General features: G+C 69.6%; 58 protein-coding genes (2 of these 58 only partly in view). 34 read left to right on the plus strand and 24 right to left on the minus strand.

The window, feature by feature from the left end; all coding sequences use genetic code 11:
• Together orn and FHU38_RS06955 are read right to left on the minus strand one after the other, a co-directional pair.
• Window positions 1-179, minus strand: the start of a protein-coding gene (gene orn / locus FHU38_RS06950) for an oligoribonuclease (RefSeq protein WP_167167837.1). It extends 430 nt beyond the left edge of the window; 179 of the gene's 609 nt are visible here — the first part of the coding sequence; it begins with the start codon at window positions 177-179; its stop codon lies off the left edge, out of view.
• Between the two features lie 130 nt (window positions 180-309).
• A complete protein-coding gene (locus FHU38_RS06955; protein ID WP_313886685.1) occupies window positions 310-1,044 on the minus strand; it encodes a ribosomal RNA small subunit methyltransferase A in 735 nt (244 codons plus the stop codon).
• Window positions 1,045-1,526: 482 nt separating this feature from the next.
• Between FHU38_RS06955 and FHU38_RS06960 the strand changes: the two genes are divergently transcribed.
• The 3 genes from FHU38_RS06960 (at window position 1,527) to FHU38_RS06970 (ending at window position 4,595) form a co-directional block, all read left to right on the plus strand.
• A complete protein-coding gene (locus tag FHU38_RS06960) occupies window positions 1,527-2,501 on the plus strand; it encodes a DNA-3-methyladenine glycosylase family protein (protein ID WP_208415580.1) in 975 nt (324 codons plus the stop codon).
• A 4-nt stretch (window positions 2,502-2,505) separates the two neighbouring features.
• Window positions 2,506-3,234, plus strand: coding sequence for a M50 family metallopeptidase (locus tag FHU38_RS06965; RefSeq protein ID WP_167167840.1), 729 nt, complete (start codon window positions 2,506-2,508; stop codon window positions 3,232-3,234).
• A gap of 119 nt (window positions 3,235-3,353) precedes the next feature.
• Window positions 3,354-4,595, plus strand: a complete 1,242-nt coding sequence (locus FHU38_RS06970; protein ID WP_167167844.1) for an aldehyde dehydrogenase family protein — start codon at window positions 3,354-3,356, stop codon at window positions 4,593-4,595.
• 84 nt (window positions 4,596-4,679) lie between these two features.
• Here FHU38_RS06970 and FHU38_RS06975 read toward each other — a convergent pair whose 3' ends face one another.
• Window positions 4,680-4,889: a hypothetical protein gene (locus tag FHU38_RS06975; RefSeq protein WP_167165467.1), complete on the minus strand. Its 210-nt coding sequence runs from the start codon at window positions 4,887-4,889 to the stop codon at window positions 4,680-4,682.
• Between the two features lie 238 nt (window positions 4,890-5,127).
• Between FHU38_RS06975 and FHU38_RS06980 the strand changes: the two genes are divergently transcribed.
• The gene (locus tag FHU38_RS06980) at window positions 5,128-6,906 is read left to right on the plus strand and encodes a DEAD/DEAH box helicase (protein WP_243852207.1); all 1,779 of its coding nucleotides are present in this window, start codon (window positions 5,128-5,130) and stop codon (window positions 6,904-6,906) included.
• On the opposite strand, the gene FHU38_RS06985 is transcribed toward FHU38_RS06980, so the two are convergent.
• The 4 genes from FHU38_RS06985 to ccrA all read right to left on the minus strand — a co-directional run bounded on the left by FHU38_RS06985 (window position 6,857) and on the right by ccrA (window position 10,882).
• A complete protein-coding gene (locus FHU38_RS06985; RefSeq protein WP_167167847.1) occupies window positions 6,857-7,879 on the minus strand; it encodes an adenylate/guanylate cyclase domain-containing protein in 1,023 nt (340 codons plus the stop codon). The two genes, FHU38_RS06980 and FHU38_RS06985, sit on opposite strands and share 50 nt — an antisense overlap.
• Before the next feature lie 7 nt (window positions 7,880-7,886).
• On the minus strand, window positions 7,887-8,336 hold the full coding sequence (locus tag FHU38_RS06990) for a universal stress protein (RefSeq protein ID WP_167167850.1): 450 nt from the start codon (window positions 8,334-8,336) through the stop codon (window positions 7,887-7,889).
• A 78-nt stretch (window positions 8,337-8,414) separates the two neighbouring features.
• Window positions 8,415-9,512, minus strand: a complete 1,098-nt coding sequence (locus FHU38_RS06995; RefSeq protein ID WP_167167853.1) for a DivIVA domain-containing protein — start codon at window positions 9,510-9,512, stop codon at window positions 8,415-8,417.
• A gap of 26 nt (window positions 9,513-9,538) precedes the next feature.
• The gene (gene ccrA, locus FHU38_RS07000) at window positions 9,539-10,882 is read right to left on the minus strand and encodes a crotonyl-CoA carboxylase/reductase (protein WP_167167856.1); all 1,344 of its coding nucleotides are present in this window, start codon (window positions 10,880-10,882) and stop codon (window positions 9,539-9,541) included.
• A gap of 222 nt (window positions 10,883-11,104) precedes the next feature.
• On the opposite strand from ccrA, the gene FHU38_RS07005 reads away from it, so the two are divergent.
• Both FHU38_RS07005 and FHU38_RS07010 read left to right on the plus strand, forming a co-directional pair.
• Window positions 11,105-11,473 carry an SPW repeat protein gene (locus FHU38_RS07005; RefSeq protein ID WP_167167859.1) on the plus strand — a complete coding sequence of 123 codons (369 nt, stop codon included), beginning with the start codon at window positions 11,105-11,107 and terminating at the stop codon, window positions 11,471-11,473.
• A 182-nt stretch (window positions 11,474-11,655) separates the two neighbouring features.
• On the plus strand, window positions 11,656-12,279 hold the full coding sequence (locus tag FHU38_RS07010) for a TetR/AcrR family transcriptional regulator (RefSeq protein ID WP_167175700.1): 624 nt from the start codon (window positions 11,656-11,658) through the stop codon (window positions 12,277-12,279).
• On the opposite strand, the gene mce is transcribed toward FHU38_RS07010, so the two are convergent.
• Window positions 12,253-12,696, minus strand: a complete 444-nt coding sequence (gene mce / locus FHU38_RS07015) for a methylmalonyl-CoA epimerase (protein ID WP_167167862.1) — start codon at window positions 12,694-12,696, stop codon at window positions 12,253-12,255. The two genes, FHU38_RS07010 and mce, sit on opposite strands and share 27 nt — an antisense overlap.
• A 176-nt stretch (window positions 12,697-12,872) precedes the next feature.
• On the opposite strand from mce, the gene FHU38_RS07020 reads away from it, so the two are divergent.
• Window positions 12,873-14,063: an acetyl-CoA C-acetyltransferase gene (locus FHU38_RS07020; protein ID WP_167167866.1), complete on the plus strand. Its 1,191-nt coding sequence runs from the start codon at window positions 12,873-12,875 to the stop codon at window positions 14,061-14,063.
• Window positions 14,060-15,046 carry a methylmalonyl Co-A mutase-associated GTPase MeaB gene (gene meaB, locus FHU38_RS07025; protein ID WP_167167869.1) on the plus strand — a complete coding sequence of 329 codons (987 nt, stop codon included), beginning with the start codon at window positions 14,060-14,062 and terminating at the stop codon, window positions 15,044-15,046. Before FHU38_RS07020 ends, meaB begins: the two co-directional genes overlap by 4 nt.
• On the opposite strand, the gene pdxR is transcribed toward meaB, so the two are convergent.
• On the minus strand, window positions 15,027-16,421 hold the full coding sequence (pdxR, locus tag FHU38_RS07030) for a MocR-like pyridoxine biosynthesis transcription factor PdxR (protein ID WP_167167872.1): 1,395 nt from the start codon (window positions 16,419-16,421) through the stop codon (window positions 15,027-15,029). The two genes, meaB and pdxR, sit on opposite strands and share 20 nt — an antisense overlap.
• Window positions 16,422-16,461: 40 nt before the next feature.
• Here pdxR and FHU38_RS07035 point away from each other — a divergent pair, with 40 nt between their 5' ends.
• Both FHU38_RS07035 and FHU38_RS07040 read left to right on the plus strand, forming a co-directional pair.
• Entirely contained in the window at window positions 16,462-16,932 is a 471-nt protein-coding gene (locus FHU38_RS07035) for a carboxymuconolactone decarboxylase family protein (RefSeq protein WP_313886686.1), read from the plus strand.
• Window positions 16,929-17,672 (plus strand): isocitrate lyase/PEP mutase family protein, encoded by a 744-nt coding sequence (locus tag FHU38_RS07040; RefSeq protein WP_167167878.1) that lies wholly within the window; start codon window positions 16,929-16,931, stop codon window positions 17,670-17,672. Before FHU38_RS07035 ends, FHU38_RS07040 begins: the two co-directional genes overlap by 4 nt.
• A gap of 139 nt (window positions 17,673-17,811) precedes the next feature.
• Here the strand turns inward: FHU38_RS07040 and FHU38_RS07045 are convergent, their stop codons facing one another.
• On the minus strand, window positions 17,812-18,840 hold the full coding sequence (locus FHU38_RS07045) for a class I mannose-6-phosphate isomerase (protein ID WP_167167881.1): 1,029 nt from the start codon (window positions 18,838-18,840) through the stop codon (window positions 17,812-17,814).
• A 159-nt stretch (window positions 18,841-18,999) separates the two neighbouring features.
• Here FHU38_RS07045 and FHU38_RS07050 point away from each other — a divergent pair, with 159 nt between their 5' ends.
• The 3 genes from FHU38_RS07050 (at window position 19,000) to FHU38_RS07060 (ending at window position 21,542) form a co-directional block, all read left to right on the plus strand.
• Complete coding sequence (locus FHU38_RS07050) at window positions 19,000-19,908, plus strand: ABC transporter ATP-binding protein (RefSeq protein WP_167167884.1); 909 nt, start codon at window positions 19,000-19,002, stop codon at window positions 19,906-19,908.
• A complete protein-coding gene (locus tag FHU38_RS07055) occupies window positions 19,905-21,005 on the plus strand; it encodes an ABC transporter permease (protein ID WP_167167887.1) in 1,101 nt (366 codons plus the stop codon). Before FHU38_RS07050 ends, FHU38_RS07055 begins: the two co-directional genes overlap by 4 nt.
• Before the next feature lie 153 nt (window positions 21,006-21,158).
• On the plus strand, window positions 21,159-21,542 hold the full coding sequence (locus FHU38_RS07060) for a DUF3817 domain-containing protein (protein WP_167167890.1): 384 nt from the start codon (window positions 21,159-21,161) through the stop codon (window positions 21,540-21,542).
• Between the two features lie 51 nt (window positions 21,543-21,593).
• Here the strand turns inward: FHU38_RS07060 and FHU38_RS07065 are convergent, their stop codons facing one another.
• Window positions 21,594-22,094, minus strand: coding sequence for a MarR family winged helix-turn-helix transcriptional regulator (locus FHU38_RS07065; RefSeq protein ID WP_167167893.1), 501 nt, complete (start codon window positions 22,092-22,094; stop codon window positions 21,594-21,596).
• A gap of 86 nt (window positions 22,095-22,180) precedes the next feature.
• Between FHU38_RS07065 and FHU38_RS07070 the strand changes: the two genes are divergently transcribed.
• Window positions 22,181-22,483: an MTH1187 family thiamine-binding protein gene (locus FHU38_RS07070; RefSeq protein WP_167167896.1), complete on the plus strand. Its 303-nt coding sequence runs from the start codon at window positions 22,181-22,183 to the stop codon at window positions 22,481-22,483.
• A gap of 125 nt (window positions 22,484-22,608) precedes the next feature.
• Complete coding sequence (gene trxA / locus FHU38_RS07075; protein WP_167175701.1) at window positions 22,609-23,517, plus strand: thioredoxin; 909 nt, start codon at window positions 22,609-22,611, stop codon at window positions 23,515-23,517.
• 71 nt (window positions 23,518-23,588) lie between these two features.
• On the opposite strand, the gene FHU38_RS07080 is transcribed toward trxA (FHU38_RS07075), so the two are convergent.
• Complete coding sequence (locus FHU38_RS07080) at window positions 23,589-25,055, minus strand: neutral zinc metallopeptidase (protein ID WP_167167899.1); 1,467 nt, start codon at window positions 25,053-25,055, stop codon at window positions 23,589-23,591.
• A gap of 45 nt (window positions 25,056-25,100) precedes the next feature.
• Here FHU38_RS07080 and glgP point away from each other — a divergent pair, with 45 nt between their 5' ends.
• From glgP to FHU38_RS07110, 6 genes are all read left to right on the plus strand, one after another.
• Window positions 25,101-27,689 (plus strand): alpha-glucan family phosphorylase, encoded by a 2,589-nt coding sequence (gene glgP, locus FHU38_RS07085; protein WP_167167902.1) that lies wholly within the window; start codon window positions 25,101-25,103, stop codon window positions 27,687-27,689.
• A 46-nt stretch (window positions 27,690-27,735) separates the two neighbouring features.
• Window positions 27,736-28,548, plus strand: coding sequence for an ABC transporter ATP-binding protein (locus FHU38_RS07090; RefSeq protein WP_167167905.1), 813 nt, complete (start codon window positions 27,736-27,738; stop codon window positions 28,546-28,548).
• Window positions 28,549-28,600: 52 nt separating this feature from the next.
• Window positions 28,601-29,380, plus strand: a complete 780-nt coding sequence (locus FHU38_RS07095) for an enoyl-CoA hydratase/isomerase family protein (RefSeq protein WP_167167908.1) — start codon at window positions 28,601-28,603, stop codon at window positions 29,378-29,380.
• Between the two features lie 5 nt (window positions 29,381-29,385).
• On the plus strand, window positions 29,386-30,363 hold the full coding sequence (locus FHU38_RS07100; RefSeq protein ID WP_167167912.1) for a class I SAM-dependent methyltransferase: 978 nt from the start codon (window positions 29,386-29,388) through the stop codon (window positions 30,361-30,363).
• Window positions 30,364-31,542 carry a class I SAM-dependent methyltransferase gene (locus tag FHU38_RS07105; RefSeq protein ID WP_167167915.1) on the plus strand — a complete coding sequence of 393 codons (1,179 nt, stop codon included), beginning with the start codon at window positions 30,364-30,366 and terminating at the stop codon, window positions 31,540-31,542. It begins immediately after the preceding gene.
• A 74-nt stretch (window positions 31,543-31,616) separates the two neighbouring features.
• Entirely contained in the window at window positions 31,617-32,492 is an 876-nt protein-coding gene (locus FHU38_RS07110) for a helix-turn-helix domain-containing GNAT family N-acetyltransferase (protein WP_167167918.1), read from the plus strand.
• Between the two features lie 113 nt (window positions 32,493-32,605).
• Here the strand turns inward: FHU38_RS07110 and trxA (FHU38_RS07115) are convergent, their stop codons facing one another.
• The 3 genes from trxA (FHU38_RS07115) to FHU38_RS07125 are packed head-to-tail and all read right to left on the minus strand — an operon-like array spanning window position 32,606 to window position 34,332.
• The gene (gene trxA, locus FHU38_RS07115) at window positions 32,606-32,953 is read right to left on the minus strand and encodes a thioredoxin (RefSeq protein WP_167167921.1); all 348 of its coding nucleotides are present in this window, start codon (window positions 32,951-32,953) and stop codon (window positions 32,606-32,608) included.
• Window positions 32,953-33,354, minus strand: coding sequence for a MerR family transcriptional regulator (locus FHU38_RS07120; protein ID WP_167167923.1), 402 nt, complete (start codon window positions 33,352-33,354; stop codon window positions 32,953-32,955). The genes trxA (FHU38_RS07115) and FHU38_RS07120 overlap by 1 nt, the downstream gene beginning before the upstream one ends.
• Window positions 33,355-33,411: 57 nt before the next feature.
• Entirely contained in the window at window positions 33,412-34,332 is a 921-nt protein-coding gene (locus tag FHU38_RS07125; RefSeq protein WP_167167926.1) for an RNA polymerase sigma-70 factor, read from the minus strand.
• A gap of 175 nt (window positions 34,333-34,507) precedes the next feature.
• On the opposite strand from FHU38_RS07125, the gene FHU38_RS07130 reads away from it, so the two are divergent.
• On the plus strand, window positions 34,508-35,002 hold the full coding sequence (locus FHU38_RS07130) for a carboxymuconolactone decarboxylase family protein (protein ID WP_167167930.1): 495 nt from the start codon (window positions 34,508-34,510) through the stop codon (window positions 35,000-35,002).
• Between the two features lie 62 nt (window positions 35,003-35,064).
• On the opposite strand, the gene FHU38_RS07135 is transcribed toward FHU38_RS07130, so the two are convergent.
• A complete protein-coding gene (locus FHU38_RS07135) occupies window positions 35,065-35,763 on the minus strand; it encodes a MerR family transcriptional regulator (protein WP_167167933.1) in 699 nt (232 codons plus the stop codon).
• 114 nt (window positions 35,764-35,877) lie between these two features.
• On the opposite strand from FHU38_RS07135, the gene FHU38_RS07140 reads away from it, so the two are divergent.
• From FHU38_RS07140 to FHU38_RS07155, 4 genes are all read left to right on the plus strand, one after another.
• Window positions 35,878-37,095 (plus strand): erythromycin esterase family protein, encoded by a 1,218-nt coding sequence (locus FHU38_RS07140; protein ID WP_167167936.1) that lies wholly within the window; start codon window positions 35,878-35,880, stop codon window positions 37,093-37,095.
• 66 nt (window positions 37,096-37,161) lie between these two features.
• Window positions 37,162-37,923 carry an ArsR/SmtB family transcription factor gene (locus FHU38_RS27925; RefSeq protein ID WP_167167939.1) on the plus strand — a complete coding sequence of 254 codons (762 nt, stop codon included), beginning with the start codon at window positions 37,162-37,164 and terminating at the stop codon, window positions 37,921-37,923.
• Window positions 37,920-38,222: a DUF1905 domain-containing protein gene (locus FHU38_RS07150; protein WP_167167942.1), complete on the plus strand. Its 303-nt coding sequence runs from the start codon at window positions 37,920-37,922 to the stop codon at window positions 38,220-38,222. The genes FHU38_RS27925 and FHU38_RS07150 overlap by 4 nt, the downstream gene beginning before the upstream one ends.
• Window positions 38,219-38,617 (plus strand): VOC family protein, encoded by a 399-nt coding sequence (locus FHU38_RS07155; protein ID WP_167167944.1) that lies wholly within the window; start codon window positions 38,219-38,221, stop codon window positions 38,615-38,617. The genes FHU38_RS07150 and FHU38_RS07155 overlap by 4 nt, the downstream gene beginning before the upstream one ends.
• Window positions 38,618-38,639: 22 nt before the next feature.
• Here FHU38_RS07155 and FHU38_RS07160 read toward each other — a convergent pair whose 3' ends face one another.
• On the minus strand, window positions 38,640-39,167 hold the full coding sequence (locus tag FHU38_RS07160; protein WP_167167946.1) for a peroxiredoxin-like family protein: 528 nt from the start codon (window positions 39,165-39,167) through the stop codon (window positions 38,640-38,642).
• Window positions 39,168-39,238: 71 nt separating this feature from the next.
• Between FHU38_RS07160 and FHU38_RS07165 the strand changes: the two genes are divergently transcribed.
• Window positions 39,239-39,847 (plus strand): TetR/AcrR family transcriptional regulator, encoded by a 609-nt coding sequence (locus tag FHU38_RS07165; protein ID WP_167167948.1) that lies wholly within the window; start codon window positions 39,239-39,241, stop codon window positions 39,845-39,847.
• Window positions 39,848-39,989: 142 nt separating this feature from the next.
• Here the strand turns inward: FHU38_RS07165 and FHU38_RS27685 are convergent, their stop codons facing one another.
• From FHU38_RS27685 to FHU38_RS07180, 4 genes are all read right to left on the minus strand, one after another.
• A complete protein-coding gene (locus FHU38_RS27685) occupies window positions 39,990-40,118 on the minus strand; it encodes a hypothetical protein (RefSeq protein ID WP_279590175.1) in 129 nt (42 codons plus the stop codon).
• A gap of 123 nt (window positions 40,119-40,241) precedes the next feature.
• Window positions 40,242-40,922: a hypothetical protein gene (locus tag FHU38_RS07170; protein WP_167167950.1), complete on the minus strand. Its 681-nt coding sequence runs from the start codon at window positions 40,920-40,922 to the stop codon at window positions 40,242-40,244.
• A 184-nt stretch (window positions 40,923-41,106) separates the two neighbouring features.
• On the minus strand, window positions 41,107-42,255 hold the full coding sequence (locus tag FHU38_RS07175; RefSeq protein ID WP_167167951.1) for a C40 family peptidase: 1,149 nt from the start codon (window positions 42,253-42,255) through the stop codon (window positions 41,107-41,109).
• Between the two features lie 46 nt (window positions 42,256-42,301).
• Complete coding sequence (locus tag FHU38_RS07180; RefSeq protein ID WP_167167953.1) at window positions 42,302-43,273, minus strand: nucleoside hydrolase; 972 nt, start codon at window positions 43,271-43,273, stop codon at window positions 42,302-42,304.
• A 49-nt stretch (window positions 43,274-43,322) separates the two neighbouring features.
• Here FHU38_RS07180 and FHU38_RS07185 point away from each other — a divergent pair, with 49 nt between their 5' ends.
• Window positions 43,323-44,075 carry an acyltransferase gene (locus tag FHU38_RS07185; RefSeq protein WP_167167955.1) on the plus strand — a complete coding sequence of 251 codons (753 nt, stop codon included), beginning with the start codon at window positions 43,323-43,325 and terminating at the stop codon, window positions 44,073-44,075.
• Window positions 44,076-44,108: 33 nt separating this feature from the next.
• On the opposite strand, the gene FHU38_RS07190 is transcribed toward FHU38_RS07185, so the two are convergent.
• Window positions 44,109-45,539 (minus strand): short-chain fatty acyl-CoA regulator family protein, encoded by a 1,431-nt coding sequence (locus FHU38_RS07190; protein ID WP_167167958.1) that lies wholly within the window; start codon window positions 45,537-45,539, stop codon window positions 44,109-44,111.
• A gap of 216 nt (window positions 45,540-45,755) precedes the next feature.
• On the opposite strand from FHU38_RS07190, the gene aceA reads away from it, so the two are divergent.
• Both aceA and aceB read left to right on the plus strand, forming a co-directional pair.
• Window positions 45,756-47,045: an isocitrate lyase gene (gene aceA / locus FHU38_RS07195; protein WP_167167961.1), complete on the plus strand. Its 1,290-nt coding sequence runs from the start codon at window positions 45,756-45,758 to the stop codon at window positions 47,043-47,045.
• Window positions 47,046-47,077: 32 nt separating this feature from the next.
• Window positions 47,078-48,682: a malate synthase A gene (gene aceB / locus FHU38_RS07200; protein WP_167167964.1), complete on the plus strand. Its 1,605-nt coding sequence runs from the start codon at window positions 47,078-47,080 to the stop codon at window positions 48,680-48,682.
• A gap of 60 nt (window positions 48,683-48,742) precedes the next feature.
• On the opposite strand, the gene FHU38_RS07205 is transcribed toward aceB, so the two are convergent.
• On the minus strand, window positions 48,743-49,327 hold the full coding sequence (locus FHU38_RS07205; RefSeq protein WP_167167967.1) for a TetR/AcrR family transcriptional regulator: 585 nt from the start codon (window positions 49,325-49,327) through the stop codon (window positions 48,743-48,745).
• Window positions 49,328-49,372: 45 nt separating this feature from the next.
• On the opposite strand from FHU38_RS07205, the gene FHU38_RS07210 reads away from it, so the two are divergent.
• From FHU38_RS07210 to FHU38_RS07220, 3 genes are all read left to right on the plus strand, one after another.
• The gene (locus FHU38_RS07210; RefSeq protein WP_167167970.1) at window positions 49,373-49,831 is read left to right on the plus strand and encodes a nuclear transport factor 2 family protein; all 459 of its coding nucleotides are present in this window, start codon (window positions 49,373-49,375) and stop codon (window positions 49,829-49,831) included.
• A 180-nt stretch (window positions 49,832-50,011) separates the two neighbouring features.
• The gene (locus FHU38_RS07215; RefSeq protein WP_208415583.1) at window positions 50,012-50,275 is read left to right on the plus strand and encodes an AbrB/MazE/SpoVT family DNA-binding domain-containing protein; all 264 of its coding nucleotides are present in this window, start codon (window positions 50,012-50,014) and stop codon (window positions 50,273-50,275) included.
• 308 nt (window positions 50,276-50,583) lie between these two features.
• A complete protein-coding gene (locus FHU38_RS07220) occupies window positions 50,584-53,163 on the plus strand; it encodes an alkaline phosphatase D family protein (protein WP_167167973.1) in 2,580 nt (859 codons plus the stop codon).
• Window positions 53,164-53,170: 7 nt separating this feature from the next.
• Here FHU38_RS07220 and FHU38_RS07225 read toward each other — a convergent pair whose 3' ends face one another.
• Window positions 53,171-54,427 carry a glycosyltransferase family 4 protein gene (locus FHU38_RS07225; protein WP_167167976.1) on the minus strand — a complete coding sequence of 419 codons (1,257 nt, stop codon included), beginning with the start codon at window positions 54,425-54,427 and terminating at the stop codon, window positions 53,171-53,173.
• Window positions 54,428-54,489: 62 nt separating this feature from the next.
• Here FHU38_RS07225 and FHU38_RS07230 point away from each other — a divergent pair, with 62 nt between their 5' ends.
• A protein-coding gene (locus tag FHU38_RS07230; protein WP_167167979.1) for a glycoside hydrolase family 2 protein crosses the window boundary here: on the plus strand, window positions 54,490-54,949 show its 5' portion. Its footprint extends 1,379 nt past the window's final position; only the first 460 of its 1,839 coding nucleotides appear in the window; its start codon is at window positions 54,490-54,492; its stop codon lies off the right edge, out of view.

Consider the following 54,949-nt stretch of genomic DNA (forward strand, 5'->3'; position numbering starts at 1 on the left):
CGCACGATGTCGGGCATGTTGGCGAGCGCCTCGTCACCGGCATGGATGACGAGGTCGAGGCCCTCGCCGAGTACCCGAAGGTCCGCGTCGGTGACGAGTACGGCGATCTCGATCAGGGCGTCCTTGGCGAGGTCGAGCCCTGTCATCTCACAGTCGATCCAGACAAGACGGTCGGTCACCCTCGAAACCCTAACGTGGCGCACCGGGTGTTGCTTGTCACACTCCGTTTTCGGCCTGTTGGGCGACCGTTTCGCGCGACGTTGCACGGGACCGTACCCGGGGAAGCGGCCCGGGTCGCTGCCGAGATTCTCACCGAGCGGCCAAGTCCTCGGCCACCGCCGCCCACAGCAACGGCCGAACACCGGCGGTGGGCGCGGCGGGGTCGATGCCGTGGCGGCGTAGCAGCCGATGGGCGCCCTTGCCAGCGAGCGCGGTGACGGTCGAACGGGCCGACCGCGTCGGCTGCCGTGCAGCGGTTCGCAGCAGAGCCCACAGGACCTGCTCGCCACGTGCTGTCGATCTCGACCTGCGTCGCAGCAGCAGCTGTGCCGAATCCACGGTCGGCGAAGGGCGAAAGCAATACGCGGGCACCTTGCGCAGCAGTCGGATGTCGAACCGGGCAGCCCACCAGGCCAGCTCAGTGGAGCGTGGCAGCGGTTCGGTGAGCCGCTTCGCGAAACCCCACTCCACCACCAGCGCCGCCCGGCGCAGCCGGGTGGTACGCGGACCGAGCAGGCGGCGCAGCAACGCGGTGGAGATTCCGTACGGGATGCTCGACACGACAAGGAAATCCTTGCCCGGCAACCGAAAGGTTCGCGCATCCGCCTGTACGACGTGGACGTTCGTGGTCGTGCCGAGCCGGGTGCGCAACCGGCGGGCGAACTCGGGGTCGCGTTCGACCGCGAGCACACGTGCGCCGGTCGCGGCCAACGGTGCCGTGATCGCTCCGGTACCCGCTCCGAGGTCGAGCACCAGGTCGCCCGAACTCGGCGAGCAGGACCGGATCAGGTCGTCGACGATGTGCCGTGCGGTCAGGAAATGCACGCCGGAAGGGTTGGGCAGTGGTTGCTTTCGGGCGTGGCGAGGCCGTCGTGAAAGGGGCAGGGCGCTGCTTTCGTCATGAACGAGGGGAGCGCGCGCGGAAACGAGCGCGCACGGACGTCATGGCGCAGCGACCGACAGCCCGGTCACGAGCCGGTCAGAGGGCGGCTTCGGAAGCGGCTTCGGAAAGCTAGCGGAGGTAAGAGGTCGCTGCGACTAGGTGCGGCGTGCCCGCAGCCGGGCGAACACCACGCAGCGGATGGCCAAAGTTCCCATGCCGACGACGTTAGCGCCCACCGCAACCGATTTTCGTTGCTGACACGAACGGAACCCTGGTGGCAGTGATGCGGTGTGCGAGCATGCCCGTTCGTCTACACGGCCCGTGCGAGCGGATCCGTTGGTGCAGTGCATTCTCGGCGATCCGGCTGATCGGTCGTAGTGTCGACCGCATCGAGTCCACATCGAACAGCGGAGGAGAACAGACTGTGTGCGCGGTCAGCACCGACCCCTCGGTCGAATCCCACATCGAGGTGAAGGTCCGTGGTGGTATCGACCTTCGTGACCACGCGGACTTCCTGCGTCACCAGTCACCGGGCTGCAGGCCCCACGAGGGTGGCGAACCGGCGACGCTATGCCTGGGGTTCACGGTGGAGGACACCTGGCGGCCCGTCGCGGCGCGGGTGCGGCAACGGGCACCGGACGTCGTCGGCATCGACATCGCGGCGAAGGGGATACCGGTAACGGCGGTCGCGGAGCAGGTGCGGCGCATCCTGTCGCTGGAGGCCGACGGCGACGGCTTCGCCGCGCTCGCCCGCCGAGATCCGGTGCTGGCCAGATTACGTCGCCTGCGCCCCGGGTTGCGGCCGGTACATTTCCACTCACCGTACGAGGCGGCCTGTTTCGCCGTTGTGTGTCACCGGTTGCGCGTCGGGCAGGCGGCCGCGATCGTGCGACGCATCGCCGAACGGCATGGCGAGCGGGTCTCGATCGGCGGGCGAGCGCTCGCCGCGTTCCCGCCGCCCGAGGTGCTGCTCGATGCCGACCTTTCGGTCGGCTTGTCCGAGGTGAAGCGGCAGCGACTGACGGTGATCGCGCGTGCCGCGCTCGACGGCTTGCTCAACGGCACCTACCTGCGTTCCCTCCCGCCCGATCACGCCGTGCGGGAACTGCGGCGGCTGCCAGGGATCGGGCCCTTCTCGGCGGAGTTCGTCGTCGGTCAAGGCGCCGGACATCCCACGCTCTTCCCCCGGCGAGAACCCAGGTTGCACGCCAGGATGGCCCAGGCGTACGGGGTTGGCGACGTCGACGAACTCGAACGGATCGCGCGACGCTACGGCCCGTACAGCGGTTGGGCCGCGTTTGTGCTGCGATCCTCGCCGAGTTGTGAACTATATCCCGATGTCGTAGCGGGCCAACGGAAAGGGGGTTACCGGGAACAGACAACCACTGTGGTGAGCTGACGGTGTGGAGTTGGCCGAACTGGACAGCGAGATCCTGCGCGCGTTCGAACTGGATGTCGAGACCGCGGGCACCATCGCGCTCGTCGCGGGGGTGGCGGCACTGCTCGTGGTGCTGCTTCGCGGGCCGTGGCGGTTCGCGCGCAACGTGGTGACCATCGTGCACGAGGCCGGGCACGCGTTCGTCGCCGTGCTCGCGGGCAGACGGTTGCAGGGCATCCGACTGCACTCCGACACCTCCGGGGTCACGGTGTCGCGGGGCAAGCCCGCCGGCCCCGGGATGGTGCTGACGACCCTGGCCGGTTACCCGGCGCCCGCCCTGTTGGGGCTGGCGTTCTCCGGCTTGGTGGCGGCCGAGCAGTTGAGTGCCGTGCTCGGGGTCGCGGCGGCGCTGTTGCTGGGTGTGCTGGTGATGGTCCGCAACGCGTACGGAGTGTTCGCCGTCGTCGTTTCGGCCTTCGTGCTCGGCTCGGTGGCGTTGTTCGCGGGCCCAGGCGTACAGGCGGCGTTCGTCTATCTCATCACGTGGTTTCTGCTGCTGGGCGCGATCCGGCCGGTGTTCGAGCTACAGGCCAAGCGTCGCAGGGGTGCCGCCAGGGACTCCGACGCCGACCAGCTCGCGCGGCTGACCGGGGTTCCGGCGACGATCTGGTTGCTCGTCCTCGCAGTGCTCACGGTGAGCTGTCTCGCGATCGGCGGGATGCTGCTCGTGGAGCCCGCGGTCTCGCCGTTCTGACGCGGTAGCCGACCTGTTCGGCAGCGCCTGGTGTGGCACCGACCGGCCGGATGCGCCAGCACCGCTTGCGGCACACTAGAGGGGTCGACACAGGTGTGGCGTTTCGAGAGGACTGTGCAGTGGCGGACGAGGTCGCGAAGGCTGTCGAGGAGTGCGCGCGTGCGGCGAAGCGCGCGGCACCATCCATCGCCGCTGTGCCGGACGCGTCGATCGATGCCGCACTAAGCGCGATGGCCGATCACCTGGTGGCCAACCGCTCCGCTGTGCTCGAAGCCAACGGCGAGGACGTGACGAAGGCGCGAGCGGACGGGATGAGCGCGGGCCTGCTCGACCGGCTGACCATTACCGACGAGCGGCTCACCGGCATGGCCGACCAACTTCGGTTGCTCGCGGGTGCACCTCACCAGGAACGCTCGGTCCCGGTGGCCGCGCTGGCCGATGGTCTGCGGCTGGTCGAGCGGCGCAGGCCCGTGGGTGTGATCGGAGCGAACTACGAGGCGAGGCCGAACGTGACGGTCGACGTCGCTTCCCAACTGATCAAGTCCCGTAACGCCGGGGTGCTGCGCACGGGCTCCGCCGCGCTCGGTTCCGCGCAACGGCTGCTGGATGTGGTGGTGGCCCCGGCGCTCGTCGAGGCCGGGATCGATGTGGCCGCGATCCAATTGGTGCCCAGGGCCGAGCGGGAGGCCGCGGCGGCTTTGGTGCGGCTTCCGAACCTGGTCCCGCTGGTGATCTTGCGGGGAAGCGGTGACAGCACGCGTGCGCTGGCCACCGAGGCGGCGACTCACGGGGTGCGCACGCTTGCCCACGCCGACGGCGGCGGGGTGCTGTACGTGGACGCCGCAGCCGACGTGGAGAAGGTGCGCTCGCTGGTCGCCGAAAGCCTCGATCGGCTCGGCGTGTGTAACCGGCTGAACCTGCTGCTGATTCATTCCTCGATACACGACCGGGTGTGGCCTGGGCTGTCCGAGGCGCTCGAAAACCGGGGCGTGCGAGCATCGTTGCCGCCGCACGACCACCCGATCGGCTACGAGTGGGCGCTGGATTCCGAGCGGGAGGCCACGGTCACCGTGGCTCGGGTCGACAGTTTGGCCGAGGCGGTCGCGGTCGCCAACGAGGAGACGTCTGGGCTCGCGGCGGGTATCGCCACCGAGGACGAGTCGGCCGCGCAGGCGTTCTTCGACGGCTACCAGGGCACCGGGGTGTTCTGGAACGCCACCACCCGGTTGCTTGACGGGTTCAAGCTGCTCGGGGTTCCGGAGACCGGCATCAACATCGACAGGGTGCCTGGACCGCGCGGACCGGTCACCTACACCGACCTCTACGTGAGGCAGTACGCGGTGCTGCCCGACCGGTCGTGAACCAGTCGGGCGAGCACACTTTGCCCCGCTGGGGCGGCGGGCGGTCGAGGTGGCTGGTGCGGACGAGCGGCAGCGAGGTAGCGGTCAGTCGCGCCCTGGTGCGACGGCCGCATCGGACTCCCGCACGTCCAGCCCGAGCATGGCGAGCAGGTGCTGGCAGTCCTTGGCGTCCATGGAGTGGCCTGCCACCGTGCGGGCCGCGAGGCCGCGTACCCGCTCCAGGTGCTCTTCGTGCGCCGCTCGGGCGCGGGCTACTCGTGCCGGGGTCGGGCCGGTGTCACGAACGGTCGTCATGCGGCTCCCTCCCGCCCTGCCGGCAAGACCGGTGGGCCGGGTTGTCGAGAACGACGCGGCTCGGGGTGCCGACATACAGGAGGCTCTCGACAGCCAGACCCTACCGTGATCCGGCGGCCGGGCGATACGGGTCGGCACGCCCGCGCGACGGCCGGGTACCGTCGGGGACTGCCCCTGCCTGGGTGGTGCCAGGGCCGTGGCACCACCGTGAAATCTTCTCAGGACCAGGAGGCCGATCATGGTCGCGAACGCGACGGAGCAGTTGAACCAGGCAGATAGCCCGGCAGACAACGCCGCGGAGAACGCGGCGGAGAACGCGGCGGAGAACGCCGCGGAGAACGCGGCAGAGCAGATCACCGGGTTCGCAGACCTTGGGCTGCGGCCGGAGCTGCTGCGGGCGCTGTCCGAACTCGGCTACGAGGAGCCGACCCCGATCCAGCTCGCCGCCATCCCCACAGTGCTCCAGGGTCGGGACCTGGTGGGGCAGGCGGCGACGGGCACGGGTAAGACGGCGGCGTTCGCGCTGCCGGTGCTGCAGCGGCTGCCCGACGGCGACCGTGGCAAGGCGCCGTCGGCACTGGTGCTCGTGCCGACCAGGGAACTGGCCGCGCAGGTCTGCGAGGCGATGTACCGCTACGGGCACCATCTTGGCGCGCGGGTCGTGCCCATCTACGGTGGCCAGCCGATGGGCAGGCAACTGCGGGCGCTGGAACAGGGTGTCGACGTGGTGGTGGCCACACCCGGCAGGGCGTTGGACCATCTCGGGCGCGGCACGCTGTCGCTGGCCGAGTTGCGGACGGTGGTGCTTGACGAGGCCGACGAGATGCTCGACATGGGCTTCGCCGAGGACATCGAGGCGATCCTGCAGGAAAGCCCCGAGCAACGGCAGACCATGCTCTTCTCGGCGACGATCCCACCGCGCATCGCCGGGATGGTGCGTCGCCACTTGCGCGAGCCCGCTCGCATCGAGCTGGGCCGCGAAAGCTCCACCCGTGGTGAGGCGTCGCTGATCAGGCAGAGCGCCTACGTCGTGCCCAGGGGACACAAACCGGCCGCGCTCGGCCGAGTGCTCGACGTCGAGGCGCCCACCGCCGCCGTGGTGTTCTGCCGCACGCGCGAGGAGGTCGACCGGCTCACCGAGACACTGAACGGCCGCGGCTACCGCGCGGAGGCGCTACATGGCGGGATGGACCAGCCGCAGCGTGACCGCGTGGTGGCGCGGCTGCGTGGCGGCGCAGCCGACCTGGTCGTGGCCACCGACGTGGCCGCGCGCGGGCTGGACATCGAGCAGCTCACCCATGTCGTCAATTACGACGTGCCCAGTGCGCCCGACGTCTACGTCCACCGCATCGGCCGGGTCGGTCGCGCGGGCAGGGAGGGTTCCGCGATCACTCTCGCCGAACCCCGTGAGCACCGGATGCTCAAGACGATCGAGCGGGTGACCGGGCAGCGGCTGGTGGTGGAGAAACTGCCCACCGTGGCCGACCTGCGCGCCCGGCGGCTGGAGCTGACGAGGGCGGCACTGCGGGAAACCCTGCTCTCGGGCGATCTCGACCGCTATCGCGGTGCCGTCGAGCCGCTGGCGGAGGAGTTCGACCTGCTCGAGGTTGCACTCGCCGCCGTCAAGCTTGCTCACGAGGCCTCCGGTGCCACCGAGGAGGAGGAGATCCCCGAGGTGGAACTCAGGTCGCGGGACACCCGACAGGACGGCCGAGGCCGTCGCGCGCAGGGCGGCGGCCGCGAGCAGCGCCGAGGCAAGCCCGCCGCCGAGGGTATGACCCGGTTGTTCGTCGGGCTGGGCCGCACGGCCGGTGTGCGCCCGCAGGACCTGGTCGGTGCGATCGCGGGGGAGTCGCGGCTGCGCGGCAGGGACGTGGGCGCCATCGAGATCGCGGACCGGTTCTCGCTGGTGGACGTGCCCGCCGGTGCGGCGGACGACGTGATAGCCGCACTGCGCGGCAGCAGCATCAAGGGTCGGAAGGCGACCGTTCGTCGGGAGCGGCAGCGCGCGAGGTAGCGGCGAGGTCGCGCGCCCTGCGCAGCGCGGCCGAGCGCACCCGGTTGTAGCCGCGCACCGAAACCGGGCGGCGGGTGCGTAGCTCGTACTCCGGCACCCGCGCCAACTCGGTGGCCAGCTCCCGGTCCACGAGCACCGTCCCGGGGCGTGCCATGGAGGTCAGCCTGCTCGCCAGGTTGACCACGGACCCGTAGACGTCGCCGAACCTGCTGAGCACCCGACCGGCCGCGAGCCCGGCCCGTACCGGCGGTAACCGCTCGTCCGCGCTGGTGCGCTCTGCCAGCGACAGCGCGACCTCGGCGGCTTCAACGGGGGAGTCACTCACGAACAGCACCTCGTCGCCGATCATCTTCACCACTCGCCCGCGGTGTTCGGCGATCAGCTCGGTGGCCAGTGCCTCGAAACGCTCCAACACCTCGCCCAGCTCCGCCTCGTCGACCCGCCGGGTCATCCGGGTGTAGCCGACCATGTCGACGAACCCGACCACCTGGGCGCGCGACTCCAGGTCCTCGTCCGCGGCGAGCGCGCGTCCCGCGTAGGCGGCCAGGTGTCTGCGCCAGACGAAGTTCTGCACCCGTTCCAGCTCGGGCAGCAGTCGCCGCACCAGATCGACGAGTTGTTGCTCGTCGGCGGCCAGTTCCGGGTGCTGCTCGATCAGTGACCACAGCAGCTGCGACTGCCACTCGGCCAACCGCGAAAGGTGCAGCCCGACGGTTCTGGCCACGGCCGTTTCCAGGTCGCGATGCAGCAGCCCGGTACCGATCAGCCGGTCGGTCGTGCGCACGGCTTCCACGTCGGCGTCGGTGAACACCACCTCGTCGTCACCGACCGAGGCGAAGCCCAGCGCCTGCCACAACTTGCGCGATCGCTCCTGCGCAACGCCTGCCCGCTGCGCGACCTCCAGGCGGGTGTATTTGCGCTCGCCGCCGAGCAGCATGCCTTCGAGCCGCCGTTGGAGCGAGTGGTCCGTCATCAGGTCATCAGGTGGTGTGCACGATCAGCACGTCGACGCCGGACTTGCGCGCGACCTCGGAGGGAACCGAGCCGAGGATGCGGCCTGCGAGGGTGTTGAGTCCGCGGTTGCCGACCACGAGCAGGTCCGCCGAGCGGTCTCGAGCCACCTTGCGAAGCGACTCCACGGGTTCGCCGCGTACCGGGACCGTCTCGATGCGGGCCGCGCCCGCCTTCACCGCGCGGTCGCGGGCGGTCTGCAGCGTGTCCTCGGCGGGGGTTGAGCCGACGACCTGGTATGCCTCGTCGCGCAGCACTTCCTGTGCCCTGTCGACCTCGTCCTGGCTTGCTGGGTAGTAGGCGCACGCGATCACCAGCGTCGCGCCGGAGTCGGCGGCCACGGCGGCGGCGCGGTCGACGGCGGCCAGCGAGGAATCGGAACCATCGGTACCGACGACGATGGTCTGATAGGCGGCCATCCGGATCCTCCAAGAAGGTGCTCGAGCCGGGTATGTGAGCAGACAGTAGCGGCTCGAGCGGCCAGGCGCAGCAGTTACCTACTCACGAGTTGGTTTCGCGCCCGCGGTGGCTGCCTCTCGCTGTTGGGGCCCGGTACCGTCACGTGCACCGTCCTCCTCGGCGCCCGCGCCCTCGGCGGTGGGCCGGTCGATACCCAGCGCCGACTCGGCGTCGGCCAGCACGGCGCGGGCTGCCCGCACCTGCTCCGCGATCTTGGCGCGCAGTGCCCGCAGTGTCTCCACTTTCTCGGTGGCCTCGCCGACAAGGCGGTCGGCCTCCTCGGTCGCTTCCCGGACGCGGCGGGTCGCCTCTTCGGAAGCTTCGGCGACACGTGCGTTGGCCTCGCTGATCGAGTCCTGCTTGCGGCGGTTGGCGTCCTCGATCGACTCCCTGCGCCGTCGCTCGATCTCGGCGTTGGCCTTGGCCTGTTCATCGGCCACCTCGGCCCTGATCGCGGCGGCCTCCTCGGTGGCCTCGCGCACCCTGCGGTCGGCCTCCGCCTTGCTCGCCGCCTCCTGCTCGGCGAGCTCACGCATCGACTCGGTGCGCCGCGTCGCCATCGCGATCTCGAAGTCTTCCTCGACCCGAGCCCGTCGCTGCTCGGCCTCCTTGTCGAGGCGTTCGCGTTCGGCCTGCGCGGCCGCGGTGATGCGGTTGGCCTCAGCCCGCGCGTCCTCGAGCACCTTGCGATGCTCGGCCTCCATCTCTCTGCGGCGTTCGGACAGCTCTGTCAGTAGCTGCTCGTACCTGGCCCGCATGGAGCTGGCGTCGGATTCGGCCTTTGCCCGGATATGTCCGGCTTCGGCCTCCGCGCGTGCTTTGGTGTCACTTGCCTCTTCCTGCGCCAGCCGCAACATTCGTTGCAGGCGCTCGGAAAGACCCTCGATCGTGGTGGGCGGCTGGGCGAGTCGTTCCACCTGCCCTCGCAGGTCGTCGATCTCGATGCGCGCGGCCTCGAGCTGCCTCGCCAGATCGCCCGCCTGCGAGATGGCAGCGTCGCGATCGGACACAAGCATCTTGATGTCGGCGTCCAGCCGTTCCAGATGCTCGTCGACCTGAGCGCGGCTGTACCCGCGCTTCTCGAAGTCGAAGCCGGCTCCCAGCGGCACGAGCTCCCGTTCCTCGCCAAGGCTCATGACCCCACCCTAACGGGAGCCCCCGGTTACACGCCTCGGAACGTCCGGATGCGGTCGAGGTGTCGCGCTCGCTTCTCTTCGTCGCGGACTCCGAGCCCTTCCTCCGGTGCCAGGCACAGCACGCCGACCTTGCCCTGGTGCAGGTTCTTGTGCACGTCGAAGGCGGCCTGGCCGGTCTGGGTGAGCGGGTAGGTCTTGGAAAGGGTCGGATGGATGTGTCCCTTGTCGATGAGCCGGTTGGCCTCCCACGACTCGCGATAGTTGGCGAAGTGCGAGCCGATGATCCGCTTGAGGTTCATCCACAGGTACCTGTTGTCGTAGGTGTGCAGGTAGCCGGAGGTCGACGCGCACGTCACGATCGTGCCGCCCTTACGTGCGGCATACACCGAAGCGCCGAAGGTTTCCCTTCCGGGATGCTCGAACACGATGTCGGGGTCCTCGCCTCCGGTCAGCTCGCGGATGCGCGCGCCGAACCGCTGCCACTCCTTGGGGTCCGGGGTCTGCTCGTCCTTCCAGAACCGGTAACCCTCCGCATTACGGTCGATGACCAGTTCGGCACCCATCCGCCTACACAGCTGCGCCTTCTCCAGGCTTGACACCACGCACACCGGGATGGCTCCACCGTTCAACGCGTACTGGGTGGCGTAGGAACCCAGCCCGCCGGAGGCTCCCCAGATCAGCACGACGTCACCCTGCTTCATGTCCGCGCCGTTGCGGGAAACCAGTTGCCGGTAGGCGGTGGAGTTGACCAGACCAGGGCTGGCCGCCTCCTCCCAGGTCAGGTGCTTGGGCTTGGGCATCAACTGGTTCGCCTTCACCAGGGCGATCTCGGCAAGGCCTCCGAAGTTGGTTTCGAAACCCCAGATGCGCTGCTCGGTGTCGAGCATCGTGTCGTCGTGGCCCTCCGGGCCCTCCAGTTCCACGTTCAGGCAGTGGGCCACCACCTCCTGGCCCGGTCGCCACTTGTGGACGCCCGGCCCGGTACGCAGCACCACGCCGGACAGATCGGAACCGACGACGTGGTAGGGCAGGTCGTGGCGCTTGGCGAGTTCGGAGAGCTTGCCGTAGCGCTGCAGGAACTTGAACGTGGGCAGCGGCTCGAAGATCGAGGTCCACACCGTGTTGTAGTTGATCGCGCTGGCCATAACCGCGACCAGGGCCTCGCCCGGGCCCAGTTCCGGCACGTCCACCTCGTCGATGTGCAGTGACTTTCGCGGGTCCTTCTCCTTGCTCGGCAGTCCGTCGAACATCTCGACGTCCTCGGCGTGCACGGTGACGCCCCGGTAGGACCGCGGCATCGGCAGGCCCGCGACGGCGTCGAGGTCTCCTGCCAGGATGGCCTGCTGGATCTCGGTGAGTGCGTTGGCCATGGTGGTACCTCCGTGCCGGTCCGGGAAGGGCTTGCCGACAGAAATTACTGGCCGGTAACCGGTCGCACAACCGTAGATGGCACGAGCGGGTGGTCCGCAAGGAGTGAGCTTGGGCACGGTAGGAGCTTCTCGCCGGCACATCTTGACCGGCCGGCCAATCAAGGCGCACCATTGACGTACGGACCGCGAGACACACGGTTCGGCTCGCAGGAGGTGATCACGATGGCTCGGACATCGGTACGTCCTTGGACGCGGCCACACGACTGGGCGGAAGTCGTGCTCGGTGTTGTGTTGGCTGTCTCTCCGCTGTGGTTCGACACCAATACGGCGGCGTTGTGGACGATGATCGTTCTCGGTGCGCTGATCGCGCTCGACGGGCTCGCCTCGCTGGCGAGGCCGGGCATGGTCTACGGGGAGGGCATCCAGATCGTGCTGGGCGCGCTGGCCTTCATCTCCCCGTGGGTGATGGGTTACACCGAGCTGACCGGCGCCGCGTGGACGTCGTGGATCGTCGGCGCGTTGACGGTGATCGCAGGCGCCGCGGCGCTCCCCGTCGCCAACGCCGCACACCGCACGGCCGGACAGCACTGACAGCACCGGCGGTCCTGACGGTCTTCGACGACATCGACACACACTGGCCCACGACGTGGCCTCGCCAGGCAACGTCGTGGGCCGCCCGTGGCTTGTGCGGCGCAGTATCGTGAGACGCGCCCCGAAGTAGCAGGTGACGACAGGGGGCTGGACGTTCGAAAGGAGGAGCGGTGGCCAAGAAGATGGCCAAGAACGGCGACGATCCTTCCGCCAGGGAACGCATCCTCCTCGCCGCGGAGCGGCTGTTCGCCGAACTCGGCTTCGACGCCACACCCACCTCCCGCATCGCGGAGGTCGCAGGTGTGCCAAAGGGCCTGGTGCACTACTATTTCCGGCGCAAACGGGACCTGCTGACCGCACTGGTGGAGCGGCTGCCGGACGAGCGCATCGAGCCTGCCGCCGTGGTGGTGCCCGGCGACATCGCCGAGAGCCTGCGCAGGCTGGTCGCGGAACTCGACCGGCGACTGTCGGCCTCCCAGGTGCTGTCGCACCTGTTGTGGAGGGAAGCCGACACCCACCGTGCCGTGCGTGACGCGCTACGCAGCCGCTACGACGTCCTGGTCACCCAGGTGCGCACTGTGATCATCGCCGCGGCTGGCGCCGGCAGCCTCGCGCTGGCCGACGTCGACAGCGCGGCCGCGCTGCTCGCGCTGGCGGTCAGCTACCGGCACTCGGTGGCACGGCACGCCGAGGACACTCCCGAGGGGCCCGAAGAGATGGAGCGCGAACTGACGTTCATCGCCGACGCGCTGACCGCGCGGGCCTGCGCACCGCGGGAATCAGTGCCCAGCAGCGGGCTCGACTAGCTCCACGAGCACGCCACCCGCGTCCTTGGGGTGGACGAAGTTGATCCTGCTGCCCGCGGTGCCGCGCCTGGCCTCCGGGTAGAGCAGCCGCAGCCCCCTCTCCCGCAACACCGCGCTGGCGGCGTCGACGTCGGTGACGCGGTAGGCCAGCTGCTGCAGCCCGGGACCCTGCCGGTCGAGGAACTTCGCGATCGTCGAGTCGTCACGCAGCGGCGCCAGCAACTGCACGGCGGGGCCGCCGCTGTCACCCGGTGCGTGCAGCATGGCCTCCCGCACACCCTGCTCCTCGTTGACCTCGCTGTGGGTGACCTCGAGGCCGAAGTTTTGCTCGTAGAACTCGATGGCCTGGTCGAGATCGGCCACCGCGACGCCGACGTGGTCGATGGTGGTGATGAAGGGCTTCAATGCCTGCCGCATGACACGTCAGGATAGGCGGTGCGCGGTCGCGAGTGGGGTGACTGTGACACCCGCTGCGTTGGGTCGCGGTGATCCCCACCGATGGGCTACCAGTCGGTATCGTCGACTGGGTCGCTCGTGCGGCGAGGCAAGTGCGATGTCGGTTCGCGATGTCGGGTCGATGACAGGAGGCAGCTGTGTCCGGTTCGGTCATTCTTGGTGCCGCGCGCACCCCCATCGGTCGACTGCTCGGCTCCCTGAAGGACTTCTCGGGTGCCCAGCTCGGCGGGTTCGCCATCAAGGCGGCGCTCGAACGTGCGGGCGTGACGCCGGAGTCGGTGCAGTACACGATCATGGGGCAGGTGCTGACCGCTGGCGCGGGCCAGATTCCGGCCAGGCAGGCCGCCGTCGCCGCGGGCATCCCGATGGACGTCCCCGCGCTGACCGTCAACAAGGTCTGCCTTTCCGGCCTGGACGCCATCGCGCTCGCCGACCAGCTCATCCGCGCGGGCGAGTTCGACCTCGTCGTGGCGGGTGGGCAGGAGTCGATGACGCAGGCGCCGCACCTGTTGCCGAAGTCCCGGGCCGGGTTCAAGTACGGCGACGCGACACTGCTGGACCACATGGCCCACGACGGCTTGTTCTGTGCCTTCGACCAGGTGGCGATGGGTGCCTCGACCGAGAAGTACAACGCGCGCTACGGACTCACCCGTGCCGAGCAGGACGAGTTCGCCGCCCGCTCGCACCAGTTGGCGGCCAAGGCCATCGCGGGCGGCGTCTTCGCGGACGAGATCGTCGAGGTGAGCGTTCCTCGGCGTGGCAAGGACCCGGTCGTGTTCGACACCGACGAAGGCGTGCGCGCCGACACCACGGTGGAGGGCCTCGGCAAGCTGCGCCCCGCGTTCGCCGCCGACGGCACCATCACCGCGGGCTCGGCGTCGCAGATCTCCGACGGCGCTGCCGCCGTCGTGGTCGCCAGCAAGGCCAAGGCGGAGGAACTCGGTGTCGAGCCGCTCGCGGAGATCGGCGCCCACGGCGTGGTCGCCGGTCCGGACGCGAGCTTGCATGAACAGCCTGCCAACGCGATCAATGCCGCGCTCGCCAAGGCCGGTCTCGAAGTCGGCGCGCTGGACCTCGTGGAGATCAACGAGGCGTTCGCCGCCGTGGGCCTGGTGTCCGCGCGCGAACTCGGCCTGGACCTGGACCGGGTCAACGTCAACGGCGGTGCCATCGCGCTGGGTCACCCCATCGGGGCATCCGGTGCGCGGCTGGCGGTGCACCTGACCTACGAGCTGCGTCGCCGTGGCGGCGGGCTCGGCGCCGCGGCGCTGTGCGGCGGTGGCGGCCAGGGTGACGCGCTGCTGATCAGGGTGCCCGCGAAGTCGTGAAGGAAGCCGGTGAGAACACCGCGAACGCCACGAACGTCGAGGACCTGATCGCGAGCGCACGGCAGGGGCAGCCCCGCGCCGTCGCGCGGTTGATCTCGCTGGTGGAGCATGCGCACCCGGCGCTTCAGGAGGTCGCGGCCGCGCTCCTGCCGCACACCGGCCGCGCGCACGTGGTGGGGTTGACCGGGCCTCCCGGCGTCGGCAAGTCGACCTCGACCTCGATGCTGGTGTCGGCACTGCGGGCCGACGGCAACCGGGTCGGCGTGCTCGCCGTCGACCCTTCGTCGCCGTTCTCCGGCGGTGCGCTGCTGGGTGACCGGATACGGATGTCCGAGCACGCCACCGACCCGGCGGTGTTCATCCGTTCGATGGCGACGCGCGGTCAGCTCGGTGGCCTGGCCTGGGCGGCGCCGCAGGCGGTCAGGGTGCTCGACGCTGCGGGCTTCGACGTGATTCTCGTGGAGACGGTCGGTGTCGGTCAGTCCGAAGTGGACGTGGTGCGACTGGCAGACACCACCGTGGTGTTGCTGGCGCCCGGGATGGGGGACGGTATCCAGGCGGCCAAGGCCGGGGTGCTGGAGATCGCCGACATCTTCGTGGTGAACAAGGCCGACCGCGACGGTGCCGAGGCCACCGTGCGCGATCTGAGGCAGCTCGTCGCCATGAACCGCAGGGAGGTTCGAGGCGCCTCGTGGCGGCAGCCCGTCGTGCCGACGGCCGCTGTGGACGGCAAGGGCTCAGGGGAGCTGCTCGCCGCGCTGCGCGACCACCTCGGCTGGCTGCGTGAACACGGTGAACTCGACCGCAGGCGGCTGGTACGGGCCCGCGCCGAGGTGGAGGCGATCGCGCTGGACCGGCTGCGGGCCCGGCTCGGCCAGTTGCACGGCGGCGACCGCCTCGACGAGCTCGCTGGCCGTGTCGTCGGCAGGCAGCTCGACCCCTACACGGCCGCCGAGCGGCTGATCACAGACCTGCGTCGGTGAGGGTGTCCAGCAGCGCTCGTACCGTGGGGCCGAACGCGTGCTCGGCCGGAGTCGCGTAGCCCACCAGGATGCCGGCTCCGCGTTGCTGGTTGCCGATCCAGTGTGGACCAAGCGGTTGCAGCGCGAGCGAGTGCCGGTGCGCGGCCGCCAGCACGGCCTGCTCGTCCGGTCCTGACTCGGGAAGCATCAGCAGCAGCTGGACCCCCGCGGATATCCCGCGTGGGCTCAGTTGCGGCGGGAGCCGCGCGAGCAGTTGGTCGCGTCGCCTGCGGTAGGAAGCCCGGCAGCGGCGGACGTGCCGGTCGTAGGCGCCGGATTCCAGCAGGTCCGCCAGCACGAGCTGTTGCAGCACCGGCGCGCGCCAGCCACTGCGCGCCAGCACCGCCCTGACGGGTTCCACCAGACCGCTCGGCAGTACCAGCCAGCCCAGCCGCAGCCCAGGGGCGAGGGTCTTGCTGGCGGTACCCGCGTAGACGATGTGTTCGGGGGCCAGTGCCTGCACCGCCCCGATGGGGCGCCGGTCGAAGCGGAACTCGCCGTCGTAGTCGTCCTCGATCACGACCGCGTCGCGATCCCGCGCCCACCGTGCAAGGTCGGCACGCCGGTGCGGGGCCAGTGTCACACCGAGCGGGTACTGGTGTGCCGGGGTCACCACGACGGCGGAACTATCCAGTTCGGACACCACGAGTCCGTCGTCGTCGACGGCGACCGGATCGACCCCGAGTCCGGCGGCGGCGGCCAGGTCGCGGAACACCCACAGCGAGGGGTCCTCGAAGGCGATGCTGGACTCACCCAGCTCGCGCAGGGTCGTGCACAGCAGCGAGATCGCGTGCGAGTAGCCGCCGCACACCACGATCCGCTCCGGCTCGGCGACCACGCCCCTGCTGCGGGTGAGGTAGCGGGCCAGGGCGTGGCGCAATTGCTCGACCCCACGTTCCTCGAGGTAACCGAACATCGAGGACGGGGCGTGCTGCAGCACGCGTCTGGTGGCCGAAAGCCACTCGCCCCTGGGAAACATGGAAAGGTTCGGCTGTCCCGGTAGCAGGCTCCACCGAGGTGCGGACTGTTTGGGCGCGGCGGGCGGTACGGAGGGCGGGGACGTGGCCGCCGTCGCCGCCGTCGCCACCGTCGTCGGTGCGCCTTGCCTTGTGCGCAGGTATCCCTCGGCGGCGAGGTCGGTGTACACGCGGGTCACCGTGCCTCGCGCTATGCCGAGGTCGGCGGCGAGCGCTCGGGTGGACGGCAGCATGGCGCCCCGCGGCAGCCGTCCCGCGCGGATGGCAAGCCGCAACGCCTCGGCGAGGCCCGCTCGGCCGGTGTCAGGGTCCCAGTCGAGGTGCACATCCACCCCGGAGCTGGACCATGATTTTCCCATGTGACTGGACCATACTCGTGTGCCAGTTTCTGGATACCGTGTGGGCGTGACGAAGCGGATCCAACTCACCGTGAGTCTGCCGCAGGCCCACCGGCAGGTGCTCGCACTACACAGCACCGTGGAGCAGGCGGCCGCCGACGCCGGGCTCGACCCCGGGCTCGTCGAACTGGTCAAGATCAGGGCCTCCCAGCTCAACGGCTGCGCGTTCTGCGTGGACGCGCACACTCGTGACGCGCGCGAACTCGGCGAGAGTGAACGCAGGATCTACCTGCTGAGCGCGTGGCGAGAGACCGAGCTCTACACCGAAAAGGAGCGCGCGGCGCTGGCGCTGACCGAGGCGATGACGATGCTGCCGAGGGATCAGGACGTGCCGGACGACGTCTACGACCAGGTGACCGCGGTCTTCACCGAGCAGCAGTACGTCGCGCTCGCCTGGGCGGCCACCGTGATCAACACGTGGAACCGGCTCGGGGTGACCAGCCGCAAGCCGCTGCCCGATGTGGCCGCGTGAACGCGACTCGGCTGCGCGCGCTGCACCGGCCCGGCACTGCGCTCGTGCTGCCCAACGCCTGGGACGCCATGAGCGCACGGCTCGTGCAGGACGCGGGCTTTTCGGCCGTGGCGACGAGTTCCGTCGCCGTCGCGGCGGGCCTTGGCTACGCGGACCGCGAACAGGCCCCGCCGGAGGAGATGCTCGCGGCGGCCCGGCGGATGGCGCGTGCGGTCTCCGTGCCGGTGACGGTGGACGCCGAGTCCGGGTACGGGTTGCCACCCGCCGAACTGGCCGAGCGACTACTCGCCGCCGGGGTGGCCGGCTGCAACGTGGAGGACACCGAACATCCCAGCGGCAGGCGCCGCGAACAGGCCGAGCAGGCCGATCTGCTGGCGGCGCTGCGAAGCGCCGCCGGAGCGGAACTGGTGCTCAACGCGCGGATCGACAGTTTCCTCGAAGCAGGCGACGAGTGGGCCGCGCTGCCCGACGCGTTGCGGCGGGCGGAAAGCTACCTCGCCGCGGGGGCCGACTGCGTCTACCCGATCCACATGCGTGACCCCGAAGTCGTCGCCGCCTTCACCGAGCGGTTGCGCCCGGCGGCGGTGAACGTCACCTACCTGCCCGGGATGCCCGACGTCGCCGGTCTCGCGCGGCTGGGAGTAGCCAGGATCTCCTTCGGTGGCGGGCTGCTGGCCGCGACCCGCTCCTGGCTCGGGCGCAGGCTCGCCGACCTCGCCGACGGCACCATGCCGTACTGAACCCCGCACCACAGCCCCGCACCGCCGACAGGGGGTGAGCAAGGGGGCTTCGCCGCACCCCGCTGACGAAGCCCCCTTGCTCCGCATGGACGCTCCACATGGCTGCCGGTCGCGGAACTCGACCCTCGGCGGTCGGGCTTCAGCCGGTCGGTCGCGGCGGTCGGCAGCGGATCACCGTCAGCGGCCCGGAAAGCTCCAGCTGACCGGCGGCGTGTGGAACGACGAGCGTGTCACCTCGCCGCAGCGGGTGCTGCCCGCCGCGCTCGGTGCTCAGTGCGCCCTCGCCCTCCAGGACGACCAGCACGGCGAACGACGGATCAAGTGCCAGTGCCGGGTCAGGACGCAGTTGGTCGGCACGGAAGAACGGCCGCGCCCCGTCCGCGAGCAGGTCCACGGAATGCCCCGGCGCGCCGCCGGTGTGGCGGATCAACGTCGAAAGCCGCTCGGGGTCCCAGCCCGAGTTGTCCAGCGCGTCCAGCGCGGTGTCGAAACCCAGCCCGAGGTGCCCCCTGTCCGGGTCGGCGAGGAAGTCGCGCCATTCCAGCGTGAGAGAGAAGTCGGTGGGCTGCTGCAACTCGACCACGAACACGCCTTCGCCGATCGCGTGCGGCAGGCCCGCCGGGATGTGCACGGTGTCGCCCGGCCGCACCGGCACGGCGTTGAGCGCGGACAGCATCGCGGGCGCGTCCTGTTCACGCACCCACCGCGCGATCACCTCCCGGCTCGTCGTTCGGCGGAATCCGGTGTAGACGGTCGCGTCGGTGGACCGGGTACCCACCACGATCCAGGCCTCGGTCTTACCGAAGTGGGAGTCGAAGTGCCCGCGAGCGAAGTCGTCGTCGGGATGGAAGTGGACCGGCAGCCGCTGGCCCGCGTCGAGCAGCTTGACCAACAGCGCCGTCGAGTCGGCGAACGACTCGACGTGCCGCGCACCGAGCCAGCCGAGCGGATCGGCGCGTACGGCGTCGCGCAGCCAGCGGCCGTCGGGCAACCGCGTCAGCCCCTCGGTTTCCGAGCCGAACCGCGTCGTGGTGGAGGCGACCCAGTCCTCAGGACCGTAGGCGGTGTCCGCTGTCGCGCCGCGTAACTCGGCGATCGCGGCGCCGCCACGGTAGAACTGCGACGGCTGGTTGGCCGGCAGCGCGATCGGCTGGAGTGGTGCGTTCATCTGGAGGAGTCTCTCGCCTTCCCCGGTGACGGCTCGAACCGCCACCGTGAACAAGTCACCGTATGCCTGTGCACGAACCTCGGCCAGGTGTGTCGCGTCGAACATCGCGATTCAGCCAACCGGCACCACGCGGCACGGCGGCGAAGCTAGTCTTCCGGCATGCCACCCACCGCGGCGCTCGCCGTTTCCGACCTGCGCATGTGTTACGGCGATCTCGTCGCTGTCGACGGCGTCTCGTTCGAGGTTACCGAGGGCGAGTTCTTCGGCATTCTCGGTCCCAACGGTGCGGGAAAGACGACCACGCTGGAGATGGCCGAAGGGCTGCGCGAGCCTGACTCCGGGACCGTGCGGCTGCTCGGCAAGTCACCGTGGCCACGTGACCTTACGCTGCTGCCCCGCATCGGTGTACAACTGCAGGCCTCGGCGTTCTTCGAGAAGCTGACCGCCCGCGAGCAACTCGAGACCTTCGGCGCGCTCTACGGGGTCGGTGCGGGCCGGGTGGACGAGATGCTTGACCTGGTGGGCCTTTCGGACAAGGCGGGAACGCCGGAGGCGAAACTGTCCGGCGGGCAACGGCAGCGGCTGTCCATCGCCTGCGCACTGGTGCACGACCCCGACATCGTCTTCCTCGACGAGCCCACCGCCGCGCTCGACCCGCAGGCGCGCCGCAACCTGTGGGACGTGCTGCGAGAGATCCAGACCCGGGGCAAGACCATCATCTACACCACGCACTACCTCGACGAAGCCGAGGTGCTCTGCGACCGCGTCGCGATCATGGATCACGGCCGAATCCTGGCGATGGACGCGCCCGCCCGGCTGGTACGTGACCTCGACGCCGCGACCCACGTGATCCTCGAGCGCGGCGCGCTGCCCGCGTCCCAAGCGGGCACGCTGCCCGGAGCCGACCACGTTACCGCCGACGAGTTGTCGCTGACCATTTCCACGCGCGACCCCGCGCCGCTGCTGGCCGCGCTCGCCGAGCGCGGCACCCTGGGCGGGCTACAGGTGCGCACGGCCACCCTCGAGGACGTCTTCCTCGAGCTGACAGGCAGGGAGTATCGCGCGTGACCATCACCGAAACCCGAAACCCGCCCCGGCGCGCCGCCCCTGCCCGGCCACCCGCCACGCCGTTTCGCGCGCTGTCCGGGGCGATGTTCAAGGGCTTCGTTCGCGACAAGGCGACGCTGTTCTTCACGTTCCTGATGCCGCTGATGTTCCTCACCATCTTCGGGCTGATCTTCAGCGGCGGCGAAACGTCCCGCACCGAGCTCGGCGTGGTCGGCCAGGGACCGGTCATCACCGCGCTGGAGGACTCCGGCGCGCTGGAGCTGACCCGTCTCGACGACGCGGGCGCGGCGCAGGAACAGGTGCGCTCGGGTGAGCTGCCCGCCTACGTCGAGCAGCGCGGCGACACGATCACGCTGCGGTTCGCCGCCAGCGATCAGAACCGGGCAGGCGCCGTGCGCGCCATCGTGGACGGGGTGGTGAACAGGGCCAACATCGCCGCCACCGGGCAGCCGCCCACCTTCACCCTGGACGCTGCACAGGTCGAGGACAGCTCACTGCAGCCCATCCAGTACATGGTTCCGGGCATCCTTTCCTGGGCCGTGTCGATCGCCGCGGTGTTCGGTGCCGCGCTGACGTTCGTGAGCTGGCGGCGCAAGCAGGTGCTTCGCAGGCTGTGGCTCGCGCCGGTGCGGCCGCACACGGTTCTCAGTTCCCGCCTTCTCGTCTCACTCGGTGTCGCGCTGCTGCAGTTCGCCGTGTTCGTCGGCATCGGAGTGCTTCCGATCTTCGGGTTGCGGCTGACCGGCCAGTGGTGGTTGGCGATCCCGTTGCTGCTGCTTGGCACACTGGCGTTCTTCTCCATCGGCATGCTCGTCGGCGCCTTCTGCAAGACGGAGGAGGCCGCAAGCGGCGTGGCGAACCTGATCACCCTGCCGATGGCCTTCCTGTCCGGCACCTTCTTCCCGATCGACGCCGCACCCGCGTGGCTGCGGACCGTCTCGCAGGCGTTCCCCATGCGTCACCTCACCGACGGCATGCTGGACGTGATGGTGCGCGGGCAGGGTGCCTCCGCGCTGCTGGTTCCCGCGCTCGTCCTCGTGGCCTTCACCGCCGTCGCGGGGCTCGTCGCGGGCAAGGTGTTCCGCTGGGAGGAGTGAGACGTGAGCATGCTCACCGGCCCCCGAGGGTCCGGTGAGCGTCGTCACGGCCCACACTGGTATCACGACGTCCGACAGCGTGGTTGACGTGATGACCAGTTACCAGTCCCACCGCTGAGGAACCCGGGCGGTTCGGTACTCGAGGAGGAATCGTTGTCGAACAAGGCTGCCGTCTTGTTCCGTGTTGTCGCGGTCGCCGAGGCGTTTTCCTGGGCAGGCCTGCTGATCGGCATGTTCTTCAAGTACGTCGTGGAACTCGGTGAGGGCGGCGTGCCGGTACTGGGCATGGTGCACGGCGTGCTGTTCATGCTCTACGTGACCGTCACCCTCGCGGTGGCCCGTCAGCTGGGCTGGCGGCCCGCGACGCTCGTCGCGGCGCTGCTCGCGGCCGTCCCCCCGCTGTTCACCTGGTTGTTCGAGCGGTGGGCGCTGCGCAGGGGCAAGCTAGACGGCCCGCAGCGGCTGCGCTACGGCGGTACCGGCCTCATCGTGGCCAAGGGCAACGGCAGGGAGTACGCCAACACCGTGGGCGCCTGAGGCCGGACGGCGTTCGGCGGCGCTCAGTCAGCGGCGCTCAGTCGGTGGCGCTCAGTCCACGAAGTCGCCCGCCGCCTTACGCACCTTGGTCAGCAGTTCGGTGAGCTGCTCGGTCTGCTTCGCGGTGAGGCCCTTCATACCGAAGTCGATGGCGGTCACCGCTTTGGTCGCCTCCTCGCGCCGTTGCCTTCCTTCGTCGGTGATCTCCACCAGAGTGGTGCGCCGGTCCGTCGGGTGCGGGACCCGCTTGACGAGGCCGTCCTTCTCCAGGCGGTCGACGATGTTGGTGACGCTGGTGGGGTGTAGCTGCAACCGCTCGCCCATCACTCGCATCGCCAGCGTCGAGCTACGTGCGAAGGTCAACAGCACGAGCGCCTCGTAGCGCGCGAAGGTCAGCCCGTGCGGCTTCAGCGCACCGTCGACGGCGGATTGGACGATCTGCTGGACCCGCATCAGGCCGGTGACGGCTGCCATGGTTGTCGAGGGCCCGATGCGGTCCTCCCACAGCTGCGCCGCGCGCGCGATCGGGTCGAACGGCAACGGACGGTTCATGGGCCTCGAAGTTAGCAGCGATCGTCGGCAAGCTGGGGGCGGGTCGGCCTCGACCCCGCACCGTCGGCGCGTCTACGGAGGCAGTCATGATCGTGGCATTCAGTGTGAGTCCGTCCGGAACGGACACCGGCGCAGGGGTGAGCGAGGCGGTCGCTCGCGCCGTGCGGATCGTGCGGGAGTCCGGGCTGCCCAACGAGACCAACGCGATGTTCACCAATGTCGAGGGCGAGTGGGACGAGGTGATGGAAGTGGTCAAGCGCGCCGTGCAGGCGGCGGGCGAGGGGGCCTCCAGGGTGAGCCTGGTGCTCAAGGCCGACATCAGGCCCGGCCACACCGGCCAGCTCGGCGCGAAGGTGGACCGTGTCGAGCAGCGGCTGAACGAGTCCTGACGGGTGCGCGGTGGTGGCCGAACGCACCCACGCGGTCACGAGCGGCGACCTGCGATGAACTGGCGCGGCGTCCGTGCCAGGATGGAGCCGTGACACAGCCACGCGGATCAGCCAACTCACCAGCCGTGTCCGCCGCGCTCTCCGGAGCCGTCGATCTCTCCGGGCTCAAGGCGCGCGCCGACGCGGCACGACAGCAGCCGAGTCAGGGCGGCCGACCCGCCGCAGGCGGAGCGGTCATCGACGTCACCGAGGCGACGTTCCAGGCCGAAGTCGTGGAACGCTCGCTTCAGCAACTGGTCGTCGTCGATCTGTGGGCGGACTGGTGCGGGCCCTGCAAGCAGCTCAGCCCGGTACTGGAGAAGCTGGCCGCCGAGAGCAACGGCGCGTGGGTGCTCGCCAAGATCGACGTGGATGCCAACCCGCGGATCTCGCAACTCTTCGGCGTGCAGTCCATCCCCACCGTCGTCGCGATCGCAGGCGGGCAGCCGGTGGACGCCTTCTCGGGCGCGCAGCCGGAGCCGCAGTTGCGGCAGTGGATCGGCCAGTTGCTGGAAGCGCTCAAGGACAAGCTGCCCGGTGCGCAGGCGGCGCAGCAGGCGGGCGGCGAGGACGGCGAGCCACCGCAGGACCCCCGCTTCGTCGAGGCGGAGGACGCCTTCGAGCGCGGTGACTTCGCAGAGGCGGAGGCCGCCTACCGACGCATCCTTGACAGCGAGCCGGGTAACGAGCAGGCGAAAGCGGCGCTCGTGCAGGCGCGCTTCGCCGCGCGTGCCGCCGACACGGACCCGTCCGCGGTCGCAAGGGCCGACGCGGCGCCCGACGACCTCGACGCCCAGTTCGCCGCCGCCGATCACGAGGTGGCGGTCGGGCAGGTGGAAAGCGGTTTCGGCAGGCTCGTGGCCGCCGTGCGCCGCACGGCGGGCGAGGACCGCAACCGCGTGCGCGAGCACCTGGTGGGGCTGTTCGAACTGTTCGATCCCGCCGACGAGCGTGTGATCAAGGCGCGCAGGGATCTGGCGAGCGCGCTGTACTGAGTCTCGTGCCGACCTGGGGCGGCGCCGTGCTCGCCCCGGCCGCCGCCGAGGCGAGCACGGCCGTGGCGGGGTCAGCTGTAGGTGCGGGTGCAGACCTGCGAGCCCTGCAGGTAGCCCTGCCGCAACGACTCCACCCTGGCGAACCCGTTGGCGACCCGGTGCCCGTTGAGGTCGGCGGCGACGAGACTGCGGGGTTGCAGTAGTTCGGCGATGGCCTCGTCGAGGTCACCCGGTGACAGCCGCAGTACGTTGTCGTGGTCGTCGCCGCTGATCGCGCCTGCCCACGCCCCGACGAGGCAGGACGTGCGCAGCCCCGCGTTGGCGTTGTCCACCGGCGCGCCGACCTCGTGCTGGATGCCCTGCACGTACCGTGAGGCGATCTCGGCGAACGCGGCGAAGTCACCGAGGCCACCGTCGGATTCTGTCCCCCTGAACTCGGCCTCCCTGTCGATCGGCTGGCCGAAGTCCGCCAGCGTGGCCAGGTCGATGCCGACCGTGTTGCCTTCGGGGCAGTAGGAGGCCGGCGCGGTGTCGGGTCCATCCGGGCAGGAACCACCGTTGTCAACGATCTTCGGGGTCTCCACCTGCGCCCCCGCGAAAGCCTGGTCGAGGCTGCGCTGCAGCAAAGCCACGGTCTCCTCACTGATTCGCAGATCGCCGCCGCTGGAGTCGTTGGGGTCGAACGGCTGCTCGGTGATCCGTGAGTCGACCTCGGCCTGGTCGATGTCCGTGCATTTCACCGCACCCTGCTCGAAGCCGAGCTGGAAGGCGTAGGTGCGGTCGAACGCGGTGCCGTGCGCGCTGGCCTCCGCTGCCGACTGGCCGGGCTCGTCGCGGATGAAGAACAGCGACGCCATCACCTGGTTGAGCCCCTCGGAGGTGGAAACGGTGAAGTACTTGCTGTTGTCCTCGGCCATCCAACGGAAGTAGGCCCCGGTGAAGCAGTCTGCCTGCTGCTCCTTCACGATCGTGGAGGTCTGCTCGTCGACCCCGGCGCGCTCGCCGAGCCGGTACTGCACAGCGTGCCCGTACTCGTGGCCGAGCACGGTGACGATCGCCATCGGCCCGAACCGCTCGCGAAGCAGCGGCAGCAGCATGCCCCTGTCCCAGGCGACGAGGTCCTCGGGAGGGCAGTAGAACGCGTTCATGGCGGCGTCTGCCGTGGTGGCCCCGCACACCTCGATCTCGTCGGACTCGGGGTCGTACGACAGCAGGGAGCGCACCGGCCGGAACTGCTGCCCGAAATGTCTCGGGAACAACTGGGTCCAGTAGTCACTGACGTCCGCGATCGCGGCTACGGCGAATTTGTCCTCCTGGCTGCCGGAGACGTTGCGCACCGTCAGCCGGGGTGTGGGTGCGTCCGGTTTGAACCCGCTCTCGAAGTGGGTGACAGGCAGTCCCGCGATGTCGCCGACGGTCTGCAGCTTGCCAGGAGTCTCGGTGCCACATGCCGTGGCCAGCAGCGCGACACTGGCGAGGGTGGCGATGACGATGGTTCTCCACGGGCGCGATGCGCCACGTCCCCCAAAGCGGTCCATGGCGGCACACTACCGAACCCGGTTGCCCGGCTATCGTCGATCAGCATGAGAGCAGTCCGCCGGTTCACCGTGCGCGCGAGCGTGCCAGAGGAGTTGACGGGCCTGACGGCGCTGGCGACCAACTTGCGATGGACATGGCATCCGCCCACGCGAGACTTGTTCGCCTCCATGGACGACGCGCTGTTTCGGCGTATCCGCGACCCGCTGCGGATGCTGACGGCCGTGCCCGCGAGCAGGCTGCGGGAGTTGGCGGCCGACGAGTCGTTCCTGACCAAGACCCAGAAGGCGACCCAGGATCTGCATCGCTACCTCACCGAGCCGCGCTGGTACCAGCGCAGGGCCGCGGAGCGGGCCGAACAGGGCGACACCGACGACACCGACGACACCGACACCGAGGAGCGCTTCCCCGCCGCTGTCGCCTACTTCTCGATGGAGTTCGGGGTACACGAGGCGCTGCCCAACTACTCCGGCGGGCTGGGTGTGCTGGCAGGGGATCACCTCAAGGCTGCCTCGGACCTCGGTGTGCCGATGATCGGTGTCGGCCCGCTGTACCGCGCGGGCTACTTCCGGCAGTCGCTCTCGCTGGACGGCTGGCAGGTCGAGCACTACCCGGTGATCGACCCGAGCGGGCTGCCGCTGGAACTGCTCACCGAGCCGTCCGGTGAGCCGGTGTTCGTGCACGTCGCGATGCCGGGAGGTAGGGACCTGCACGCCCAGATCTGGCTCGCGCGGGTTGGCAGGGTGCCGCTGCTGCTGCTCGACACAGACGTCGACGGCAACGACGACGACCTGCGCGGCGTCACCGACCGGCTCTACGGCGGCGACGCCGACCACCGCATCCGCCAGGAGATCCTCGCGGGCATCGGCGGTATGCGCGCGGTGCGCCGCTACTGCGAGCTGACCGGGCACCCGCAGCCGGAGGTGTTCCACACCAACGAGGGCCACGCGGGCTTCCTCGGCCTGGAACGGGCACGTGAGGTGCTCGCCGAGGGCTCACTCACCCTCGACGAGGCGCTGCCCGCCGTGCGCGCGGGCACCGTGTTCACCACCCACACCCCCGTCTCCGCCGGTATCGACCGGTTTCCCGTCGACCTGGTGCAGCACTACTTCGGCGACGGCAGGCTGCTGCCGGGCGTCGACGTGCGCAGGGTGCTGGCGCTCGGCGCCGAGGACAACCCCGGCATGTTCAACATGGCGCACATGGGGCTGCGGCTGGCGCAGCGTGCCAACGGCGTGTCCGCGCTGCACGGGCGGGTCTCGCGTCGGATGTTCTCGAAACTGTGGCCCGGCTTCGACACCGAGGAGGTGCCGCTGCGCTCGGTCACCAACGGTGTGCACGGTCCGACGTGGGTGGCTCGGGAGATGAGCGCACTGCTCGGCGGCAGCGACGAGGAGTGGGGGCACGACGGCGACGCCTCCGGCATCGACAGCAGCGTGACCGACGAGCAACTGTGGGCGCTGCGGCGGGAACTGCGGGGAAACCTGATCGCGGAGGTGCGCCGCAGGGCGCGCGACGCCTGGCTGCAGCGGGGTGCCTCGGCTCTCGAGCTTGGCTGGACGGAGCGGATCTTCGACCCCGACGTGCTCACCGTCGGATTCGCCAGGCGGGTGCCCACCTACAAGCGGCTGACGCTGATGCTGCGCGACCCGGAGCGGCTGCGGGCGCTGCTGCTCGACGAACGCCGCCCGATCCAGATCGTGGTCGCAGGCAAGTCGCATCCGGCCGACGAGGGCGGAAAGGCGCTCATCCAACAGATCGTTCGGTTCGTGGACGACCCGGCCGTGCGCGAGCGGATGGTGTTCCTTCCCGACTACGGCATGTCGATGGCGCGCTACCTCTACCGGGGTTGCGACGTGTGGCTGAACAACCCGACCCGGCCGTTGGAGGCGTGCGGCACATCCGGCATGAAGGCGGCGCTGAACGGGTGTCTCAACCTTTCCATCAGGGACGGCTGGTGGGACGAGTACTACGACGGCAGCAACGGGTGGGCCATCCCGACCGCCGACGGTGTCACCGACCCGTTGCTGCGTGACGACCTCGAAGCCGCGGCCCTTTACGACCTGTTGGGCCAGCAGATCGCGCCGTTGTTCTACGACCGCGACGACAAGGGAGTGCCGCGCGGCTGGCTGTCGATGATCTGGCACACCCTGCGCACGCTCGGTCCCAGCGTGCAGGCCTCGCGGATGGTGCGCGAGTACGTCGACTCCTACTACCTGCCTGCCGCGGCAAAGGTGCGGGCGGCCGCCGATCACGACTACGCGGGTGCCCGCTCGCTCGCCGCCTACCGCACCAGGCTCGACACCCACTGGCCCCGGGTGCGGATCGCCGACACCGAACTGGCGGTCGAGGCCGACTCGCTGGTCGTGGGCGAGGAGGTGACCGTGCGTGCCAAGGTGGATCTCGCCGGCCTCGACGATTCCGAAGTGGAGGTCCAGGCCGTTGTCGGCAGGGTCGGCGACACCGATGATCTGCTGGACACGGTGACGGTGCCGATGCGGCCGCAGGGGCGAGGAGAGTTCGCCGCGGGACTGCGGCTGCCGCACGCGGGTTCGCTGGGGTACACGGTGCGGGTGCTGCCGAAGCACCGGCTGCTGGCCAGTCCCGTCGAGCTCGGCAAGGTGGTGCCTGCCTAACCAGGCCCATCGCCCGGCGCGCGGGCGAGTCGGTGACAATGGCCGGGTGAACGACGTGGTGGCTGCGGACGACCTTGCCGATCTCGTGATCCACGCCAGCGGGGTGGAGGTGCGGCGTGGGGGCAACAAGCTACTCACCGACCTCGACTGGGCGGTCGAGTTGGACGAGCGCTGGGTGGTGCTAGGCCCGAACGGCGCGGGCAAGACCACCCTGCTTCGGCTGGCCGCCGCCGAGCTGCACCCCACGAGCGGCACGGTGCACGTGCTCGGCGAACAGCTCGGCCGGGTCAATGTCTTCGACCTGCGCACGCGGATCGGGTTCACCTCGGCTGCCGTCCACGGCCGGGTACCACCGCAGGAGCGGGTACGTGACATCGTACTCAGCGCGGGCTATGCCGTGCTCGGCCGCTGGAAGGAATCCTACGACCGCATGGACACCGACCGCGCCGACGAGCTGCTCGCCACACTGGGCATCAGCCACCTGGCGGAGCGCGCTTTCGGCACGTTGTCCGAGGGCGAACGCAAGCGCACCCTGATCGCCAGGTCGTTGATGACCGACCCGGAGCTACTGCTGCTCGACGAGCCCGCCGCGGGCCTCGACCTCGGCGGCAGGGAGGATCTGGTGGCACGGCTTTCGGCGCTGGCGCTGGACCCTGACGCGCCCGCGATGGTGCTTGTCACTCATCACGTCGAGGAGATCCCGCCCGGCTTCACCCACGCGCTGCTGCTCTCGCACGGGCGGACGGTCGCTTCCGGACTTCTCGACGATGTGTTGACCAGCGAGAACCTGTCCGAGGCTTTCGGGCAGGACCTGTTGCTGGAACGCTTCGGCGACCGGTTCTTCGCCCGGCGCCGGTAACTCGTTCTACCGCCCGGTAACCTTTGTGAGGCTGACGAGGTAAGGAGGCAGCGTGGGTGAGTTCGTACGCCTCGAGGTCGAGGCTGGCATCGGCACGATCCGGCTGGACCGGCCGCCGGTCAACGCGCTGAACAACCAGGTGCAGGCCGAACTCGGCGAGGTCGCGGCCGAGGCGAGCAGCCGGGCGGACGTCCGTGCCGTCGTGCTGTACGGCGGCGAGAAGACCTTCGCGGGCGGTGCGGACATCAAGGAGATGGCTGCCAAGTCCTACGCCGAGATGGTGGCCTTCGGCACCGCGCTTTCGGCCTCGCTGACCGCGCTCGCCGAGATCCCCAAGCCAACGGTCGCCGCGATCACCGGCTACGCGCTCGGCGGTGGTCTCGAGCTCGCGCTGACCGCCGACCGCAGGATCGCGGGAGACAACGTGAAGGTGGGCCAGCCCGAGATCGGGCTCGGCATCATTCCGGGGGCGGGCGGCACGCAGCGGTTGCCGAGGCTCATCGGGCCGAGCAAGGCCAAGGACCTGATCTACACCGGACGGTTCGTCGAGGCGGCCGAGGCGCTGGAGCTGGGCATCGTGGACCAGGTGGTGGCGCCCGACGATGTCTACTCCACCGCGCACGCCTGGGCCGCGCAGTTCGCGAACGGTCCCGCCGTCGCGCTGCGCGCCGCGAAGGCCGCCATCGACGGCGGGCTCGACACCGACCTGCGCACCGGGTTGAAGCTGGAAACCAGCCTGTTCACCGGGCTTTGGGCGACCGAGGACCAGGCGGCCGGGATGCGGTCGTTCATCGAGAACGGCCCGGGCAAGGCCACCTTCGAAGGGAAGTAACCGACGTGACGCAGGTGTCCGACCCCGCGCCCAACCCGCACGCCAGTGCCGAGGAGGTGCGCGCGGCCTTCGACGACCCCAAGCTCGCCAACGTGCTGTACCACGACTGGGAGGCGGGCACCTACGACGAGAAGTGGTCGATCTCCTACGACGAGCGCTGCATCTCCTACGCCACCGAGGTGTTCGAGGCCGTCGCGGGCACGGCGGGGCAGCCCTACCCGACCGCGATGGAACTGGGTAGCGGCACCGGGTTCTTCCTGCTCAACCTGATGCAGGGTGGGATGATCAAGAAGGGGTACGTGACCGACCTCTCGCCCGGCATGGTGGAGGTCGCGCTGCGCAACGCCCGCAACCTCGGGCTCGACGTCGAAGGCAGGGTGGCCGACGCCGAACGCATCCCCTACCCCGACGACAGCTTCGACCTAGTCGTCGGGCACGCCGTACTGCACCACATCCCCGACGTGACCGCGGCGTTGGGTGAGGTGCTGCGGGTGCTCAAGCCGGGCGGCCGGTTCGTGTTCGCGGGGGAGCCCACCCGCATCGGGGACTTCTACGCGCGCAGGCTGGGTCAGCTCACCTGGTGGCTCACCACGAACCTGACCAAGCTGCCCGCGCTGAGCGGTTGGCGGCGGCCGCAGGAAGAGCTGGACGAGTCCTCGCGCGCCGCCGCGCTCGAGGCCGTGGTGGATCTTCACACGTTCGACCCGGCCGAACTGGAGCGCACGGCGCTGGCCGCGGGTGCGGTGGACGTGCGGGCGGTGACCGACGAGTTCAGCGCGGCGCTGGTCGGCTGGCCGATCCGCACGTTCGAGGCCGCCGTGCCGCCGCAGCGGCTCACCGTGCGGTGGCGGCTGTTCGCCTACCACCTGTGGTTGCGGCTTTCGGCGCTGGACCGGAAACTGCTGGCGCGGGTGCTGCCGCGCTCGCTGTTCTACAACGCGATGCTCACCGGTACCAAGCCGCCCGCGCCGACGGAACTGTAGTTGCCCTACACCTTCTCGCTCGACGACGTCGCCTTCCTCCGCTCGCCCGAGGGCGAGCGGGCGGTCGGCGCCTGCGAGGGGCTGGAGTTGACCGGCGAAAGCAAGCTCACCGACGTCGCCACCGCGCGGCGGGCGGTGGGTGAGCGCTACGCCGCCGTGTTGGAGACGGTGCTGTTGCGAAGGAAGGCGCACCGAAAACTCGACGGCGCGGCGCGGTGGCTGTTCACCGAGGACGCGCTGCAACAGGCCACTCCCACCGCGGTGGCCGAGTACCGGGCTCACCGCCTCGCGGGCAGGGACGTGCATGACGTGACGTGCTCGATCGGCGCGGACCTGGTGTGGCTGGCGAGGTCGGCGAGCCGCTGCGTTGGCTCGGACCTCGACGCCGTGCGGCTGGCGATGGCCTCCCACAACTGCTCGGTCGAGGCGGTCGATCCGCTGCTGGCACGGGCCGACGCGCTTGCCCCGGTGACCAGGGATTGCGTCGTGGTGGCCGACCCTGCCCGCCGGGACGTGGCGGGCAGGCGCACCTGGCGGCCGCGGGACTTCATGCCCGCGTTGGACGAGTTGACGTCGGTGTACGCCGGTGCGGACCTGGTGGTGAAGACCGCGCCGGGCATCGACCCCGCCGCCGTGCCGTGGGCCGGCGAGCTGGAGCTGATCTCGCTCGACGGCCAGGTCCGCGAGGCCTGCCTGTGGAGCGAAGGCCTCGCGTCGGCGTCACGCCGGGCGACGGTGCTGCGCTCGGACGGCACCCGCTGGACCGTCACCGACACCGATCCCGACGACGCCACTGTCGCCGAGCCAGGGGAGTGGATCATCGACCCGGACGGTGCCGTGGTGCGGGCCGGGCTCGTGCGGCACTACGCGGCCCGTCACGGGCTGTGGCAACTCGACGAGCGCATCGCCTACCTCAGCGGCGACGAACCGCCGCCCGGCGTGCGTGCCTTCCGGGTGCTGGAGTTCGAGGGCTACAGCGAGAAGACGCTGCGCACGACGCTGCGCAGACACCAGGTGGGCAGGGTGGAGATCCTGGTGCGCGGCCTGGACATCGACCCGAACCTGCTGCGTCGCAGACTCAAGCCGCACGGGCCGAACGAGGCCAGCGTGGTGCTGACCCGGATCGGCCGGTCGCCGATGGCGTTCTTCTGCCGCGCCGAGCGGGTACCGGCCAGGTAGCCACTCGCAAGGCCGGTGGGTATATCGATGCCAATCGATTGACGGGGTGGCCGTCGGCGGTAGATCATGGGGTCATGATGACCGCCGCGACCGACCCGTCGCTGCTTGCCGACCGCGAGGCCGCGACCTACGCGCAGTGGTTCGCCTGTCTCGGCGAGCCCACGCGGGTCCGCCTGCTGCACGCCGTCGCGGTGGCCGCGGGCGGGACCACCGTCGGCGCGCTCACCGAATCGCTCGGCATCAGCCAGTCCACCTGCTCCCACCACGTCCGAAAGCTCGCCGACGTCGGTTTCCTTCGGCTGCACAAGGAAGGGACCACGACGAGGGTGACGATCAACGAGGCGTGCTGCACCGGGCTGCCGCACGCCGCCGACGTGGTGATGGGCATGCTCGCGCACCCGTGCTGCCCGCAGGACGTGCCCGCCGATGTCCAGGTGCGCGCGCTGCGACCCACCGACTGGCCCGCCGTGCGTGACATCTACGCGGAGGGCATCGCCACCGGCGTGGCCACCTTCGAGACCTCGGTGCCCAGCGCGGAGCGGCTGGACGCGGCCTGGCTGCCCGGTCACCGGTGGGTGGCCGAGATCGGCGGCGAGGTGGTGGGCTGGACCGCGCTGCGGCCGGTGTCGGAACGGGAGTGCTACGCCGGGGTCGCCGAGAGCTCGGTCTACGTCGGGGAGGCCTACCGGGGCCGGGGAGTGGGCAAGTCGCTGCTGCGCACCCAGGTGGTCGAAGCCGACCGTGCCGGGCTGTGGACGCTGCAGACCTCGGTGTTCACCGAGAACCGCGCCAGTATCGGCCTGCACCACAGCGCGGGCTACCGCACCGTCGGTGTTCGGGAACGCATCGCCGAGCGCGATGGCGTCTGGCACGACACCGTGCTGCTGGAACGCCGAGCCGACAGCGTCAACGCCGCGTGTGCCCGAACCCCCGACTGTGAGTGCGACTAGCGCGAGTCCCCCGCTCCAGCCCGCGAGTCCCCCGCTCCAGCCCGCGAGTCCCCCGCTCCAGCCCGCGAGTTCTGCGTTGCGGCCCGCGGGTTCGGCCCGCCGCCATGGCGTGCTCAGTCGCGTAGCGCGTCGTCCAGTTCCTTCAACAGTCGCGCCTTCGGCCGGGCGCCGACGAGCGTACGCACTACCCGGCCCTGCCGAAACAACACCAGCGTCGGCAGGGACATCACGTGGTAGTCCCGCGCGATGATCGGGTTCTCGTCGGTGTTGAGCTTGCGGATGGCGAGGGAATCCGGCCGCTCGCGCGCGATCTCGGCCAGCACCGGGGCGATCATGTGGCACGGCGGGCACCACTGCGCCCAGAAGTCGACCAGAACGGGTAGGTCGTGCCGCAGCACCTCACGCTCGAACGTGTCATCGGTAACGGCGAGCACCTCGCCGGGAAGGCTTGTCGACGGCATCAGAAGTTCTCCACTGGGTTCAGTGCCTGCACGCGGCACGGGTCGGGTTGTCGTGACAGAGCGTCGGCCAACTTGGCGAGCAGGCTTTCCCTCGCCGTGTGCAGCTTCTCGAGGCAGGCGTCCACCTCCGCGAGTTTGCGCTGGTAGACCTCGATCGACTCGCAGCAGGAGTCGCCGGTCTCGTGGCCCGCGCGCAGGCAGGCGACGAACGGCCTGGTTTCCTCCAGGCTGAGCCCGATGGCTCGCAGCCGCTGGATCTCGGTGACCAGCCGGTAGTCGTCCTCGTCGTACTCCCGGTAGCCGTTGGCCGCGCGCCGCGCGCCGAGTAGGCCCTGTTCCTCGTAGAACCGCAGGGCGCGGGTGGTCAGGCCCGCCTTCCTTGCCAATTCGCCGATCCGCATGCGAGCGAGCGTAAACCTTGCCGTTGACGGCAACGCAAAACTCCCGCGGGCGCCAGCTCAGCGGCTCAGCAGCGTCTCCCGCTCCATATGCGACAGCTTCTCGGGATTGCGCACGGTGTACAGCCCGGTGATGCGGCCGTCGTCGATGCGCAGAGCCACAACGCTGTCGAGTTCGCCGTCCAGCTTCAGGATCAGCGCAGGGTAGCCGTTGACCTGCACCGGCCGCATTGACGCCTCGGTGATCCGGCGGAGCCCGGCGGCGAGCAGGCGCGCCACCTTGTCGGCACCCACGACGGGGCGCGGCACCGCCTGTTTGATTCCGCCGCCGTCGCCGAGGAGCACGACGTCGGGGGCGAGGAGGTCGAGCAGATTCCGCAGGTCGCCGGTCTCGACGGCTCGCTGGAACGCTTCCAGCGCCCTGCGGACATCCTCAGGAGAAGCCACTCCTCGTGGGCGGCGCGCGGCGACGTGCTCCCGCGCCCGGTGGGCGATCTGCCGTACGGCGGCGGGGCTCTTGTCGACGGCTTCGGCGATCTCGCCGTAGTCGAAGGCGAACACCTCACGCAGCACGAACACCGCTCGTTCGGTCGGCGTCAGTGTCTCCAGCACCAGCAGCATCGCCATCGAGACGCTGTCGGCCAACTCGATGTCCTCGGCTACGTCCGGCGCGGTGAGCAGCGGCGCGGGCAACCACTGGCCGACGTAGGACTCCTTGCGTCTGCGAAGGGTGCGCAACCGGTTGAGCGCCTGCCGGGTGGTGATCCGGACGAGATACGCACGCTCGTCTCGCACCGTGTCGAGATCGACGCTCGCCCAACGCAGCCAGGTTTCCTGGAGGACATCCTCCGCGTCGGCCGCCAGGCCGAGCATCTCGTAGGCGACGGTGAACAGCAGGTTGCGGTGGGCGAGAAAGGTCTCGGTGGCCCGGTCCGGGCGTCCGCCGCGATCGCCGGGCGTGGTCCGCGGTGTGCCAACCATGGCGGCTCCTGTTCGAATCCGACTGTGTCACCGATCAGACACCGGACCACGCACCGTTGTGACATCGAGACCGTAGCCGGGCTGGGTGTCGTGCGTCATCACGCCGCACTGTCACAGGGAGTGGGCGAGCGGCATCTGGTGTTCGTCACATACCACCGAAGTGGAGGACGACATCATGGAACCCCGGATCAATCTGATGGCGAACGAGACCGCGAGCAGGTTCGGCAAGCGGTTCGCCGCCGCGGGCCAGGTGGTCGAGCAGTCGCTGCCGAAAAGCTTGCAGGAGCTGGTGTCGCTGCGCACCAGCCAGATCAACGGCTGCGCGTTCTGCGTCGACATGCACACCAAGGAGGCCGCACACGCGGGGGAAACCGCGATCAGGCTCAATCTGGTCGCCGCCTGGCGGGAGGCCACGGTGTTCACCGACGCCGAGCGCGCCGCGCTGGCGCTCACCGAGGAGGCCACCCGGCTGGCCGACGGCCACCACGGCGTGTCGGACGAGACCTGGGCGCAGGCGCGCGAGCACTACGACGAGGATCGGATCGCAGCGCTGGTCTGCCTCATCGCACTCGTCAACGCGGCCAACCGGCTCAATGTCAGCGTGCGCAACCCGGCAGGGTCCTACGAGCCCGGCATGCTGGCCGCCATGCAGGACAGCCTTCAGCACTGAGCGGCTGCCGGACCACCTGCCCGGCCTGGGGATCGCCGGGCCGGGCAGGCGTGGGTCCGCCCCTACTGCCGCTGCCCGAGCATGGTGAGGTAGGCATCGAGCTGGGCCGCTCCCGCGAGCAGGGCGCGGCTGCGCGTGGTCAGCCGGTCCTGCCAGGAGTCGAGGAAGGCGTTCAACGCTTCCGCCCCGCCCGCCTCGCGCAGCGAATCCAGGAACCGCGCGACCTGGTGCAGCGGGTAGCCGCCTCGGCGTAGCTGCCGTGCGATCTCGGCGTCGCGCACGCACTCCGGGTCGTATCGGCGGTAACCCGTCGTCCGGTCTCGTTCGGGGCGCAGGATGCCATGGGCCTCCCAGGTGCGCAGCGTCGCGGGGTGCACACCGAGGCGGCGTGCGAGTTGCCCTACCGTCAGTGGTCCGCCGCGAACGGCGGTGGGTGTCGTGGTGGACAGGCTGCTCAGCGAGGCCGCGACCTCGGTGCGGGTGTCCCGTTCGGCTCGCAGCCGGCCATGTGTGGCGTCGATGAGCCGGTAGGCGGACTCGGTGTCGCCGCGGTTGGTCGCGCGCATGATCTCCAGTGCCCGTTGATGCCCGTGGCCGCCTCGAAGCGCGAGGAAGGCGCGCAGGGCCTGTGCGTGCAGGGGTGTGTAGCGCCGGTGGCCGGCTTGGCTACGCCGCGTCGGAGGGAAGACGCCCGCGTCTTCGTAGTTGCGGATCGCCTGCGAGGACAATCGGTGTTCCCGGGCGAGATCGATGGGTCGCACCTGTACCTCCGATTGAGGTTCCAAGCTACCAAACACCAGGTAGTCGCTGGCGAAGTTTCACTCGATTCTTCAACGATACTGTCGAGGGCGATCGGTTTTCGGAAAGGATCGCCCATGTCCACTGCCACGTCACTGCGCGGCCTCGGCCGCCAACTCGACGATGCCGCGAGCCTCGGCCGTGCCATCGACGAGCTGCTCGCCACGCGAACGCAACCGCCTGCCCTGCTTGGCCTCGGCGAGCCGACACACGGAATCGCGGCGTTTCCGTTGCTGCGAAACGAACTTCTCGAACACCTCGTCGAGCGCGGGTACCGGTCGATCGTGCTGGAGACCGACAGCTTCGCCGCGTCCGTCGTGGACGACTACGTGGCCGGGGGGACCGCGGAGATCGGCACGGTGCTCGCCACCGGGTTCAGTCACGGGTTCGGCAACGTGCCGGGCAACCGCGAACTCGTCGAGTGGCTCCAGGCGTACAACGCCGGCCGTGCGCCGCGGGACCGGGTTCGCTTCCACGGTTTCGACGCGCCGATGGAGTTCTCCGCCGCGCCGAGCCCGCGGCGCGCACTGTCCACAGTGAACGACTATCTACCCGCAGTGCTGCGGGTAGGGTCGGCCCGTGACCTCGACGCGCTGCTCGGCGACGAGACGGAGTGGACCAACGAGGCGGCCATGTTCGACCCTGCGGCGTCCATCGGCGACTCCGACCGTGCTCGCGCGCTGCGTATCGTCGCCGACGACCTCGCGAGCGCGCTGCGCCGCGCTGCACCCAGCCTGCGTCCCGCAGACCCCACCGGCTACGACAACGCCCTCGCGCACGCGCGCACCGCGCAGGGCCTGCTGCGCTATCACGCGGCCATGGCCACTCCCGCACCCGACCGCATCGCGACCCTGCTCAGCCTGCGCGCGGAGCTGATGGCGGACAACCTGCTCGCGATCCTCGCGCGGGAGCGGCGACGCGGGCCGAGCCTGGTGTTCGCGCACAACGTGCACCTGCAGCGTGCGCGGTCACGCATGCCGGTCGGAGCGGAAGAGGTGAGCTGGGGGAGCGCGGGCGCGCTGGTGGCTCTCATCCTCGGCGAGGGCTACGTGTTCGTGGCGACCGACGCCAACCCGCACAGCGATCCGGGCACCCTGCAGGGCGCGCTGGCCGAGGCGACCACCCGCCGTGCCCTGTTCCCGGCGCGGGCCCTGCGCGCGGCGTTGCCATCGGATATCGGCGCGGGCAAGGAGGTCGTGCGCGGCCACATCCCGCTCAGCCCGGCGGACCTGGAGTGCGCCGACGCCGTCATCTTCGTCGCCGACACCGACGGGAAACGGCAGCAGTACTGGTAGCGGTCGGCTGGGCGCCGCGACGATCCGGCTTGACATGAAACCAAAAGGTTTCCTATTGTGGGCCGTGTGGAACAGGTCTTCAAGGCGTTGGCGGATTCCACCCGCCGGGAACTACTCGACGAGCTGTTCCGCCGCGACGGGCAGTCGCTAAACGCGTTGGCGAGCCGGTTCGCGATGACGAGGGTCGCCGTGGCCAAGCACCTTCGCGTGCTCGAGGAAGCCGGGCTGGTCGTGTCGGACCGGCGGGGCAGGCAGAAGTTGCACTTCCTGAACCCCGTGCCGATCCGGCTGGTCCACGACCGCTGGGTCAGCAAATACACCGAGACGTGGGCCGAGGGCCTCGTCGATCTGAAGCGGCAGCTGGAGGCACCCGTGGAGAAGATGTTCGAGATCTTCATCCGTACCACACCGCAACGGCTATGGCAGGCGATCACCGATCCGGATACGCGGGCGCGGTTCCAGTTCGGCGCGCGCGTGGAATCGGACTGGACTACAGGCTCCGCCTACCTGGTCAGCCACGAAGGGGCAGGCGGGTTGATCGAGGGGGAGAACCTGGAGGTCGACCCGCCCCGGCGGCTCGTGCAGAGCTACCACGCCATCTGGGACGACGACATCTCAGCTCAGGGAACCAGCCGGGTGACCTGGGAGATCGAGCAGGTCGGCGACAGCTGCCGACTTGTCGTCCGGCACGACCAACTCCCCGCCGACGCCGACGAGCACCTGTACGGGGGTTGGCCGATGATCCTGTCCGGTCTCAAGACCTGGCTGGAGACCGGCACGGAACTCACCACACCCGGCTCACTGATGTACGGAGGCGAATCAGCATGACCGCACGACACGCCAGCCTCTACGGGAGGCTGGACAAGACATTCACAGCGACCCTGCGCAAGAGCCCGAAGCCGGGCGGCTGGACCTACGTCGTGATGCCCGACTCGGCCGAGTTCTTCGGAACGCGCGGCCTGGTGAAGGTTCGGGGCCGCGTCGAGGACGAGCCGTTCGTCGGCTCTTTCATGGCTCTCGGCGACGGCACTCACAAGCTCGCGTTCGCCGCCGACACCCGCGCCCGCATCGGCAAGCAGGCGGGCGACACCGTCACCGTCACCCTCGACGAGCGGATCGCGCGATGACAACGCAGGCGAACGCGATCACGGGAATCCGAGCCGTCAGCGTGCCCGTCACCGACCAGGAGCAGGCGTTGCGGTTCTACGTCGACACGCTCGGTTTCACCGTGCTGCGCGACGGGCCGATCCCGACCGGGCGCTGGATCGAACTCGCGCCCGGCAGCGACGATGTCGTCGTCACGCTGGACCACGCCACCGGTGACGTCAGCCGTGGCGCGATCATGATCAGGTTCACCACCGACGACGCGGCGGCGGCGCACACCACCCTCACTGAGGCCGGTGTCGACACCGACGAGATCCTCAACTGGCCAGGCGTGCCGCCGATGTTCGCCTTCCGCGACCCCGACGGCAACGCCTTCTCCATCACCGAGACCATCACCGAGGCCATCACCGAGACCTGAGCCATCGGCTGCGGCCGGTTGCTCAGGTCACTGCCGCCCGGGCGTGCGACAGCAGTTCGTCGACCGACCACTGGTCGTAGGCGTGCTTGCCGTACTTGGCAGCGAGCACGCGGCCACCGGGGGCGATGAGGAAGTCCGCGGGCAACCCGAGCCTTCCGCCCTGCTGCCTGGCCGCGGGGGGTCGGTACTTGCCGAGGAGCGTCAGTGCCGAGCCGCGCAGGATCGCGCCCAAGGTGCGCGGATGCAGCAGCGCGCGACGGCTGGATTCCACGCCGAACTCCCGGTAGTAGCGCTTCGTCGGATCGGCGATCACCGCGAAGGGCAAGTCGTAGGCGCGCAGTTCGGCCGCTGGTGAGTGGAAGAACACGACCTCGCGGATCCCCGCGGCGGTGATCTCCTCATGCCGCGACGCGATCGAGCGCAGGTGAAGGTTGCAGATCGGGCAGCCGGCGAACCGGCGGAAGTTCAGGTGCACCAGGGATTCGGGATCAGGAACGGGAATGCGCTCGCCGGTGACGGTGACCAGTTCGCGCTCGGCTACGTCGAGCATGGGGACCTCCTGGTAAGCGTGCGGTGTACGCCTACGAAGTTATGCGCGTATGCTGTACGCTGTCAAACGTCATGCCACGACCTCGTTCCCTGACGCCCACCCAGCTGGCGACGGCGGCACTGGCCGTTGTCGACCGGGAGGGACTCGGCGCCCTCTCTATGCGCACGGTCGCCAAGGAACTCGGCATGGGCACGATGTCGCTCTATCGCTACGTCTCCGACCGCGACCAGGTCGAGGCACTCGTGGTCGACCTGGTGTTGCAGGCCGTGGATGTCAGCATGCCGCGCGGCTCGGCCGGACGGCGCCTGCGCGTGCTCGCCGACCGCGCGCGGGCCGCGGTATCCGCCCATCCGGCGGTCGTGCCGCTGTTGCTCACCCACCGGCACCGCTCGCCCAGTTCGCGCCGCTGGGGTGAGGCGATGCTGACGGTGCTCACCGAAGCCGGACTCACCGGAAGGCAACGGGCGATCGCTTTCCGGGCGATCCTGGGATACGTTTTCGGCGCCCTGCAGCTGGAATACTTCAGCCCGCTGTCCGGGCCGGGCACCGATGCGCTGGCCGAACTGCCAGTCGGGGAGTTTCCGATCCTGTCTCAGACAGCCATGGCAGCCAAAGCCATCCCCGCGCGAGAGGAGTTCCGGCAAGGTCTGGACATCCTGCTGCGTGGCCTCGGTGTGTGAGTGTTCCTCAGCGTGCCCATTCGGGTGCCCAGACATCACTGTCGGTCGTTGCTTGGTGTCGCACCAGCAGGTACTACCTTCATCGGTGCGGGGTCGCGATACCTCTGGCCCGAAAGCTACGACCTGCGACGGATCCCGATCGTCAACCCGGTCCCGGTCTGGCGAGTTGGTTGGATTCGGCGATCTCGGCCAGGAGCACCTCGTATCCGAAGCTCGGTCCGATGGTGTCGATGGTGAGCCAAGCGGCGAAGGCCTCGTTGAGGTGGCGCACCGACACCCTCCCGCGTCGTTTCAGTGATCCATAACGCCGGATGGTGACCAGGCGCGAGTAGCGGCCGTATTTCTTCCACCCATTCCCGCAACAGATCGACGACCCAGTCCAGTTCTGGCACTGTCAGCACGGTCCGGCGCTTCGGTGGACTGCCGCGGGACGCCTTGCCATAGCGGACTTGTACCGACCCAAACTCCCGTACTCCGGTGCCCGAGAGTTGCGGCGAAGGTCCGCCAGATCCAGTCGAGCGGCTTCTTGCCGCAGCAACCCATAGGCGTAGATCGATTTCAGCATGGCCGCCTCCCGCAGCGCGGCGAGCGCGCCTTTGCGGCCGCGGCGCCGGATCTGCTCGACACGATCGTCGGCGGCGTCGAACAGCGTCTGCACCTCGTCGTAGGTCAACGCCCGCCGCGCCGGTCGGCACTCCACCTCGACCAGATGCGCCACGGTGTTCCACTCATGGCAGATCTGCGCGGGCACCTCGCCGAACCGCTGCTCGCACCCCACCGGCCAGCCGTAGCGGGCATCGGTGATGAACTCGCAGAACAACCGCAGCGTCAGCTGGTGGCCCCGCACCGTCGAGTGCGCCAGCGGCGCCGGGCCCGACACCAGCTCGGTGGTGAACGCCTCCACCTCGCCTGGACCCCACTGCCACGGATATAGGCCCGTGAACTCGGCGAACCGGCGCAGCAGTCGGACCCGCGGCGCGATCGTCTCCGCTCGCAGGAAACGGCTCCGTTGCTGGCATTCCCAGCCCTCCAGCATGGCCTCGAACACCGCCGTGGCCTCGTCCAGATGCCGCACCCGGGCGCCAGCACCAGATGCGGAACCTCCGGTTGTATCGGATACAACATCGTTGGATCCATACCGGTTGACCCAGGTCAACGACACGCGGCCGAATCACGCAGCTTCACACGGAAACGGGTTCGGCCTGCAAGAATGAGACAACATCGCACCGTGGCCAATGTTGCATCAGATGCGATAGATCCTAATTCGTCGGTCGGCCCGCTCCCGCGTAGTCGTCGCCGGGGGTGCGGTAGTTGTGCACCTGCACCGCCTGTCCGAACGTGGGCGCGTCGATCATCTGCTGGTTGCCGATGTAGAGCCCGACGTGATGGATTTTCGTCGCTGGATCGCCGTAGAAGATCAGATCACCGAGTTGTGGTTCCTCGCCTTCGGGCACCCTGGGCACACTGTTGTACTGCGTGTGGGCCGTGCGCAGCAGTTCAATCCCGGCCTCGGCGTAGGCGGCCGTGGTCAGTCCCGAGCAGTCGAACCCCGCGTCGCCGTGCTCGGTGCCGTTGCCGCCCCACACGTACGGCAGGCCGATCTTGTCGATGGCGAAGGTGACGGCGGTCAGCGCGGCCCGGTTGGGTTTCTCGCCGCGCTGCCCGACGGTGCCGTACACGTTGGCGGTGGCCAGCACCCGGTGCAGGAACAGCGGTGCGGGCTGCAGCCGCGCGACACCGGCCAGCCAGTCGTCGCCGTCGGAAAGGTCGCTGCCCTGCGCGCACAGCGCCCTGCCCGCCGTCAGTGCTGCGTCGTCGACGTCCTGCACGTCGGGCTCGTCGCCGGAAGCGCTTGCGGCCCACCGCTGCCACACCGAGGGCGACAGTTGCAGCGGGCCCGCCGATCCGGGCTGCGAGATGACCTCGCCCGCGAAGTCGCGCAACTCGATGGTGCCGATGGGTTCGGAGACGGTGCCGTCGTCGGTGAGTTCGCCGCCTGCCGCCCTGCCGTGGTCGCTCGCGGTCTTGCCGATACCGGCGAGGGTCACCCAGGAAAGGTTGCAGCCGGGCCGTTCCTCGGAGAGGGCGACCGTCGCGGTGGCGTAGGCACGCATCGCGCGCTGCGGGATGTCCAGCCACCGCGCCACGTCGTCCACCCATGCCTCGAACCGGGGCCCGGACTCGGTGGGCACGCTTGTCTCACTGGCAGGAGTACTCGCGGGCGGCGGTTGCGTCGACGAGTCGGGGGCCGACGAACGTCCTCCGGTCGACGCCGCGGCCTTGACGTCCTCCTGGGCGCTGGGTGACAGCCGCAGCGCCACCACGAGCACGGCCGCCGCGGCCACCACCGCGGCCAGTGCGATGACCAGCGTCCGGCTGCGCGACCGTCCTTCACCGTCCCCGCTCATGGGCACAGGATAGGCAGCGACAGTGCAGCGACCGTGAAAACGCCCTTCATGCCGGTTGTCCCGCCAGCCGCCGCAGCAGGAACGCCCGCAGCTCGTCCAGGTCGGTGTCCATCGCGACGGCAACGGTCGGCCTGTCCTGGCCCGGTTCCTCGGTCTCGGCCCGCACCTGCGGCCTGCGGCGGTCCACCACGGTGGCTCCTCGAGCCGGGCCGAGCGAGGTCTCCACCGAAACCGGCACCGACTCGGTTCGCAGCATTCCCGGGCTGATCGCCTCCGCCACCGCGACGGCGTCGTGCAACGCCATCGCGTTGCGGCCGAGCGCCTTGCGGTAGTGCGCGAGGTAGGCAGGGGTCAGCGCCTCCAGCGCGGCGCCGACCGGCCCGCGGGCGCCGAGTGTGGCGAGCCAGTCCGCGCTCACCGCGCAGCGATAGGTCAGGTCCATCGGCACCAGCACGCAGGAAATCTCGCCACCGGTGAGCACCCGGTGTGCGGCTTCGGGATCGCTGAAGATGTTGAACTCGGCTGCCGCGGTGCTGTTGCCATGACCGAGCGCGCCGCCCATCACCACCACGCGGGCGATCCTTTCGGCCGCACCGGGATGCGCCGCGAGCAAGGTGGCGATGTTGGTCAACGGCCCGATCGCGGCGATCGTCACCGGCTCCCGCGACTCCGCGAGCAGCCTCGCCAGCAGGCTCACCGCGTCGATGTCCTCGTCGTCGCGCCGCGGCTCGGGTAGCAGGTGTGCGCGCCCGGAGAGCCCGTCGTCGCCGTGCACGGGACGCGCCTGCCGCCACTGCGGATGCACAAGTGGCCGCGCCGCCCCCGCGGCCACCGGCACGTCGTCGCGCTCGCACAGCGCCAGCACGCGGCGCGCGTTGTGGGTGGTCGCCGGGAGACCGACGTTGCCGAACACCGTCGTGACACCGAGCAACTCGACGTCGTCGCTGAGTGCGGCAAGCGCGATCGCGAACGCGTCGTCCACGCCGGGGTCGGTGTCGATGACCAGCTTGGTAGGCATCGGTCACTCCCTCACTCGGCTGCTTCGGCACACAGGTTACGGTCACCGCATGACGTCCATGTGGGGTTCACCGGTGCTGGCGCGGCTGCGGGGCTGGCGCCGGGCGCGCCGTGATCCGCGGCAGGCGAGGTTCCTGACCGCCGACTCGCTGCGCTGGGTGGTGCGCAACCGCGCCTTCACGCCGTGGTACCTGGTGCGTTACTGGCGACTGCTGAAGTTCCGCGTCGCCAACCCGCACATCGTGCTGCGCGGCATGGTGTTCCTCGGCCGTGACGTGGAGATCCACTGCCGCCCCGGTTACGGGCGCATGGAGATCGGGCGCTGGGTGCACATCGGTGACGGCAACGCCATCCGCTGCCACGAGGGTTCGCTGCGCATCGGCGACAAGGTGGTTTTCGGCAGGCAGAACGTGCTCAACGGCTACCTCGACATCGAGATCGGCGCGGCGACGCTGGTGGCCGACTGGGTCTACGTGTGCGACTTCGACCACGTCACCACCGACATCAACCTGCCGATCAAGGATCAGGGCATCGTCAAGGCTCCCGTGCGGATCGGGCCGGACACCTGGATCGGCACCAAGGTGTCGGTGCTGCGCGGCACGAGGGTGGGCCGGGGTTGCGTGCTCGGCGCGCATGCCGTGGTGCGCGGCGACATTCCCGACCACGCCATCGCGGTGGGCTCGCCCGCCCGCGTGGTGCGCGACCGCAAGGCCGACTACGAGGCCGACGCCGAACGCAGGGAGGCGGTGCGGGACATGGCCCGCAAGGCGTCCAAGGCGCTGCGAAAGACACTCGGCGAGTGAGCGAGGCCTGCCGAGCCGGATCGACCGCGCCGGTCAGGAGTCCTGCTTCGGCACGGCCGGGTAGGGAACGAAGGTGCTGGTGTTCTCGTCCACGGTGAGCTGCTTGCCGATGGTAGGGAACGCCCGCTGCGGGCAGGCGGGCCGCTCGCAGACCTTGCAGCCCATCCCGATCGGGGTGGCCGCTGCCTTGTCGTCGAGGTCGAGGCCCGCGGAGTAGACCAGCCGGTGGGCGTGGCGCAGCTCGCAGCCAAGCCCGACGGAGAACATCTTGCCGGGACTTCCGTATCCGCCGATGTTGCGGGCGATGGTGCGCGCCACCCAGAAGTAGCTCTTGCCGTCGGGCAGCGTGGCCACCTGGCTGAGGATCTTGCCGGGCGAGGTGAACGCCTCGTAGATCACCCACAGCGGGCACGCGCCGCCGACGCGGGAGAAGTGGAACCCGGCCGCGGACTGCCGCTTCGACATGTTGCCCGCGCGGTCGACGCGGACGAACGAGAACGGGATGCCACGCAGTTTCGGCCGCTGCAGCGTGGACAGCCGGTGACATACCGTCTCGAACCCGACGCCGAAGTGGTCGCACAGCAGCTCGATGTCGTAGCGCAGCCGCTCGGCCTGCCCGTGGAACTGGCGGTAGGGCAGGATGAGCGCGCCCGCGAAGTAGTTGGCCAGCCCCACCCGCGCCAGCGAGCGCGCGGGCGGGCCGGAGAACGCCCATGAGTCGGCCAACTCGTTGATGAGGTCGTCGTACTCCAGCAGCGCGATCTGCGAGGCCATCCGGAACGCCTGCTGCCCGATGCGCAGGCTCGGTGCCATCCGCAGGATGCGGCCCTGCGGCTCGTAGCGGTGCTGCTCGCCGGAGGCCTCGTCGATGCCCTCCGTGGTGACGGTGAGGCCGTAGTGCTCCACCAGGCGGTCGCGAAGGCCGTTACGCACCTCGCCGCGCCGCAGGCCAAGCTCCTCGTACATCTTCTCGGCGCGCTCGTCGAGCTCGGCGACGTAGTTCTCCCGCTCGTAGAAGAAGTCGCGCACCTCCTCGTGGGGAAGCGGCGCCGCGGCGCTGCCGTGCATGCCGCGGCCGTCCTCCGCGACGAGGGCGGCGGTGCTCTCCACGGCGTTGCGGTAGCGGCGGTGCAGCTTCACCAGCGCGTCGGCGATGGTCGGCAGGTTCTTGGCCAGGTCGTTGATCTCCCCAGGGGAGACCGGGGCGCCGATGGACTCATCCAGCAGCGCCTCCCGCACGTCGGCCACGATCCGGGAGGTGTCGTTGTCGGCGAAGAACTCGGCGTCGACACCGAAGGCCTCGGTGATGCGCAGCAGCACCGGGACGGTCAGCGGCCTGCTGTTGTGCTCGATCTGGTTGAGGTAGCTCGGCGAGATCTCCAGCAGCCTCGCGAGGTCCGCCTGGCTCATCGACCGGCTTTCTCGCAGATGCCGCAACCTCGCGCCCGCGAAGGTTTTGTCCACGCTGCCCGACTCCCTCCGAAGGGTTTCCCGTGCGGTACCGATCAAGCCGGTAGATTCCGCAGCTTTGCGAACCACGTGTTCGCAACCTTCGCAGGAGTCTACGGAAAATTCGCACAAATTGGCAAATTGGAGATCTGGCCGAGTTTTCGCAGCACATGTCATCGTCAGGGTTAGCAGGCGAGTTATCGCAGAGTTCGCAAAGTTGGAGAGGCCACGATGACTGTGTCCCCGGAGCAACGCTTCGAGCAGGAAGCCGCCAAGCTTGCCAAGGAATGGGAGAGCAACCCGCGCTGGAAGGGCGTGAAGCGCTCCTACTCGGCGGCCGACGTGGTGAAGCTGCGCGGCAGCGTCGTCGAGGAGCACACGCTCGCGCGCCGCGGGGCTGAGAAGCTGTGGAATCTGCTGCACACCGAGGACTACGTGCACTCCCTTGGTGCGCTGACCGGTAACCAGGCGGTGCAGCAGGTCCGTGCCGGCCTGAAGGCGATCTACCTCTCCGGCTGGCAGGTGGCGGCCGACGCCAACCTGGCGGGCCAGACCTACCCGGACCAGAGCCTGTACCCGGCCAACTCGGTGCCCGCGGTGGTGCGCCGGATCAACAACGCGCTGGCCCGCGCCGACCAGATCAACTGGGCGGAGGGCAACACCGACATCGACTGGTTCGCCCCGATCGTCGCCGACGCCGAGGCGGGCTTCGGCGGCCCGCTGAACGCCTTCGAGCTGATGAAGGGCATGATCGCAGCCGGTGCCGCTGGCGTGCACTGGGAGGACCAGCTCGCGTCGGAGAAGAAGTGCGGCCACCTCGGTGGCAAGGTGCTGATCCCCACCAAGCAGCACGAGCGCACCCTCAACGCCGCGCGGCTGGCCGCCGACGTGCTCGACGTGCCCTCGCTGATCGTCGCCCGCACCGACGCGCAGGCGGCCACGCTGCTGACCAGCGACGTCGACGAGCGGGACCGCAAGTACGTGACCGGCGACCGCACGTCGGAGGGCTTCTACGAGGTCCGCAACGGCATCGAGCCGTGCATCGACAGGGGGCTGGCCTACGCGGAGTACGCCGACCTGCTGTGGATGGAGACCTCCGAGCCCGACCTCGACGTCGCCCGCGAGTTCGCCGAGGCGATCAAGGCCAAGCACCCGGACCAGATGCTGGCCTACAACTGCTCGCCGTCGTTCAACTGGCGCAAGCACCTGGACGACGCCACGATCGCCAAGTTCCAGCGCGAACTGGGCCACATGGGATACAAGTTCCAGTTCATCACGCTGGCGGGCTTCCACGCGCTGAACTACTCGATGTTCGACCTGGCCAAGGGCTACGCGAACGAGGGCATGACCGCCTACGTGGACCTGCAGGAGCGCGAGTTCGCCGCCGAGGAGCGCGGCTACACCGCCACCAAGCACCAGCGCGAGGTGGGCACCGGCTGGTTCGACCTGGTCAGCACCGCGCTGAACCCGGAGAGCTCGACGACCGCGCTGAAGGGTTCCACCGAGGAAGCACAGTTCTGACCCCTCGCTGAAGGGAAGACGAGATGGCTGGGATGGCTGACAGGCTGCAGGACCGGATGAACGTCTCCGGCCCCGAGGGGGAACGGTTCGAGCAGATCCTCACCCCCTCGGCGCTGGAGTTCATCGCCAAGCTCGACAGCGCGTTCGCCGGGCGCCGCAGGGAGTTGCTGGACGCCCGGCGCCAGCGCAGGGAGCGGATCGCCTCCGGTGAGGAGACGCTCGGCTTCCGGCCCGAGACCCGCGCCGTGCGTACCGACGAGTCCTGGCAGGTGGCGTATCCCGCGCAGGGCCTGGAGGACCGCAGGGTGGAGATCACCGGCCCCACCGACCGGAAGATGACGGTGAACGCCCTGAACTCCGGCGCCAAGGTGTGGCTGGCCGACTTCGAGGACGCGACGTCCCCGACGTGGCGCAACATCATCGGCGGGCAGCTCAACCTGTACGACGCGATCAGGCGGAACATCGACTTCACCGACAACGGCAAGCGGTACACGGTCGGCGACGAACCCGCGACGATCGTGATGCGACCGCGTGGCTGGCATCTGGTGGAGAAGCACATCCGCCTCGACGGTAGGCCCGTCCCAGCCAGTCTCGTCGACTTCGGGCTGTACTTCTTCCACAACGCCCGCCAGCTCATCGCGCGTGGCAGCGGGCCGTACTTCTACCTGCCGAAGCTGGAAAGCCACGAAGAGGCGCGGCTGTGGAACGACGTGTTCTGCTTCGCGCAGCAGGAACTCGGCATCCCGCGCGGCACCATTCGGGCCACGGTGCTCATCGAGACGATCACCGCGGCGTTCGAGATGGAGGAGATCCTCTACGAACTGCGCGAGCATTCCGCCGGGCTGAACGCGGGCAGGTGGGACTACATCTTCAGCATCATCAAGACCTTCGGCGAGGCGGGTGCCGACTACGTGCTTCCCGACCGCGCGCAGGTCACGATGACGGTGCCGTTCATGCGGGCCTACACCGAGCTGTTGGTGCGCACCTGCCACCGGCGCGGCGCGCACGCCATCGGCGGCATGGCCGCGTTCATCCCCAGCAGGGACCCGGAGGTGAACGCCACGGCGCTGCGCAAGGTCCGCGAGGACAAGGAGCGCGAGGCCGAGGCGGGCTTCGACGGATCGTGGGTGGCCCACCCTGCACTGGTGCCCGTCTGCCGGGAGGTGTTCGACGGTGTGCTCGGCGGCTGGCCGAACCAGCTCGGCAAACTGCGCGAGGACGTCGAGGTCGGCGCGCAGGACCTGCTGAACGTGGCGAGCGCGGGCGGCGAGGTCACCGAGCAGGGCGTGCGGTCCAACATCAACGTGGCGTTGCGCTACCTGGACGCGTGGCTGCGCGGTTCCGGGGCGGCCGCGATCTTCAATCTCATGGAGGACGCCGCCACCGCGGAGATCGCGCGCTGCCAGGTGTGGCAGTGGCTTCGCAACGGCACCAAGCTGGACGACGGCACGCTGGTCACGCACGAGCTGGCCTGGCAGTGGCTCGAGGAGGAACTGGCTGACATCCGCGCCGAGTTGGGTACCGGAAACCGGCTGGACGACGCGCGGGAGATCTTCGCCGAGGCCGCGCTCGGTGAGAAGCTGCCCAACTTCTTCACCACCGCCGCCTACGCCCGTTACCTGACCGAGGCCGGCTGAATCCGGGGGTAGGAAACCGCGAGGCCACGCGGGCCGGGTGCCTGCGTGGTCTCGCGTCGTTCACGGCGTTTCCGGCAGCCGCCGAGGCGTCGCGGCCAGCAGGGTTCGTGCCGCGGCGCGGCTGGTGCGGGCCACCGTCGGGTCGCTCGACATCGCGGCCACCACGGTGGCCCCCTCGACCAGGGTGAGCAGTTGCTCGGCGAGCAGATCCGGGTCGGCGGCGCCCGCGTTCTCGGACAGCTCACGCAGGTAGCCGCGCACCGCATCCTTGTGCCGCCGGGCGGCTGCCGCGACACGCGGTGAGCCCGAGCCGAGTTCGCCGAAGGAGTTGATGAACGCGCAGCCGCGGAAGCCGGGTCGGCTGAACCACTCGTACAGCCAGTCGAAGACGGCCAGCGGAGCCTGCTCCGGCGTGGTGGCGGCGGCCGTGACGTGGTCGGCCAGCTCCCGCCGCCACCGCTCGTCCCTTCGCAGCAGGTAGGCCTCCACCAGACTTTCCTTGGAGGGAAAGCACTGGTACAGCCGCTTCAGCGAGACCGAAGAGCGCGCCCGGATCGCGTCCATCCCCACAGCCTGGATACCGCGCTCGTAGAACTCGGCCTCGGCGGCGTCCAGCAGTCGCCGCTTGGCCTCTTCGATGTCCATGCTTCCACCCTGGACCAGAGAACGATCGTTCTCTAGGCTGTCGGCATGAACTCACGCCCCCCGTTTCCCCCGTTCGACGAGACCGCAGCCGCGCAGAAGGTGCAGGCCGCCGAGGACGCCTGGAACACCAGGGACCCCGAGCGGGTCGCGCTGGCCTACACCGAGGACTCGGTGTGGCGAAACCGTGACCGCCACGTCGTCGGGCGCGCCGAGATCGTCGAGTTCCTGCGCCAGAAGTGGGAGCGCGAACTCGACTACGCGCTTCGCAAGGAACTGTGGGGGTTTCGGGAGAACCGGATCGCCGTGCGCTTCCAGTACGAGTGCCACGACCACTCGGGGCAGTGGTGGCGAAGCTACGGCAACGAGTTGTGGGAGTTCACGCAGGACGGACTGATGCGCCGCCGCGAGGCCAGCATCAACGATGTGCCGATCAGCCAGGAGCAGCGCAGGATCTTCGGGCCAAGGCCCGACAGCGAGAAGGGCGTGCTGCTGCCGGTGTTCTAGGTCGACGACGAACTTCGCTCACCCCAGTGCTGTGGCCTGCTGCCGCGCACTCGGTGATACGGGGACGTATCTCTTATCCGGCGAGGTCGGCAGAACTCGACGCGGCCTGCACTTCCCGGCGAGGTTGGCAGCGACTGAGGTACGGCCATGTTCATGGCGGAGGTTGAGCAAGCTGGGCCTGTGCAGGTGACAGTGGGTCCTGATGGTCGGGGGACGATCCCGGCGCCGTTGCGTCGAGCAGCGGCCGTTGAGCCTGGTCAGCGGCTTGTTCCTGATGTGGAGGACGGTCGGGTGGTGCTGGAGGAGTGGGGTCATCTACTGCGGCGTGTCCAGCACCGCGTCGCAGCGCAGACGAAAGGCCACTCCGGCAGTGCCGTGGACGAGTTGATCGCGGAGCGCCGAGCGGAAGCGGCACGGGAGGGCGCGAGCCGAACGCCACGGTGACCGACCCGGGCGTGGGCGACGCAGGCTCCGGCGTCGCGGTGACCGCCGATCGAGCCTGGGACGAACTGCACCTCGACGTCCGGGTGTGGTTGATTCACTGACAGGTCAACGATCCGGCCGCTGCGGGCCGCCCGTGGGTGCGCTCGGTTCCCCGTGCTTTGGCTAGCTCGAGATGCCCGAGCCGGTTGGCGAAACCCCGCGAGCGTGCGGTTTTCACTCCTCGGTGGCCTGCGCGACACCTGGCCGCCGCCTGGCAGGGGCAGGGTCTTGCCCCGACGGCGTCCGAACGTCCCGATGGGGAGGACCTCATGTCCGAGTACAGCGGCGAGCAAGGTCGGCGGTTCGACCGCAGGCGGTTCCTTGAGCTCAGTGGCGTGAGCACCACGGCGTTGTTGCTGGGCACCGGCGCCGTGCACAGCGGTGCGGCGCTGGCCTTCCCACCCGCGCTCGGCAATCCGTTCACGCTCGGGGTCGCCTCGGGGGACCCGTTGCCGGACGGGGTCGTGCTGTGGACCCGGCTGGCGCCCGACCCGCTGGCTGAGGACGGCAACGGCGGTATGCCACGGGAGCCGTTCGGGGTGCGCTACCAGGTTGCCGAGGACGAGCAGTTCACCCGCATCGTGGCGCGGGGGGCCGTCGAGGCCACTCCCGAGCTCGGGCACAGCGTGCACCCGGAGATCACCGGGCTGCGGCCGGGCCGGGAGTACTTCTACCGGTTTTTCGCGGGCGACGCCGTCAGCCCGGTCGGGCGTACGAAGACCGCACCACTGCCCGACTCCGCCGTCGAGGAGGTGAGGTTCGGACTCGCGTCGTGCCAGGCATGGACCGGCGGCAGGTACGCGGCCTACCGCGCGATGGCCGCCGACGACCTGGACTTCGTCGTCCACGTCGGCGACTACATCTACGAAGGCGGCGACACTCGCAGCCTCGCCGACTTCCGCGTGCTGCACGCGCGGTACAAGACCTCACCGGATCTGCGCGCCGCGCATGCCGCCTTCCCGTTCATCGTGACCTTCGACGACCACGAGGTCGACAACAACTGGGCGGGCGACATTCCGCAGGACTCCACACCGGACTTCCTTCAGCTGCGGGCGAACGCCTTCCAGGCCTACTACGAGCATCTGCCATTGCGGGTAACCGCCCGTCCCTCGGGCGCCGATATGACACTGCACCGGTCGCTGGCGTTCGGCGACCTGCTTTCCCTCACCGTGCTCGACACCCGCCAGTACCGCGACGACCAGGTCGAAGGCCGGTTCATCGCGCCCCGTGATCCGGACGCGCTCGCCCCTGGCAGGACCATGACCGGCGCGGAACAGGAACGCTGGCTGCTGGACACCCTCGCAAGCTCTCGGGCGCGGTGGAACGCGATCGCGCAGCAGACCATCATGGCGTTCTTCGACTACGACACCGGCCACGGCGTGAGCATCAACCACGACCAGTGGGACGGTTACGCGGCTGCCCGCGACCGGTTGTTCGCCTTCCTCGCCGACCGGCGACCATCCAATGTGGTCGTACTGTCTGGTGACTGGCACTCGGCATGGGTCAACGACCTCAAGGCCGATTTCGCCGATCCGGACTCCGAGACACTGGCTACCGAGTTCGTCGGCACGTCGATCAGCTCCGGCTGCGGCTGGCGCGACTCGGTGGCGGCCGCACTGGAGGCGAACCCCCACGTCCGGTTCTTCGACGGCGACCACCGCGGCTACACCCGTTGCACGGTGACGCCGTCGCAGTGGCGTACTGACCTGCTGGCGGTCAACCACCCTGCCGACCCCTCTGGACCGGCGTTCACGCTCGCGTCGTTCGCGGTGACCGACGGCGTCGCCGGTGCACGCCGGTTGGAGGGCGCGGGCGACGGCGTCGTCGGCCGGGTGACCGACGCCACCGACGGCACAGCCCTGGCTAACGTCGTGGTGCGGGCGAGCGCAGCCGACGGCACCGTGGTGAGCACCGGCACCACCGGCGCTGACGGCGAATACCGGCTGCTGGTAACCCCTGGCAGCTACGACATCGCCGCGACGGCGGGTTGCTACCAGACGGCGAGGCGCACTGCCGAACTGGCCGAGGGCAGGCTGCAGCGGGTGGATTTCGAGTTGCCCCGCGTTACCGGCGCGCTCGCGGGCACGGGCAAGCGGCTCGCCGGTGCGCGTGTGGAAGCGGGCGATTCGGACATCGTCATGGAGAACGCGGCACTCGCGATGGCCGTCGCGGCGGTGACCGAGGACGGGCAGCTGCTCGGCACCACGCGGGGGAAGGTGCTCGACATGGCCGTGCGAGGGCGGACCGACCAGCTCGACTGGATCAACCTGACCTATGCCTCCGCCGCGCAGCCACAGGGAACCGAGGCATGGCAGCAGGTCAGCGTCCGCAACGAGCATGTCGAGGTGGTGGCGGCCGGTCCGACGCGCGCGGTGGTCCGCGCGAGGGGCGCCTCCACCGACTTCGCCGCGCTCACGGTGACCACGACATACACGCTGGAGCCGGACAACTCCTGGGTGAGTGCCGAGTCGGTGTTCCGCAACACCGGCGGCGAGCCCGTCGCGGTGTGGGTCGGGGACGCGCTGGACCACGACGGGCCGGGGCAGCGCAGTGGTGTCGCCGGACACGGCACGATCACCACGCCGTACGGCAGCCCGCTGCGCTACGAGCCCACCGAGCCGTGGCTCGGCATGACCGGCACCGACCCGCAGACCTATGGCCTGATCTACGACGCCGACCCGGAGGGTCTGCTGGCCGCGGCGACGGGCAACTGGGTGATGAGCATGGTGCAGGTGCGCATCGCGCCCGGCGCCGAATACCTCCTGACCCGGCGCATCGTGGCCGTGGACCACGGCGGCGCGGCCGACCCGTTCGCCGTACTCGCGCAGCTGTACCGGCGGGCACGGTAATGCCCGCTCACGGCTCGAAGGCGTTTCCGGTGGCGATCTTGGGCCTGCCCAGCGTCGGTGGCCGCTGCACCGGTCGCGCCCGCCGGTAGACCCGTGCGGTCGCGGTGGCGATTCGGGCCCAGTCGAACTCGGCGGCCAGCCGTGACTGCGCGGCCAGCGCTCGGCGGCCCGCCGCGTCGGTGTCGGTGAGCACGGCGTCGACGGCGTCGACGAGCGCGGCGACGTCGCCAGGGGCGAACGCCAGCCCGGTCTCGCCGTCGACCACCAGCTCGCCCAGCCCACCGACGGTGGAGGCCACCAGCGGGGCCTTCGCCGCCGCGGCCTCCAGCGCGACGATGCCGAACGGTTCGTACCGGCTGGGCAGCACCACGGCGTCCGCGGCGGCGAGCAGCGCGCGCAACTCCCGGTCGGAAAGGTGACCGACGAAGTCCACCGCTTGCGCCAGCTCCAGCCGGTCCGCCTGCTGGCGCAGCTCCTCAAGGTGCCTGCCCTTGCCCGCCACTACCAGCCGGGTCCCCGGGTGCCTTCGCCGGACGGCGGGCAGCGCGTCCAGCAGGTCCTGCACCCCCTTCTCCCACTCCAGCCTGCCGAAGAACAGCAGCAGCGGCGCGCCGGTCCCGCCGTGTGCCTCGCGAGCCCTCCGCACCTGCTCGGCAGGTACCTGCCAGCCGCGCTCCTCGATGCCGTTGTGGATCACTGTGATGCTCTCCGGCGGCACCTCGAACAGTTGCGCGACCTCCCGCCGCATGGACTGCGAGCAGGTGATCAGCGCGTCCACCCTGTTGGCCAGCCACCACTCCACCGAGTGGATCTGCTGGTTGAGCGGGTGGGAAAGCCAGCCGGAGTGCCTGCCCGCCTCGGTGGCGTGGATGGTTCCCACCAGCGGCACACCGGCGGCCTCGGTCAGCGCGATCGCGGGATGGGTGACCAGCCAGTCGTGGGCGTGTACCACGTCGGGCCGCCAGCTTCGCAGCAGCGTCGTGCCCGCCCTGATCATCGCGTGGCCCATGGCCAGCGTCCAGGCCACCAGGTCCCGTTCGAACGTCAGGTGGGTGGGGTCCTCCGCGACCCGGATGATCCGTACCCCCTCGACCACATCGTCGGCCGTCGGGTGCGTCTCGGCGTCGGTTCCCGCTGGCTGCCTGCACAACACCACGACTTCGTGCCCGTCGAGGGCGAGATGTCTGGCCAGCGCGTGGACGTGCCGGGCAAGCCCCCCGACGACCACGGGCGGGTATTCCCACGACAGCATGAGCACGCGCATACATGGAGGTTACTCACCGGTTCATTAGCCCGTGGCGACGCGTCCGTGTTCTCATCGAGGTAATGACCGCCTCAGCGCCACTGTTCACACCCTGGGCCGAGCAGGTCGGCCCGGACAACGCCCTACCCGAGTACCCGCGACCTCGGCTGCGCCGCCCGCGCTGGCTCAGCCTCAACGGGCTGTGGGACTACACGGCGCGGTCGGCCGACGGCGCAACGCATTCAGGTGAGCGCATCCTGGTGCCCTACCCGCCCGAGTCGGCGCTTTCCGGTATCCGGCGCCGTGACGAGCACATGTGGTACCGAAGGACCTTCGACATCCCGCCGGACTGGTGGGGTGGCCGCGTGCTGCTGCACTTCGGTGCGGTGGACCAGGTTGCGACGGTGTGGGTCAACCACCAGCCGCTGGCAAAGCACGAGGGCGGTTACACGGCCTTCAGCGTGGACATCACCGACGTGCTGCGTGAGGACGCGGAGCAGGAGCTACTGGTGCGCGCCGACGACATCGGCAACCGAGGCACCT

The organism is Saccharomonospora amisosensis (assembly GCF_011761185.1).
Taxonomy (GTDB): Bacteria; Actinomycetota; Actinomycetes; order Mycobacteriales; family Pseudonocardiaceae; genus Saccharomonospora_A; species Saccharomonospora_A amisosensis.

Bases quoted from the DNA above. Each gene is read 5' to 3' on its own strand.
- FHU38_RS07005 (WP_167167859.1), top strand. From the start codon at position 11,105: ATGGCTCGGACATCGGTACGTCCTTGGACGCGGCCACACGACTGGGCG.
- FHU38_RS07210 (WP_167167970.1), top strand. From the start codon at position 49,373: ATGAACTCACGCCCCCCGTTTCCCCCGTTCGACGAGACCGCAGCCGCG.
- aceB (WP_167167964.1), top strand. From the start codon at position 47,078: ATGGCTGACAGGCTGCAGGACCGGATGAACGTCTCCGGCCCCGAGGGG.
- FHU38_RS07160 (WP_167167946.1), bottom strand. From the start codon at position 39,167: ATGCTCGACGTAGCCGAGCGCGAACTGGTCACCGTCACCGGCGAGCGC.
- FHU38_RS07175 (WP_167167951.1), bottom strand. From the start codon at position 42,255: ATGAGCGGGGACGGTGAAGGACGGTCGCGCAGCCGGACGCTGGTCATC.
- FHU38_RS07070 (WP_167167896.1), top strand. From the start codon at position 22,181: ATGATCGTGGCATTCAGTGTGAGTCCGTCCGGAACGGACACCGGCGCA.
- FHU38_RS07155 (WP_167167944.1), top strand. From the start codon at position 38,219: ATGACAACGCAGGCGAACGCGATCACGGGAATCCGAGCCGTCAGCGTG.
- FHU38_RS07050 (WP_167167884.1), top strand. From the start codon at position 19,000: ATGCCACCCACCGCGGCGCTCGCCGTTTCCGACCTGCGCATGTGTTAC.
- FHU38_RS07045 (WP_167167881.1), bottom strand. From the start codon at position 18,840: ATGAACGCACCACTCCAGCCGATCGCGCTGCCGGCCAACCAGCCGTCG.
- FHU38_RS07165 (WP_167167948.1), top strand. From the start codon at position 39,239: ATGCCACGACCTCGTTCCCTGACGCCCACCCAGCTGGCGACGGCGGCA.
- aceA (WP_167167961.1), top strand. From the start codon at position 45,756: ATGACTGTGTCCCCGGAGCAACGCTTCGAGCAGGAAGCCGCCAAGCTT.
- mce (WP_167167862.1), bottom strand. From the start codon at position 12,696: ATGCGGCAGGCATTGAAGCCCTTCATCACCACCATCGACCACGTCGGC.
- FHU38_RS07185 (WP_167167955.1), top strand. From the start codon at position 43,323: ATGACGTCCATGTGGGGTTCACCGGTGCTGGCGCGGCTGCGGGGCTGG.
- FHU38_RS07010 (WP_167175700.1), top strand. From the start codon at position 11,656: ATGGCCAAGAACGGCGACGATCCTTCCGCCAGGGAACGCATCCTCCTC.
- FHU38_RS06995 (WP_167167853.1), bottom strand. From the start codon at position 9,512: ATGAGCCTTGGCGAGGAACGGGAGCTCGTGCCGCTGGGAGCCGGCTTC.
- FHU38_RS07205 (WP_167167967.1), bottom strand. From the start codon at position 49,327: ATGGACATCGAAGAGGCCAAGCGGCGACTGCTGGACGCCGCCGAGGCC.
- FHU38_RS07225 (WP_167167976.1), bottom strand. From the start codon at position 54,427: ATGCGCGTGCTCATGCTGTCGTGGGAATACCCGCCCGTGGTCGTCGGG.
- FHU38_RS07180 (WP_167167953.1), bottom strand. From the start codon at position 43,273: ATGCCTACCAAGCTGGTCATCGACACCGACCCCGGCGTGGACGACGCG.
- FHU38_RS07130 (WP_167167930.1), top strand. From the start codon at position 34,508: ATGGAACCCCGGATCAATCTGATGGCGAACGAGACCGCGAGCAGGTTC.
- FHU38_RS07110 (WP_167167918.1), top strand. From the start codon at position 31,617: ATGATGACCGCCGCGACCGACCCGTCGCTGCTTGCCGACCGCGAGGCC.
- FHU38_RS07220 (WP_167167973.1), top strand. From the start codon at position 50,584: ATGTCCGAGTACAGCGGCGAGCAAGGTCGGCGGTTCGACCGCAGGCGG.
- FHU38_RS07140 (WP_167167936.1), top strand. From the start codon at position 35,878: ATGTCCACTGCCACGTCACTGCGCGGCCTCGGCCGCCAACTCGACGAT.
- FHU38_RS07125 (WP_167167926.1), bottom strand. From the start codon at position 34,332: ATGGTTGGCACACCGCGGACCACGCCCGGCGATCGCGGCGGACGCCCG.
- FHU38_RS06990 (WP_167167850.1), bottom strand. From the start codon at position 8,336: ATGGCCGCCTATCAGACCATCGTCGTCGGTACCGATGGTTCCGATTCC.
- FHU38_RS07080 (WP_167167899.1), bottom strand. From the start codon at position 25,055: ATGGACCGCTTTGGGGGACGTGGCGCATCGCGCCCGTGGAGAACCATC.
- ccrA (WP_167167856.1), bottom strand. From the start codon at position 10,882: ATGGCCAACGCACTCACCGAGATCCAGCAGGCCATCCTGGCAGGAGAC.
- trxA (WP_167167921.1), bottom strand. From the start codon at position 32,953: ATGCCGTCGACAAGCCTTCCCGGCGAGGTGCTCGCCGTTACCGATGAC.
- FHU38_RS07150 (WP_167167942.1), top strand. From the start codon at position 37,920: ATGACCGCACGACACGCCAGCCTCTACGGGAGGCTGGACAAGACATTC.
- FHU38_RS06980 (WP_243852207.1), top strand. From the start codon at position 5,128: ATGGTCGCGAACGCGACGGAGCAGTTGAACCAGGCAGATAGCCCGGCA.
- pdxR (WP_167167872.1), bottom strand. From the start codon at position 16,421: ATGGGAAAATCATGGTCCAGCTCCGGGGTGGATGTGCACCTCGACTGG.
- FHU38_RS07120 (WP_167167923.1), bottom strand. From the start codon at position 33,354: ATGCGGATCGGCGAATTGGCAAGGAAGGCGGGCCTGACCACCCGCGCC.
- glgP (WP_167167902.1), top strand. From the start codon at position 25,101: ATGAGAGCAGTCCGCCGGTTCACCGTGCGCGCGAGCGTGCCAGAGGAG.
- FHU38_RS07065 (WP_167167893.1), bottom strand. From the start codon at position 22,094: ATGAACCGTCCGTTGCCGTTCGACCCGATCGCGCGCGCGGCGCAGCTG.
- FHU38_RS06975 (WP_167165467.1), bottom strand. From the start codon at position 4,889: ATGACGACCGTTCGTGACACCGGCCCGACCCCGGCACGAGTAGCCCGC.
- FHU38_RS06985 (WP_167167847.1), bottom strand. From the start codon at position 7,879: ATGACGGACCACTCGCTCCAACGGCGGCTCGAAGGCATGCTGCTCGGC.